Origin of the sequence: Gilliamella sp. B3127, assembly GCF_026536935.1 — a bacterium.
GTDB lineage: Bacteria > Pseudomonadota > Gammaproteobacteria > Enterobacterales > Orbaceae > Gilliamella > Gilliamella apicola_E.
Genome location: NZ_JAFNNI010000009.1, coordinates 1 through 57185 on the forward strand (window position 1 = coordinate 1; position 57185 = coordinate 57185).

Here is a 57185-nt window from a genome sequence, read left to right on the forward strand (position 1 = left end):
AATTACCAGAAGGCGTAGAAATGGTAATGCCAGGTGATAACATCAAAATGACAGTATCATTAATTCACCCAATCGCAATGGCAGATGGCTTACGTTTCGCTATCCGTGAAGGTGGTCGTACTGTTGGTGCTGGTGTTGTTGCTAAGGTTATTAAATAATTAAAGCAAGCACTATTTAGAAAGGGTGTCGTTTGATGCCCTTTCTTATCTAGTCTGTTTAGCAAAATGTTTTTATTAAAAAGAGCATTTTGGAAAATGGATAATATTATAAATAACATAATTATAGGTTCTATATGCTAGTAAGTAACGAGAGTCAAGATACAAGCACAGTTCTAGACAAGTTTAAATGGGTTTTGGTTCTAGTATTAATTGCGTTAATTGTTTGGGGAAATTCTTATTTCTCTGCGCCTAATGATATATATCAACCAAATACAGTTGTTCGAATCATTGCGGTTGTTGTCATTTCGCTTTTAACCTTATTTATTGCATTTACAACCAATAAAGGAAAATCATTTATAACATTTCTGCAAGAATCACGAAAAGAGTTAAGAAAAGTTGTATGGCCAACTCGTAAAGAAACAGTACAAACAACTTTATTAATAGCTGTTATTACAATTATTGTTGGTACAGCTCTTTGGGGTATGGATTCTTTGTTCCGTTCAGTCATCTTTTATTTAACATTAATAGGGCGTTAATATGAGTGAAACACAACAAAAACGCTGGTATGTGATCCAAGCTTATTCTGGCTATGAAGCACGTGTTGCACAATCATTACGTGAATATATTAAATTACATAATATGGAAGATTCTTTTGGTGAAGTTTTAGTACCAACCGAAGAAGTTGTCGAAATGAAAAGCGGTCAACGCCGTAAAAGTGAACGTAAATTTTTCCCAGGTTATGTTTTAGTTGAAATGATGATGAACGATGCGACTTGGCATCTAGTTAAAAGTGTTCCAAGAACTTTAGGATTCATCGGTGGAACATCAGATCGACCAGCACCAATCAGCCAGCGTGAAGTTGACGCTATCATGAATCGTTTACAACAAGTTGGTGATAAACCACGTCCTAAAACCCTATTTGAACCAGGTGAACTTGTTAGAGTTAATGAAGGACCGTTTGCAGACTTTAATGGTGTAGTTGAAGAAGTTGATTATGAAAAAAGTCGCCTAAAAGTATCGGTATCCATTTTTGGTCGTTCAACACCGGTTGAACTTGATTTTAGCCAAGTCGAAAAAAGCTAATATCTCAAAATACCCATATAAAAAATCACAGAATAAATTCTGTGATTTTTTTTGCCTTATTAATGTAGAACAGTATTAATAAGGCGATATCTGAATTGACTTATACTCCATGGTATTTTTCAATTCTTACCAATCCTTTTATGCTGATTCAAACTCTTCAAGTTGTTGTTGTAAATCCAACCATGCCAATTCTGACTCTTCTTGCTTACCTTTTAACTGGCTTTGTTGTAACAATAATTGTGTTAACTCACTTTTTTTATCTGCTTCATAAATAGATGAATCGGCTAATTGCTCTTCAATCAATTTTAATTGCTTACTTAACTGTTCGAGGGTCTGTTCCTCTTTTTGTAACTGTTTTTTCAGCGGTTGCATTTGTGCTCGCCGATCGGCCTCTTTGCGTTTTTGTTCTTTACGGTCTTGTGCAGAAAGATTTTTGCTATTGTCATTATGACTATCATCTTGTTGTGGTGGCTGATTTTCCGCTTTCTGCTCGTCGGCAAGCCATTTTTGATAATCATCGAGATCACCATTAAATGGTTCAACTTTGTGATCGTGAACTAAATAAAACTCATCAGTTGTTGAGCGTAGTAAGTGGCGATCATGCGATACAACAACTAACGCGCCTTCGAAATCAATAAGCGCTTCAGTTAATGCTTGGCGCATATCTAAATCTAAATGGTTAGTTGGCTCATCAAGTAACAGTAGGTTTGGCTTTTGCCAAACAATTAATGCTAAAACTAATCGAGCTTTTTCACCACCTGAAAATGTTTTTACAGGTTCATTGACTTTATCGCCATGAAAATCAAAACCACCTAAGTAATTACGCAATTCTTGTTCTGTTATTTTAGGATCAGAAAGCTTGGTTAAATGCCAAAGTGAGGATTCTTCACCACGCAAATACTCTAACTGATGCTGAGCGAAATAGCCTAATTGAACACCTTTGGCTAAATTAATATGACCTTCTTTAGGTTGTAATTCTCCCGCTAATAATTTAATTAAAGTCGATTTACCAGCTCCGTTCCGTCCTAATAAACCAATTCTCGAACCGGGAACAAGATTTAATTTAATTTTTTCAAGGACGATTTTATCTCCATAACCAGCAACCACTTTATCCATCATCAATAATGGACTTGGTAAAAATTCAGAAGGTTTAAAATTGAAATGGAAAGGATTATCCACATGTGCCGGTGCAATAAGCTCCATTTTTTCTAACATTTTAATTCGGCTTTGAGCCTGTTTTGCTTTGGTTGCTTTTGCTCTAAAGCGATCAATATAGCTTTGCAGATGGGCGACTTTTTGTTGCTGACTTTCGTATAATGATTGTTGTTGTGCCAATTTAGTTATACGTTGGTTTTCGAATGAAGAATAGTTTCCGGTATATTCAAATAAACTTTTTTGTTCAATATGAATAATTTTATTAACAAGTGGATCTAAAAAGTCTCGGTCATGAGAGATTAAAATAAGCGTTCCCTGATAATTACTCAACCATTTTTCAAGCCAAATCACTGCATCTAAGTCAAGGTGGTTAGTTGGTTCGTCAAGCAGCAGTAAATCAGAACGGCACATTAACGCTTGCGCCAAATTTAGTCTCATCCGCCAACCGCCCGAGTAGGATTTAACCGGTAAATTGAGTTGTTCGTTAGAAAATCCTAAACCATGTAATAGTGTTGCGGCTCTTGCCCGTATTGTCCAAGCATCAATGGTATCGAGTTGTTCGTGAATAATCGCAATTTGCTCACCATTATTTTCTTGATTAGCAATCGTTAGTTTTTGTTCTAATTGGCGATATTCTCGATCCCCATCAATAGCGTATTCAATAGCTGGAACATCTAAAGCAGGTGTTTCTTGATTAACCCAAGCAAGCTGCCATTGTGTAGGTATTGATACACTTCCAGCATCAGAGTGAATTTCGCCTTTAATTAATGAAAAAAGGGTGGATTTACCACAACCATTTTTACCTACTAATCCAACTTTTTGTTTAGGATTAATTGTTGCTGAAGCGTTATCTAAAAGCAGATTAACACCACGACGAATTTGGATAGAATCAAAAACAATCATAATATTGCCATCTATTACTCTAAAAAAAAGCTATGCTAACAAAAAAAGAACTTTATGCAATACGTTTTACCGGTGATTTATCCGCATTGCATTTGAATCGAATATTTATGATTGATACGGTAAACAATGCGGAAAATGATAAAATAAGATTATTTATTAATATGTTGAATAAAAATCATATTTAATAATTAATGTAATAATTGCCTAAATATTAATATCACTTAAATTTTACTTTTTATTGCCGACAAAGCTCTGCGAATAAAAAGCCAACAGATAAGGATAAATACCAATAATCCTAGGTATTGTGGTAAATCACCTAAGCTTTTAAATATTGCCAATGGGGCATCACTTCCTCCATTAGTAATACTTATCACAATTACTACCGCTAATATAACGCCAATTAAACTTTCACCAACTATTAAGCCAGATGCAATTAATGCTGCTTTGCTATCCACTTTTTTAAATTGTATTTCTGGATCAACATTATTTTTCTTTGCGTTAGCATAAGTATAACGTTTTATAATCCAAGATAGTAATGTGCCAACAAAAATCGGTGTAGTGACACTTGGTGGTAAATAAATGCCTAATCCGACAGCAAGAGCTGGTAATCTAAATTTTGAGTTATTTTTAGCAAAAATTAAATCAGTGATGATAATTATTCCCCCTAATACTAGGCCAATAAAAATCATTGTCCAATCAAGTTTATGCGAAAAAATACCTTGTGCAATAGTTGTCATTAAAGATGCTTGAGGAGCAGCTAAAACTTGAGAAATATCCATATCACTGCGAGGAACCGCACCTGTAAATCCGTAAGCGTGATATAAGGTTTCTAGAATAGGAGCTATAACTAAAGCACCCACAAAGCAACCAATTAATAAAGCAACTTGTTGCTTCCATGGTGTTGCATTGACTAGATAGCCTGTTTTTAAATCTTGCAAATTATCATTTGATATACATGCTATTGCTAAAACAGTACTTGTCGTAAATAATGCTAATGCTGTTGCAAAATTCGATCCTTCAATCGTTGATAACATGCCATTAATTTCACCTAGTCCTAATAAAATAAGTGAAACAGCAATAACTGCAACTATTGCAATACCAGACATAGGACTTGCTGATGATCCGACTAAACCAGCCATATATCCACAAGCTGCAGCAACTAAAAAACCCATAATAAAAGAAAACAATACCGCACATGCAACTAATGACCAAGCTATGCCTGTAGATAAGCCACTATCAGCTATAAATGAATAAAAAGTCACGACTAAAATGACTAACATCATCCCCATAATAGAAAAAATCCATTTAGGGGATAGATCGCGTTCTGTTGTGTCTTTTATTGACACATCTGAACGTAGGGTTTTAAAAGAAATTTTCACTCCTTCAATAACTGGTTTTATTAAAGAAAGCAAAGTCCAAACAGCTGAAATAGCAATCGTTCCTGCACCAATAAAACGGATATCGTTGTCCCAAATTTGCATGGCAACTTGAGATAAAGGTAAACTTGAATCATAACCGTTGATAGCTGTTAAAATCGGTATGCCAAATACCCAAGCAATAATAGTCCCAAGTAGTATTGCAATACCTGAAATAATACCAATTAGATAGCCTGCACTTAATAATGCTAAAGAAAACCCTAAGGGTATTTGAAATATTGCTTTGCCTGCTGTGAACCAATAAGCTGTATTTCCAGATAGCAGTTTAAATCCATTAGTAAATAAACTGACTAAAGAAGCAATTACTCCACCGAATAAAATATCTTTTAATCCACCATTAGCGTCATTTCCTTCTGCCTTTGACCCAGCCTTTAATATTTCGGCAGCAGCAACACCCTCAGGGTAAGGTAAATCGCTTTTTACTACCATGACATGTCGAAGCGGTATAGAAAATAACACACCTAACATACCACCAGCCAAACATACAGCAAAGGTTAACCAAAATGGGAAATCATGCCAGTATCCCATCATTAATAAGCCCGGAATAACAAAAATGATTGAAGATAATGTCCCTGCAGCAGAAGCTTGCGTTTGAACCATATTATTTTCTAAAATGGTTGAATTAGGGAAAAACCGCAAAATCGCCATAGAAATTACAGCTGCAGGAATTGCAGATGAAAAAGTTAAACCGACCTTTAAGCCCAGATAAACATTTGATGCAGTAAAAATCATTGTTATCAGTGCACCAAGAATAATACCTCTAAATGTAAGTTCTCGTAGTTTATTCATATTTTTAGTGTTTTTTAAGTTTAAATTAAATGTATTATATACTTAATTGTGTGTTTTGAGTGTAAATCTGTGTGATTTTATTGTTTTTAAATTTTTATCCATTGTTTTTAAATGGGAATATTTTTATTAAATTTTGGATGCTTACTATTTAGTTATTAAAACATTAATATTTTGTTTTGATACAATGTTATTTAACAATTACTACTTTGTGAGAAATATCGTGAACCAATTAGAACGTTTACAAGCTATTACTAAACAATTACGTAATCCAATTAAAGGTTGCGAATGGGACAGTAAGCAAACTTTTGAATCATTAAAATCATATACTCTAGAAGAAACTTATGAAGTCTTAGATGCCATAGAAAAAAAAGATATGGCTGAACTTAAAAATGAACTGGGTGATCTGCTGTTTCAGATTGTTTTTTATGCTGACTTAGCAAATGAACAAGGTTTATTTAATTTTGATGATATCTGCCTCTCTGTTGCTGATAAGCTGATTAGTCGTCATCCCCATGTCTTTTCAAATAATACTACTGTTAAGCCAAATTGGGAACAACTTAAGCAACAAGAACGTGATAAACGAGCACAATATTCACTATTAGATGATATTCCCACCGCCATTCCAGCATTAATGAAAGCTGAAAAAATACAAAAACGCTGTGCATCAGTTGGATTTGATTGGGTAGAGTTAAAACCTGTTATTGATAAAGTTAAAGAAGAGCTTAGCGAAGTGGAAGAGGAATTGAATAAAACCGCACAAGATCAATCCAAAATTGAAGAAGAGCTTGGCGACTTATTTTTTGCCACCGTTAACTTAGCCAGACATTTAAAAGTTAAATCTGAGTTATGTTTACAAAATGCCAATAACAAGTTTATAAGGCGTTTTAAGCAGGTAGAATTATTACTTAAACAAAAAAATCACAATTTAATTGATGCAACCCTTGAAGAAATGGAAGATGCATGGCAAATTGTCAAACAATCTGAACAATTATCTAGCGAAGTAAATCAAAATGACTGAACAAAAAAATGAATTATATCAAGAAATCCAAGCATGGGCACAAAATGCCATTTTACATAGCCCAACGTGGAGTATTAACCAGCTCGATTATTCCGAAAAAAGTATTTCTGTTGTTGAAATTATTATTGGTGAATTAGCTGAGAAAAATTTTAGTATCCCTGAAGAACAGCTTAATATGATTGCTCAAGAGTATGGTTGTTACTTATTACTGACAGCCCAAAAATTATACGGCGGTGAGTTTTATTGGAATGAAGAACTTGAACAACCGATGTTAATTTGTTGTGAACCACAAGCAGCTATCGTGTTATTAACTTGGAATAAAGTCAAAGGGCGCCTTTTAGGGGATGAAGCTGATCATCTAGCCTTTTTCTTAGAAGGGTTTGCTGAGGCGACTAAAAATCCTGAAAATGGTTCTCAGATTGTCTATTTATAACCAAATAATACAATAATTAAAGGTTATTAGCTGATACAATTTCATGGTATCAGCTAATAGTCATTAATGCCAATTATCAAAGTGAATATGCATTGGCCATTTCAACCCGATAAATGACGATATTTAGGTTGTAATCAATAAACGTTATGGTTTAGGCAGATCAATAAATATTAAGTAATAAGCCTTACTTCCACTCAGTAGGGAATGGAAATAAGGTTTACTTAGTTAATCACTTTATACTTCTAAGTAATCTAAAATCCCTTCTGCCCCTTTGCGACCTTCGCTAATGGCAGTCACCACTAAATCCGATCCTCTTACCGCATCACCACCAGCAAAGATTTTTGGGTGGCTGGTTTGGTAACCTTTGCTTTGTGGTGCGATTATGCGCCCTCTATCATCAAAATCAACACCATGTTCGGCTAACCACGGCATAGAATGAGGTTTAAAGCCAAATGCCATTACAACTGCATCTGCCGGAAGTACAAATTCCGATCCTTGAATTATCACCGGAGAACGACGACCTTTCGCATCAGGTTCGCCAAGCTCCGTTCTTACCATTTTTACACCAGTAACATGACCGGTATCATTGATTTCGATGCTCAGAGGTTGTACATTGAATTGAAATTGTGCGCCTTCTTCTTTAGCATTTTTAACCTCGCGTTTAGAACCCGGCATATTAGCTTCATCACGGCGATAGGCGCAAGTCACTTCAGTTGCACCTTGACGTATAGACGTTCGAACGCAATCCATTGCTGTATCACCACCACCTAATACCACGACGCGTTTATTTTTCATATCGACATAAGGCGCATCATCAGTTTGTTGGTGTTGCATAATATGTTTGGTATTAGCAATTAAAAATGGTAGGGCATCATAAACACCATCGGCATCTTCATTTTCTAGCCCTGCACGCATTGATTGATAAGTACCAGTACCAACAAAAACTGCATCAAATTCATTGATGAGATCGGCTAATTGTACAGTTTTACCTACTTCAGTATTAAGGCGAAACTCAATTCCCATTTCGGTAAAGACATGTCTGCGGTGAATTAAGACTTCTTTATCTAATTTGAAAGCAGGAATACCAAAAGCTAATAGACCCCCAATTTCCGGATGACGATCAAAAACAACTGGTGTAACACCATTACGTACTAAGACATCAGCGCAAGCTAATCCAGCAGGGCCTGCACCAATAATTGCGACTCTTAGTCCAGTTTTTTCAACGTTAGATAGATTTGGTTTCCATCCCATTTTAAAGGCTTCATCAGTAATATAACGTTCAATACTGCCAATAGTTACGGCTCCAAATTCAGCATTTAAAGTACAGGAACCTTCACAAAGACGATCTTGCGGACAAACTCGACCGCACACCTCTGGTAGGCTATTGGTTTGGTGAGATAGCTCAACCGCCTCTAAAATCTTTCCTTCATTAATTAATTTTAACCAATTAGGAATATAGTTATGTACTGGACAGCGCCATTCACAATAAGGATTACCACAAGCCAGACAACGATCTGCTTGTGCTTGAGATTGCGAGGCTGAAAAGCCTTCATAAATTTCAACAAACTCAATTTTACGGACGTTTAGCGATTTTTTAGGCGGATCAACACGTTGTAAATCGATAAACTGATAAACATTTTGACTCATATCGTGTTTTCTCCTTACTGTGCTTGCACACGTAGCTCTGCTGAAGAGCGACTACGGTGACCTAATAACGCTTTAACATCACTAGATTTTGGTTTAACTAAAACAAATTGTTTCGCAAAATCTTCCCAATTAGCTAATATCTCTTCTGCCCAAGATGAGTGAGTAAGCTGTGCGTGTTCCATGATTAAACCACGTAAATGTTCTTCATGAATCGAGTAGTCAGCCACATTTAACATTTCCACCAACTCTTTATTTATACGCTTATGCAAATCACCATCGGTATCTAAAATATAAGCAAAACCACCAGTCATACCAGCACCGAAGTTTACGCCAGTTTTTCCTAAAACACAGACAATTCCGCCCGTCATATATTCACAGCCATTATCACCAATGCCTTCAACCACACTTATGGCTCCAGAGTTACGCACAGCAAAACGCTCACCCGCTCGACCAGCAGCAAATAATTTACCGCCAGTTGCGCCATATAAACAGGTATTACCAGCAATGGTTGCTTCATGGCTCAAAAATGCAGAGCCTTGTGGTGGACGAATGACAATGCGACCACCAGCCATGCCTTTACCAACATAGTCATTAGCATCCCCTGTAAGGGTTAAATCCACACCACCAGCATTCCAAACGCCAAAACTTTGGCCAGCAGTACCATTGAAGTTCAACGAAATAGGGGAGGTAACCAAGCCTTGATCGCCATATTTTTTAGCAATATAACCGGATAAAGTGGTACCAACAGAGCGATCTGTATTTTGAATGTCAAAGTAGAAACTTTTAGTTTGACGATTATCAACCGCATCTTGTGCTTGAGTTATGATCTCTTTATTAAGCACACCTTTATCAAATGGTTTGTTATCTTCAATACAATGAACTGGTTTGCCTTCAATAGGTGATGCTGTTTTAAGTAAACTTGATAAATCCAGTTTTTGCTGTTTTGCAGTAATACCATCTAGTTCAATAAGTAGATCAGTACGACCGATTAAATCAACAATTTGTCTAACACCAAGTTCAGCCATAACTTCTCGAGTATTACGCGCAAGAAAACGGAAGTAGTTCATCGCTTTTTCTGGCAATCCATGATAATGTTCGCTACGTAATTTTTCGTCTTGAGTGGCTACGCCGGTTGCACAGTTATTTAGGTGACAAATACGGAGGTATTTACAACCCAATGCAACCATTGGCCCAGTACCAAAACCAAAACTTTCAGCGCCTAAAATTGCAGCTTTTACAATATCTGCCCCGGTTTTTAACCCACCATCAATTTGCAAACGTATTTTATGACGTAATCCGTTAGCAACTAATGATTGCTGGGTTTCAACCAAGCCAAGCTCCCAAGGGGAACCCGCATATTTAACTGATGTTAATGGGCTGGCACCAGTACCACCGTCATAACCTGAAATGGTGATTAAATCTGCATATGCTTTAGCAACCCCTGTTGCGATAGTGCCTACTCCCGGTTCAGAGACTAATTTAACCGAAATCATTGCAGTTGGATTAATCTGTTTCAAGTCAAAAATCAATTGAGCTAAATCTTCAATTGAATAAATATCGTGGTGTGGAGGAGGTGAAATTAATGTTACCCCCGGCACAGAAAAACGTAATTTTGCAATATAAGGGGTGACTTTATCACCAGGTAATTGTCCTCCCTCACCTGGTTTTGCGCCTTGGGCTACTTTGATTTGAATAACATCGGCACTCATTAAGTAGCCTGGTGTAACACCAAATCGACCAGAAGCCACTTGTTTGATACGTGATACTTTTATCGTGTTGTAACGAGCGGGATCTTCTCCACCCTCACCAGAATTAGAAAAACCACCTAATGTATTCATTGCTTCAGCTAATGATTCATGCGCCTCTGGGCTTAAGGCACCGATTGACATGGCAGCGGAGTCAAAGCGTTTAAACAATGATGATTCTGGTTCAACTTCATCAAGCGAAATAGCCGCGTTTTCAGGAGGATTTAGTTTTAATAAATCTCGTAGAGTTGCTGGTGGTCGATTATTTACAATATCCGCATAACGTTGATAATCTTCATAATTACCTTCATTAACTGCTTTTTGTAGTGATTGCACCACATCTGGATTATAAGCGTGGTATTCACCACCATAAACAAATTTGAGTAATCCACCTTGTTCTAATGGTTTACGTCGTAACCATGCTTTTTTAGATAAATTAAACTGATCTTGAGCAAAGTCCTCAAAATTGGCACCACTGATACGGCTAGTTACACCTTGGAAGCATAGCTCAACGACTTCTTCATGGAGACCAACTGCTTCAAATAGTTTAGAGCAACGGTAAGAGGCGACTGTTGAAATCCCCATTTTTGACATAATCTTATATAAGCCTTTATTAATACCATTACGGTAATTAATAATCGCTTCACGGTAAGATTTATTCATCGTACCATTATCGACCATTTGCGCTAAAGTTTCATAAGCTAAGTATGGATAGATTGCAGTTGCGCCAAACCCTAGCAAGACTGCAAACTGATGCGGATCTCGGCAGCTTGCGGTTTCAACAATGATATTGGCATCACAGCGTAGATTTTTTTCAACTAGACGTTGTTGCACTGCGCCAACAGCCATTGGGGCTGGAATAGGTAAGCGATCTGGCGCTATATTTTTATCAGATAGGATTAGTAGTACAGTTCCTTCACGTACTTTTGCTTCGGCATCACCACATAATTGTTCAATTGCATCACGTAAGCTACCATCAATTTCATAAGTGATGTCAAGCGTTTCAGATTTGTAGTAGCGTGATTCTAAGGTCGTTAATTGTTTAAAATCCGAATGAACTAATACCGGGTATTTAAAAGCAACTCGATGAGCTTGACCTTCAGCTTCAGCAAACACATTCATTTCACGACCAATGCTCGTTGATAGTGACATCACGTGTGCTTCACGCAATGGGTCGATAGGTGGGTTAGTTACCTGAGCAAATTTTTGTCGGAAGTAATCATAAATTAAGCGAGGACGACTTGATAATACCGCAAATGGCGTATCATCGCCCATAGAGCCTGTTGCTTCTTGACCATTTTCACCTAAGACTCGAATACACTGGTCAAGTTCTTCACTGCTATAACCAAATTGTTTTTGGTAAGTAGCTAGTAAAGTATCGTCATAATCACGAGAGCCGATATCATCATCAGGAAGATCTTCAAATGGAATCAGCCGTTTTACATTCTTAGCCATCCATTCTTTGTACGGATGACGTTTTTGTAAATCGTTATCCGTTTCTGACGATTGTAAAATGCGACCTTCTTCAGTATCAATCACTAGTAATTCACCGGGGCCAACACGTCCTTTGGTCACTACTTCATCTGGTTGATAATCCCAAATACCAATTTCGGATGCACAAGTAATTAGTTTGTCAGTGGTAATCACATAACGTGCAGGGCGAAGGCCATTACGATCTAAGTTACAAGCGGCATAACGTCCATCGGACATAACGATACCTGCTGGGCCGTCCCACGGTTCCATATGCATAGAGTTGAAATCAAAAAAAGCACGGAGATCTTCATTCATATCCGGATTGTTTTGCCATGCAGGAGGCACAAGTAAACGCATAGCACGAACAATATCCATACCGCCTACTAAGAATAATTCAAGCATATTATCTAGCGAGCTTGAATCCGAGCCTGTAACATTAACAAACGGCGCGGCATCTTGTAAATCGGGTATAAGTGGCGTTTTGAATTTGTAAGATCGCGCTTTAGCCCATTGCCGATTACCCTCGATAGTATTAATTTCACCATTGTGGGCTAAATGTCTAAATGGTTGAGCAAGTGGCCAACGCGGTACGGTATTGGTTGAAAAACGCTGATGGAATAAACAAATTGCTGTTTCCATACGAATATCAGCCAAATCTAAATAGAATCTAGGTAAATCTTTAGGCATACATAAGCCTTTATAGATATTGACCTGATTTGAAAAACTACATACATAAAACGTATCATCTTGCACACGTTTTTCTATGCGGCGTCGTACCATATATAAACGACGCTCTAAATCAATTTTTGTCCATCCAGCAGGGGCATTAACAAAAACTTGTTCGATTCTTGGCAGTGATGACAGGGCAATTTCACCCAGAACGCTTTTATCAATTGGTACTTCACGCCAACCTAAAATAGATAGAGTTTCTTCGGCTAGCTCTTCTTCTACAATATCACGGCTTGCTTGGGCTTCGGCTTCATCTTGGCTTAAAAATAGCATGCCTACAGCATAGTTTGTTGCCAAACGCCATCCGGCATCTTCTGCGACAACTCTAAAAAATCGATCTGGTTTTTGCATTAAAAGCCCGCAGCCATCGCCCGTTTTACCATCGGATAAAATGGCACCACGGTGTTGCATTCGAGCAAGTCCGTGGATTGCAGTACGCACCACTTTGTGACTTGGTTGCCCTTCTATATGAGCGATTAAACCAAATCCGCAGTTATCTTTCTCATGATGCTGGTTATATAACATATCATTGCCTCTAATTCATCGTTATTATTTTTTGAGAAGATATAGGCATTAATCCCATAATAGGTGTGAAGGTAATTAAAAATAGGTTTTTGGTCAAATAAATATTACTTATAAGTCAATCTTTTAATAACTCAGTCTATATTTATTAATGAAGCTAATATCTCATATTAACTATTTGTTTATACTATAATTAAAATTTAATAGAGACAAAAGTTTCAGAAATTGGTTTTTTTCTCATAATAATAATTAATATTTGATTAAAAAAAAGTTGAGGAACGGGGTTTTTGAGCATCAAAATTGGCGATTTTTACACATTTTTTCAAGAATGAGTGAGTTAGAATCGCTACTCTTATATAATAGATAATCTTTATTATGGGTAATAGGTCTTATATGCAAAATAAAATTACAATTATTGGTGCGGGTGCTGCTGGGCTTTTTTGTGCCGGATTATTAGGACAAAAAGGTTATGATGTAACTGTTATTGATAATGGTAAAAAATTAGGACGCAAAATTTTAATGTCTGGTGGTGGTAAATGTAATTTTACCAACCTTAACGTAGAATCAACCCATTATATTTCAGAAAATCGTCATTTTTGTAAGTCTGCATTAAAGCGCTTTACTCAATGGGATTTTATTCAACTGGTTAATCAATACAATATTGCCTATCATGAAAAAGATCATGGTCAGTTATTTTGTGATAATTCAGCGCAAGATATTGTTGATATGCTTGCCCAAGAGTGCCAAAAGGGGCAAGTTAAATTCATGTTAAACACTCAGCTTGAAGATGTTGAGGCTGAGCAGCAAGGATTTAAATTATCGACTTCACAAGGTTTTGTTCATACTGAGAAATTAATTGTAGCAACTGGTGGGCAATCTATGCCAGCACTAGGTATGACCGCTATCGGATATAAAATTGCCGAAAAATTTTCGATTCCTGTTGTGCCCGTAAAAGCAGGGTTGGTGCCATTTACCTTACATAAACCTTTGCTAGAAGTATTATCCACTTTGTCGGGCATTGCCGTGCCGGTTGAAGTATCTAATGAACGAATATCTTTTAAAGAGAATTTGCTGTTTACTCATCGAGGATTATCTGGACCAGCGATTTTACAAATCTCTAGTTATTGGCAAGCAGGTGAAGCCATTACCATTAATTTGTTGCCAGACGTAAGCTTTGAAGGTGATTTTCAACGCTTGTTAGAAAATAATCGCAATCAAAGCATTAAAAATTGTTTGGCGCAAATATTACCGAAGCGGTTAATTGAAGCTTTGATGCAATTAAATTTGATAGCCGATTTAACCGTTAAGCAGTTAACGCCGACTCAGCAGCAAGTGCTTTACCAAACATTAACTAGGTGGATGGTTACACCGAATGGAACGGAAGGCTATCGTACAGCTGAGGTAACTTTGGGTGGTGTGAGCTGTGATGCTTTATCGTCAAAGACGATGGAGGCGAAAAATCACCTCAATCTCTATTTTATTGGTGAAGTTGTTGATGTAGCTGGTTGGCTAGGTGGTTATAATTTCCAATGGGCTTGGAGCAGTGCATTTGCTTGCGCGCAAACCTTTGATTAATTATCAATTACTCCCATATGTATATCATATTTCTTAACTTTATATTGTAAGGTGGTTCGCGAAACATCGAGTAATTTTGCCGCTGTAATAATTTTCCCATTGGCCTGATTTAATGCATCAATAATAAGTTGCTTTTCATAATTTTCGACTTGTTCGGTAAGATTACCAGTTATTTCGCTGGTAGTCGGTTTTTCAAGCTTGGCTTCATCTTGTGAATAAGGGCTATGAAGGTCAAATAATTCTTCATCCAGAATAATCTGCTGCAATTCTCCTGGCTCATTTTGTAAAACCATACTACGGACAATAGCGTTTTCTAGCATTCTCACATTACCCGGCCAAGGCGCTGACATAAGTTGCTGTAATGCATGTTCACTAATACCAGTAATCACAACACTTACATCAGTTTTATGTTTATCAATAAAGTATCGTGCCAATACAGGAATATCTTCTTGTCTTTCGCGTAGTGCTGGCAGTTTAATTAATCCGACATTTAATCGATAAAATAGATCACTACGCATTTTGCCGGTTTTTAATAAATCGGCTGGTGATTCATTCATAGCTGCAACAATTCGAACATCAGCATGTTGCTCTTTATTCCCGCCTAGTGGCCAATAGGTTTTTTCTTGTAAGAATCGTAACAGTTTGCTTTGCATTTCAAGTGGCATCGCGTTAAGTTCATCAAGAAATAACGTACCACCATTAGCAAGTTCAAGATAACCTTGGCGATTTTCAGCTCCAGTAAACGCTCCTTTGACAGTCCCGAATAAAGTACTTTCAATCAATGTTGTAGGTAAAGCACTACAGTTAAGTGAAATAAACGCTTTATCTCGGCGTTGGCTAGTTTGGTGAATTAATCTAGCAAATAGCTCTTTCCCTGTGCCGGTTTCGCCAACAATCAATACTGGCACATCATTACTACCTAAAATATTAGTTTGGTCGATCACCTGCTGCATTTTTTTTGAAGCAAAAACGATTTCTGGTAATGGCTGTTCTTTATTTTGATATAATTTTCTATTAAGACTGAATACCTGATCTTGCAGTTGTCTAACATTAGATAAATTACGACCAATTTCAACCGCGCCAATAATTTCTTTTTTGTGATTATAAAGAGGAACCGTTGTATGTTGATAATCAACTAATTTGCCCACATGATTATAATAGGTTTGATAGGTATCTTGATATTCTTTACCCTGTAAAGCTTGTAGCATAGTACTATCTTCTTTTTTCAAATTAGGGTAAACTTTAAGCATTGGTTTACCTATGGCTTGTTCCATTGGGTAGCCATCAAGTTCTGCACTTTCCTGATTGTAGTAAATATATTTACCTTCTTTGTCAATAATAGCCATAGGCTGATGTATTAGATCAAAAAAATGTTTAAATATTTCCAATGCTTGTAATAATTCAGGATCAATTATCATGATACTAAAACCTTTTGAAAGTTGGATTCTTACTAAGTATAGCGAGCGTTAATTTAAATATCTTTCAATTATTACTAAAAAAAGTGACAAATTTTTGTCATAAAAACATATTTTTTACTAAATGACTAATATTAAATTTGTAATTATTCTGTTAAACAATTGATTGTTTGTGTTTTTTTAAGTTGGCACGTTGATTGCATTGTAAGTGAGTAATCTTTTTACTTACCTTTTTTATGTACTAATTAACTGGAGGTCATATGTCCGACACAATTATGTCAAATTATAACAAAATACGCACAGATCTTATAACTAAAGATCGTCGTTTCAGTGCTCAAGGCGGTAAACTTTGTTTTGATGGTGTGAATTTGGAAGAATTAGCAAAGAAATATCCAACACCTTTTTACGTATTTTCTGAAAAAGAAATTGACCGTAATATTCAGGAGATCAAAGATTCGTTTAAAGCTCATCCAAATACTAAGATTTTCTATGCGTCAAAAACATGTTCAGTAATGGGTGTGCTTAAAGCGATTAAAGATGCGGGTATCTATGCAGAAGCTAACTCAATGTTTGAAGTTCGTAAATGTTTAGAAATCGGTTTCCCTGGTAGCCAAATTGTTTTCAACGGTGTGGTTAAAAAACCAGTTGATTTAGAATTTGCTATCCAAAACGATCTTTACATCATCAACGTAGATAGCCTATATGAGCTTGATATTATTGATGAGATTTCACGACGTTTGAAAAAAGTTGCAAATGTTTGTGTGCGTGTTGAACCAAATGTACCGTCAGCAACTCACGCAGAATTAGTAACCGCTTATCACGCTAAATCTGGTATCGACTTAGAACAAGCTGAAGAGACTTGCCGTCGTATTCTTGAAATGCCTTATGTTCATTTACGTGGTTTACATATGCACGTAGGGGATCAAGTACCAGAAGCAGAACCTTTTGCAAAAGCGACTAAAGTATTAGTTGATGAATCACGCCGTTTAGAAGAAGTTCTTGGCATTAAATTTGATTTAATCAACGTTGGTGGTGGTATTCCTGTTCCATATAAATATGACGAAGAAAATGGTAATCCATTAGAAGACAATATGTATGCTGGTATTACTGCACAAGATTTCGCCGATGCGGTAATCAGTGAAGTACATAAATGGCGTACTGACGTTGAAATTTGTATCGAACCAGGTCGTAAAGTAACCGGTTCAGCTGGTGTACTATTAACTGAAGTTGCTTGTGAAAAACGTAAAACTAACTACGATTTAGACGGTAACATCGAAGAACATGTTGAATGGAAATTTGTTGATGCGGGTTACAGCGTATTATCTGACAGTCAACACTTTGATTGGTTCTTCTATGTTTATGATGCATCAAGAATCACTGAGCAACATGATGAGTACATTAAATTAGCGGGTCCATTATGTGACGGTGGTGACTATTTCCATGTGGGTGTTAAAGGTGAAGAATTCTTATTACCTAAAGACACACAAATTGGCGATATCATTGCTTTCCTTGATGCCGGTGCTTATACCATCGAAAGCCAAACAGTTTATAACAACCGCCCACGTACTGCTGTTGTTATGATTGATAAAGAAGGCAAAGATCGATTGATTCGCCGTGAAGACACTTACGAGGATATGGTTGGATACGACGTGTATTAATCATGAACTGGCTGGGGCAATAACTGCCCCAGTTGTTATTATGTGAGGTTATTATGAGTGATTCTAAAGATTCAAGTTTACTTGGTATTAAAGACATTGTGTTTATGAATGTCATTGCAATATTGAGTTTACGTCAAATTCCTAATGTTGCTCCTTACGGAGCGTCAGCAATGGTGCTTTGGCTACTTGCTGCATTTTGTTTGTTTTTTCCATTAGCCATGGTTTGTGGTGAGCTTTCAACAGGCTGGCCAAAAGATGGTGGGATCTTTGTATGGGTAAAAGAAGCATTTGGTAAACGTGTCGGTTGGATAGTGGTTGTTTGCTTCCTGTTTTCATGTGTGCTTTTCTTCCCATTAATGTTGCAGTTTGGTTTTACTGCAATTGGTTATATGTTTAGCCCTGAACTTGCTCAGAATCAGGTATTTATTGGTGTTGGCTCCATGGCAGTATTCTGGATCTTAACGTTAATGAATATCAAAGGCATGAAATGGACTAAAATCATTAACAGTGTTAGTGCATGGTTAGGTGTATTTATTCCTGCTGCTATTATCGTGTTATTAGCTATTGTATGGTTAATGACTGGTCATCCAATGGCAACTGATTATAGCCATGTTAGTGATTGGATTCCGGATTTAAGTAGCTGGGATACTATTGTATTTTTATCAAGCATGATGTTTGCTTTTGCTGGGCTAGAAGTTGCACCAATGATCGCTGGTCGTACTCGTGATCCACAACGTGACTTCCCTAAAGCGATGGCGGTATCTGCAGTTGTTATCGTTGGTATCTATATGATTGGTACTTGGGCAATTAATACCTTATTACCTGCTGCTGATACTGATATTGTTGCCGGTGTAATGCAAGCGATGGAAGCTGCTGCTAAAGAGCTACACATGCCTTGGTTATTACCAGTAATGGCAATTTGTTTGTTCTTTGGTGCATTAGGTCAAATTAACTCATGGTTAGTTGGTCCTATTTATATGTTACAAGAAGCATCAAAAGAAGATAACTTACTTGGTGAACGTATTGGTCGATTACATCCTGTATATCAAACACCAGCATTTGCTTTAGTTATCCAAGCAATAATTGTAACGGTACTTTGTTTCTCAACATTCGTATCACCAAGTATTGCTGCTGCATATTGGATGTTAACTGCATTAACAACCATTTGTTACTTTATTCCTTATTTAGTGATGTTTATTGCGTACTATCGCTTACGTATTACTCAACCAGATGTACCACGTAGCTTCAAGATTCCTGGTAAAGTTTTACCAATTATTTTACCTGGTTTAGGTTTCTTATCTACGCTATTTGCGGTGATCTTAGTCTTTATTCCACCAGCACAAATTGATATGGGTGGATATGTTGAGTACATCGCTAAAATTGTTGGTGGTGCAGTGCTTGCAATTGTGTTAGCTGAATGGATATACCATCGCGCACAAAGACGTAACCGCTTGCAATAAGATATAGAGGAGTAAATTTATGTACAAACCTATATTGGAAATTGATTTAGGTAAATTAAAAGACAATGCCCGTGTTGAAAAAGAGCTTCTTGCTAAACACGGCATTGAAGTGATGGCGGTAAATAAAGTCTTTGATGGCTGTGTTGAAACCGCCAAAGCGGTGCTTGATGGTGGTATTGATGTTATTGCTGAATCAAGGACCTACAATTTGAAGAAACTTAAAGATGCTTTAAATTGTAAAACTTGTTTATTACGTAGTCCTTGTTTAAGTGAGATCAGTGAAGTAGTGAAATACGCAGATATTAGCTTAAACAGTGAAAAACAAGTTATCCAAGCACTTTCTGATGAAGCGGTAAAACAACAAAAAGTCCATCAAGTACTTTTAATGGTTGATATGGGCGATTTACGTGAAGGTATTTGGTTTGAACATGTCGATGATATCATCGAAACAGTCAAACTAATCTTATCTTTACCGGGTGTTGAGCTTTATGGGCTTGGGACTAACTTCAACTGCTATGGTACTGTTCTACCAACTGTTAAAAATGGTGTGGATTTTTTACACATAGCGCGTAAAGTAGAAGAAGCTTGTAATATCAAGATCAAGTATCTATCAGCTGGTAATTGTACAAGTTACCATCTGCTTGATAAAGGGATCTGGCCAGAAGGGCTTAATCACATTCGAATTGGTGGTTTACATGAGTTTGGTATTGAGTATGTGGATATGAAATATCTTGATGAGTTTCATCACTCAAACAAACCTGTAGAAAAAGCTTGTAGTGACATGTATAAATTGTATGCACAAATCATCGAGCTTAATAGTAAACCAACCGTTCCTGTTGGAGAATTAGGTGTTGATGCCTTTTTGAACAGTAAAACTTTTGTTGATCATGGTACTCGTAAACGCGCGCTTCTCGCTTTTGGCCGTCAAGATGTGCCAGCAGAAAGCTGTATACCGATTAATGACAACATTACGGTCTTAGGTCAAACCAGCGATCATACTATTGTTGATATTGAAGATGTTTCTGAAACATTACGTGTTGGCGATATGATTGGGTTTGAGCTTGATTATACAGCCCTACTTATGGCTTGCCAAACCAATGGTGTAGAAAAACGGTTTGTTTATTAATATCTATCAGCTGCTGGGCAACCAGCAGCTATTATTGATTACTAGGCGGTTTACATGGCAACATCAGAATCTCAAGAAAGTCCTTATCCCAGTACCTTAAAGAAAAACTTAAAAAATCGTCATTTATTGATGATTTCGTTAGGTGGCTCAATAGGAACTGGATTATTTATTGGTATTGCAGCACCACTTAGCACGGTTGGACCATTAGGAACGATTATCGCATATCTACTTGCGGGTAGTATTATGCTGTCGACCATGCTTTGCTTAGGTGAACTTTCTTGTGCATTCCCACATGCGGGTTCTTTTCAGCATTATGCACTAATGTTTATTCCACATCCTATTTGGAGTTATACCATTGGCTGGTTATATTGGTTAAGCTGGGTACTGTCTATGGCTGCTGACTTAACTGCAGCTTCGATGATCGCTCACCAAGTTTTTTCCTCTATTCCCATCTATATTCTTAGTCTAATTATTTTAACCGTTATTACTTGTGTCCATTTAACGTCTGTTAGAGCTTTTGGCGAAAGTGAATACTGGTTTTCAACGATAAAAGTATTGGCCATTATTGCATTTATAGCTGTTGGTATTTATTTACTCTATCATCAATATAATCAAACACATGTATTACCAACACTTAAAACCGAACAAGGTTGGTTTCCTAGTGGATTTTTATCAATTTTTGTTTGTATGACAATTGTTACTTATTCATTTCAGGGCGTCGAATTAATTGGTAGTGCAGCTGGTGAAGCGCAATCACCTCAAAGCGTATTGCCAAAAATTATCACTGGTGTGGCTTTTCGTATTATCTTGTTTTATGTGTTAGCGATTGCGGTGTTAGCACTAGTTTACCCTTATGGAGCAACCCATAATGAAATTAGCCCATTTGTTTGGGTATTCAATAAAGCCGGGATTACCTTTGCTTCATATGTGATGCTATTTGTTATCTTTTGTGCTGCAATATCGGCCGCTAATTCGGCTGTTTATGCCAGCTCGAGAATGCTATGGTCGATGGCTCAGGATGATTTAGCACCAAAATACTTTTCAGAAGTCAATAAACGAGGCGTGCCAACTAAAGGAATATTATTTATCGCAATTATTGCGTTAGTTTCGCTGTTTTCTAAATATATTGCTGCTGAAAAATTATATCTCTATTTGGTAGCAAGTACTGGACAAGTTGGGTGTTTTGCTTGGATTATTATTGCTTGGTGCCAATATCAATTTCGTAAGGGAGTGAATGAAGGCAAATACTCTAAAGATATGATCAAATTTAAATCTCCGCTATTTCCTTGGTTAGCGATGATTTCTATTACTGTTAACATTATTATTATTGTTGGGGTATGGTTTGGTGAATCAGGGCATTTTATTTTATTATCTGAGGTAATCTTAATTTTCGTAATTTTAGCTTCATATTACTTTTTCAAAAAACGTAAATCCGATTAACTTTATTATCAGTTTATGTAATCACCTTAACTATCAATTATAGGTGATTACTTACTGTTAGAATTGAACTTTTAATTATCTGAATTATAAAACTTATTTTAAAAATGCAGAGACGCCAGTAAATACAACTTGAGCGGCAATAGCTGATATTAATAACCCGGTAAGTTTTGACAAAATTGCAATGCCAGTATTTTTTAAAACGTTAGCAATGCTTTTTGCGCATAGTAACATGGCATAAATACCGCTTGAGGCAATCAATAGCGAAAGGGCGCCAATCAGGTTTTGCATACCTACCGAACTTGTCCCCATAACAATAATCGTACCAATGGAGGCTGGTCCCATACATAAAGGTATTGCAAGAGGAACCACACTAATATCATCATCATCAGTATGAATTTTATTTTTTTCAGGTGAATCATTCATCAATGAAACAGCGGTAATAAATAGTAATGCTCCCGACCCAATTCTAAAAGCATCGAGTGTAAAACCAAACACACTAAACATGGCATTACCAAAAAAGAATAACACAATACCAATAATAAAAACGGCACACGATGTTTTAAGTGCAGTCTTTCGGCGTTGTTGTTCATCATATTGTTTAGTACCACTTAAAAATGCACTTAGCACTGCTGGCGGTGTCATTAACGCGAATAACTTGGTTGTGGTGGCGAGAATTTCAACAAGATAGTTATCCATAGTATTACCCTTTATAGCTTTAGATATTGCTTGAAATCTGTCAACAATTGTTGGCGGGAATCAACTATACACATAAAAACGGTCACCATAAAGGTGACCATATTTAATTGGATATAATTTTAATAGTTTATTAAATATTAACCAATTTGAATTAGTTAAGGCGCTCTTTAATACGAGCCGCTTTACCACGAAGTTCGCGTAAGTAGTAAAGTTTAGCTTGACGTACTTGACCACGACGTTTCACAGTAATTGAATCAACAGTTGGTGAGTGAGTTTGGAATACTCGTTCAACACCTTCGCCATTCGAAATTTTACGTACTGTAAATGCAGAATGTAAACCACGATTGCGAATTGCAATAACCACACCTTCATATGCTTGAAGACGTTTTTTGTTACCTTCAACAACCCATACTTTAACTTCTACCGTATCACCTGGACGAAAAGACGGGATGTCTTTTTTCATTTGTTCTTGTTCTAATTGCTGAATAATTGCATTTTTCATAATTTTGTCTCTTACTAGTTATACTGAAATATTAATGGCTCGGTTTATCACGATATTCACATTGGAATTCAGTGAGTAAACGTTGCTCTTCATCAGTCAGAGCTAGATTTTCAAGAAGATCTTCTCTTCTCAACCAAGTTCGTCCTAGTGATTGTTTCAATCGCCAGCGACGAATCGCTTCATGGTGACCAGACATTAACACATCAGGCACCGCCATTCCACCTAACACCTCAGGTCTGGTATAGTGTGGACAATCAAGTAAACCGTTTGCAAAAGAGTCTTCTTCTGCTGATGATTCATGATTCAATACACCTGGAATAAACCTTGCTAATGCATCAATCATTGTCATCGCCGGTAACTCACCGCCACTTAACACGTAATCCCCAATTGACCATTCTTCATCAATTTCGGTTTGGATAACGCGTTCATCTATACCTTCATATCGACCACAAATCAAAATCAATTTTTGATATTGTGACAACTCGCAAACACCTTGTTGGTTTAATTTGCGCCCTTGTGGGGAAAGATAGATTACTTTTGTATTTTCACCTGCTACTGCTTTCGCAGCATGAATCGCATCTCTAAGTGGTTGTACCATCATTAACATGCCGGGACCACCACCATAAGGCCTATCATCGACAGTCTTATGCTTATCATGCGCAAAATCGCGCGGGTTCCAATATTCTACTGTTAACAGTCCGTTTTTTACTGCTCGACCAGTTACACCATAACAGGTAATAGCTTGGAACATTTCGGGAAAAAGGCTAATTACGCCAATCCACATATTCTTACCTTACCGATTAAAATGCGGGATCCCAATCGACCACAATCATTTTTGTTGTTAAATCAACTTGTTTAATAAATTGTTCTTCAACAAAAGGAATTAAACGTTCTGTTGCTCCAAATGCATCTTTTAGATTAGCTTTAACAACCAACACATCATTAGAACCGGTTTCCATTAAATCAGTTACTTGACCTAAATCATAACCGTTAATTGTTTTCACTCTACAGCCAATCAAATCCTTCCAATAGAAATCGCCTTGATTAAGCTCAGGCAATTCTTCTGCATCAACGAATACTTCAGCATTAGTTAACGCATTGGCTTGATCTCGATCATCAACGCCTTTGAGTTTGACAATCATATCTTGATTATGAGGTTTAAAGCTCTCAACGATTACTTCCTGCCATTTTCCAGCACGCTGGATATACCAAGGTTTGTAATCAAAAATACTATCTGGAAATTCTGTAAACGAAAAAATCCTGAGCCATCCACGAATGCCGTAGCTTGAACCAAGTTTACCAACAACGATTAGATTCTCAGTATTCATCTTTACACTATTACTTAATTAAGCAGCTTTTTGTGCTTGTTTGATCAATGTATTAACACGATCAGAAATAGTAGCACCTAAACCAACCCAATAATTTACGCGATCAAGATCTAAACGTAATTCTTCTGCTTTACCTTGTGCAATTGGATTAAAAAAGCCAACGCGCTCAATAAAACGACCATCACGTGGGTTACGGCTATCAGTGACAACTACTTGATAAAAAGGGCGCTTTTTAGAGCCACCACGAGCTAAACGAATAGTTACCATAACATCCTCTTAAATTAAAAAATAATCTTTCTTTTGCCCAACACGGACAAAATCAAAGCCCTAAAATTATACTCTTTCTAGCAAAAAGTGCAATGGCTGATTGTGTGTGAAAAAGTTAGGTAGCATCAGTTATCGACAAGCTTAGTTATAAATGAACATAAATTCATCTTTTTAACTAGTTATATTATAAATAATTAGCTTCATTGATAATGGTGAGCTTGCTTGCTATATAATGATATATTTTAAAAGTGATGGTTGATCTTTAAGACTTTTTCCGGAACAAAGCTCGTTTTAACACGTCAAAAAATCCTAACGCTTTGACCATTTTTTTGCTATCAACATAGACACGTATTGCTTTTAATACTTTTTTCGGCTCTTTGGACGCAAAAGCGAACGTACCGTCTTTTTTTGTTTGTATGGAGTAACGAGATATCCACTTACCTTTAAAAAATACCGATGCGATAACATAATCGACCTCTTCCCAAGGAATTTGAATATATTTCCGAGGATCGCGTTGATGATAGAATTCGAACGCCTTATCACCAATCATAATCTGGCCATATTCTGAAAAACCTGAAAAAGCAGTCGCTTTTACTGTTAAATCTACTTTGGTATTTAATGATTGAACCATTTAGCTACTTATATCCATTATTTTAATCTGAGTTGCTAAGGCACCCTTTTCTCATTATTTATAAAGAAAAGGGTGATTTTTGTTTGAGGCAAAACAGCAATTTTGTTTAAAAAGTGCGCTCCTCAACTTTTTTAGTCAACATTGTTGGCTTTATAAAAGACCAATAACATGACCAGTAACACCGACTAAGAATAGTGCAAGAATAATTATAATAGGTGATACTTTTTTACGAAGTAACCACATACAGAAGAACGTTAATAGTAATGGTACAAGTCCAGGAATTAGCTGATCTAAGTTATTTTGTAAAGTCGTTACTTTGTCTTGACTAAGTGCGAGCCCATCTTGCATTTGTATCAATGCTTTTTGTATACCTTCGGCACCAGCAGGTAGGGAATTCCAATCAATAAATGCACCATTATCTAATTTTACTGTGGATACGACTGGTTGGAATTTTATTGATACCCACCTTTGTACTAAAGCTGCCAGAACAAACATCCCCAAGATAGATGCACCTTTAGTGATTTTTTGGAGTAAACCTCCACCTAAGTTATCGGTAATTTTAGAACCAGTACGGTAACCAAATTCTTGGGTAAACCACATAAAGCTCATGCGAATTATGTTCCAAAGCAGAAAGAATAGAATTGGCCCTAAAATATTACCACTCAAGGCAAGTGAGGCGCCTAGTGCACCAAGCATAGGACGAACGGTAAACCAGAATACTGGATCACCAACCCCAGCTAAAGGTCCCATCATTCCCACTTTTACCCCTTGAATAGTGACATCATCAACAGGCGCACCATTAGCACGTTCTTCTTCTAGGGCTAAAGTCACACCAAGTACAGGCGATGCTAAATAAGGATGTGTATTGAAAAATTCTAAATGGCGTTTAAGTGCAGCCGAACGATCTTCTTTTGTGGTATATAATTTTTTGATAGCAGGAATCATTGAATAAACCAAGCCACCATTTTGCATACGTTCGTAGTTCCAAGAACCTTGAAGGAAAGTTGAACGCCAAGCTACCGATAAACGGTCTTTTTTCGATAAATGAATTCGATCTGTCATGTTCTTCTCCAAGTTCTTAGTAATCATTTAAAATATCATCAAGTGGATCGCCTTTACTACCACCATTTGATGAATTGCCACGTTCAGAAAGATTTAGATAAATTAGTGCTAGAGCAATACCTAGAGCACCAATTGCAATCAAGGTTAATTGTGATATCGCGGCAACAACAAAACCGATAATGAAAAATGGCCAAACTTCACGATTTGCCATCATATTAATTACCATCGCATAACCAACAGCCACTACCATGCCTCCACCAATAGCCATACCTTCTGATAGCCATTTAGGCATTGAATTTAATGCGTCTTTTACCACTTCAGCAGGAATAAATAACAGCGCTGCTGCTGGTATTGCAATACGTAAACCTTGTAAACAAACCCCTAATATTTGTAACCATTCGATTCTACGGATATTACCTTGCTCTGCTGCAGCATCCATTAAATGCACTAATGGGACGGCAATAGTTCGCACAATCATCGTTAAAAATAAGCCAGCAACTGCTAGTGGGATGGCAATAGCGATAGCTGTCGATACACCAGCTTCACCTTGTCCACCAAGAACTAAAATAATAGATGAAGCAACAGCAGCAAGCGCGGCATCAGGTGCAACCGCTGCGCCAATATTTGCCCAGCCTAATGCTATCATCTGTAATGAACCACCTAACATTACGCCAGCTTCTAGATTTCCTGTTACTAAACCAATTAGTGAACAAGCAACTAGTGGTTGATGGAATTGGAATTGGTCTAAAATACCTTCCATTCCAGCTAAGAACGCAATAACTATCACTAAAATGATAGCAATAATTGATAAAGTCATAATAATAACCCCTTAATTAAACTAATTCTTTTGTTCAGCTAATTCTTGTTTCGCTTTCTTTAATAATTCATCCATATTATCCTCAGAATCATTAGGTACTTTGCGAATGTCGAATTTCACATTTTTCGCTTTTAATTTCTCGAATGTATCAACATCTTCAGCGCTCATTGACAGCACTTTGTTGACCATTACCTTGCCGACAGAATGCGCCATTGAACCAACATTTAATGTTTGAATATCAACACCGCCATCTATAGCGCGAAGTACATCTTCAGGGTTTTCGAAAAGTAATAAGGCTTTTGTGTTACCAAAACGGGGATCATGCGCAACTTCAATAATTTTTTTAATTGGCACAACATTGGCTTTAACACCAGGAGGTGCGGCTTCTTCAATCAGTTTTTTCCTTAATTCATCTTTGGCAACTGAGTCTGAAACCACAATAATACGATTAGGGTTAGTCGCTTTAGTCCAAGAGGTTGCCACTTGTCCATGTAACAAGCGTGAATCAACACGCGCTAATACAATTTTCAATTTACCATCGCCTAAAACAGTACCTTCAGGGATAGTGCTTGTTTGTTGATTGTTTGGCGTTGTTTTAGCTGCCACTTCAACCGTTGTTCTAATACCATCTTGGGCTGATTCAATAATGGCGGCAGCCACTTCTTTGGCGGTCTCCATCGATAAACGTGATGAGTATGCCTCAATCAACATTGGAAGATTTAAACCTGCAACGATAGCCCAATTTGGATGTTCACCACAGAGTGTATTGGCTTGGTTAAATGGTGTTCCACCCCATAAATCGACTAAAAAAAGCACTTCATTTTGATCATCGAAAGTAGCAATTGCTGCCAGCATCCGTTCCTTTAAGCTTTCAGGACTATCACTTGGATGCAAAGTAACGGCTTTAACGTCTTCTTGCTCTCCAAATATCATCGTCCCTGATTGTAAAATACCTTCAGCAAACTCACCATGAGTTGCCAAGATTATTCCAACCATAACGTACCTCCCAGTTTTTTATATTATTGCTAATATAAAGTTAATAAAATAAATCTATTTACTTATTTTAGTTAACAATATGATTTATAAATTCGATCTTCATCAAGGTTTGATAAAATATATTGCTAAATTTTAGAATAATCTTTCTTTATCAGAACAGTAATATTTGTGTAATGCTAAGAAAGATTATTTGTTGCTTTGTTCTAATGCTTTACGGATAAAACCATTATTTTGTTGTAACGCTGTTTTTGCTTGCTGAGCTGTTAACCTTGCAAGAATCATTAAAATAGCTGTTTTACAATTTTTGTTACATTGACTTAGTGTTGAAATAGCCGTCTCCCGGTTACAATCGGTTGCTTGCATGACAATTGATATTTGGCGTTCTACGAGTTTAGCATTAGTGGCCTCAACATCAACCATTAAATTACCGTAAACCTTACCAATTTTAATCATGCTGGCTGTGGTTAACATATTAAGTACTAATTTTTGTGCTGTACCGGCTTTCATTCTTGATGAACCGCTAACTACTTCTGCGCCAACAATTGGGGTAATGGCAATATTGGCCAAGTTAATCATCGGTGCATTGGGGTTGCAACATAAGCTAATTACTGTTGAACCCAGTGATTGAGCATATTGCATACCGCCGATAACATAAGGTGTGCGGCCACTTGCTGCGATACCTACTAAAATATCTTTTTTGCTAAAATTGATATTTTTTAGATCATTAACTGCTAGCTCGGGTGAATCTTCTGCATTTTCAACCGCTTTAAATATGGCAGGGTGCCCGCCAGCAATTAATCCAACGACTTGTTCTGGAGGCGTTCCGTAAGTAGGTGGGCACTCGCTCGCATCTAAAATACCTAATCGTCCAGAAGTGCCGGCACCAAGGTAAATTAAACGGCCATGATTTAAGAAAGCATCGCTAATTGCATCTACCGCATTGGCTATATTAGCTAATTGTTTTTCGACAGCGATTGCCACTTTTTTATCTTCATTATTGATAATTTGAAGTATTTCAAGGGTGGATGCGCAGTCGATGTTCTCGCTCGCACTATTGCGATTTTCGGTGATCATTGCTGATAAATTAATGTTTGACATGTGATTTTAAACCTAACCATACAAACCCGATAAGAATGGCAAATAGCATACCAAAACCTACACCGATAGTAATAACAGATAATCCACAAGCAATAGCTAACGTATAAGCACTGAGCATAATCATCATTGCACTATATTCGCTTAAGTTTTGTATTGAAATTACACTACCAGCACCAATAAGCTCTTTCCCCATTTTTTGAATTAATGCATTTAGTGGGACTAAAAAATAACCACCTAAAGCACCAATAATCACTAATAGAATATAAGAACTTGTCATATTGCTTTGCAAGGTAAATGCAATGACGGCAAACCCCATTAATATTCCTGCTGGAATACACCGTAATGTATTGGATATTGAAACCATAGCACTAGCAAGGCCAGCACCAACAACAATACCTATTGCCACAACGGCATTTAGATTTGTTGGGGTTGAGTTGTCAGTAATACCTAACACAATTGGCACCCAGCTAATTAATAAAAAGCGCAAGGTAATACCCGCTCCCCAAAATAGGCTAGTGCCGAGTAAAGTATAAAGTGCTTGTTTATTATTGAAAATAATTTTAAAGGTTTTAGCAAAATCCTTTATCATACTCATAAACTTCCACTCAATGTCTTTTCGAGCGACAGGAAGTTTAGGAATAAAAATATTTGCTATAACAGCTAGGCCATACATTATTACACAAGTAAGTAATGCAAATGTGATGTTTAAGTCAGCAATATGGCCTCCAGCAAGTGAGCCTAGTAAAATAGCTGCAATTGTTGATGCTTCAATTAAACCATTTGCTTTCACTAAATTATCGCCTGAGGTTAGCTCACCTAAAATACCATATTTTGCTGGTGAATAACCGGCTGCTCCCACACCAACTAGAAAATAACCTAAAAATGGATTGATATTTAGGCAAATAACAGCAGCACCTAATAATTTAATACCATTTGAGATCATCATCGCTCTGCCTTTAGACATGCTGTCAGCAAATTGACCAACAAATGGCGAAAGAAGGATGAAAGGGATGACAAAACCGATTTGTAATGCCGATTGGCTCCACTCTGGATAATTGAGTTGTTTAATAAAAGCTAATATTGCAAAGAAAATAGCATTATCAGCAAAGGCTGAAAAAAACTGGGCTAGCATGGTTGCAGCCATGCCAACGGTTAATAAAGGCTGTTTATTCATAGTGAATCCTTGCTATTATTCATTTTCATCAGCCATTTTGCGTAGCGTAATAAAATCGATTTTGCCAGTACCAAGCAATGGTAATTCTTTAACCACACGAATATCTCTAGGAATGGCTAATGCAGGAATACCTAAATCTTGTGCTGCCTGATTAAGCTGTTCTCGAGTTAATGTAGTTGAAGTAGTAAATAGCACAAGCGCTTCACCTTTAGCCGCGTCAGCTTTTACTGTAGCGCCATGCATGGCATCAGGATCAACTTTTCTAGCTAGCGCTTCAACACTTTCCAGTGAAACCATTTCGCCTGCAATTTTAGCAAAGCGTTTCAGTCGCCCTTTAATTGTCAAAAACTCATCTTTATCAATATCTACGATATCGCCAGTATCATACCAACCTTTTTCTGCATTACCATTTTCATCAACGGCAACAGGCTCTTCAAGTACACCGGGTTTTTCAACTCGTAAATAACCTTTCATTACGTTAGGTCCTTTAAGCTGTAATTCCCCGCCATTGGTAATCCCTGGGATAGGTATTAATCTTGATTGCATACCTGGCAATAGCCGACCAACAGTTCCTGCTTTAAATGCCATTGGCACATTAAGGGCAACAACTGGTGCACATTCGGTTACGCCATAACCTTCTAAGATTCGAATGCCATATTTATCTTTCCATTGCTCACGCACCGCATCGGAAAGTTTTTCAGCACCGGCAACCACATAACGTAATCGCATAAAATCATAAGGATGAGCGTAGCGAGCATAATTGGCTAAAAATGTTGGTGTGCCAAATAGCACGGTACAGTTTTGATCATAAATGATTTCTGGCACCATACGATAATGTAATGGGTTCGGATATAAAAAGGTACGACTTCCAGAAAACAACGGTAAAAATAAGCCGGCAGTAATACCAAAAGCATGGAATAATGGCAATGCGGACATAAAACGGTCAGCCGGTGTCGGATCGATAACGGTACGAATCTGTTCAACATTTGCCAATAAACTACCATGGCTGTGCACTACACCTTTAGGATTGCCTTCTGAGCCTGATGTAAATAACACTAAAGCTTCGTCATCACTTGATTGTTGTCGTTTCACTAAACGTGGAATGTATTGATGAAGTGCAACATAAAGTTTATCAACAAAAGTCAAACTACTACGCAAGTCCTCAAGGAAATACCAATTTACGTCCTTAATTTCTTCTAATAGATAATCAAGCTTACCTTTTTGAATAAATTTGCGTGAAGTAATGATCGTTTTTATTTCAGCCGCAGTAATTGCACAGGTTAACCCTTTAGTTCCTGCTGTGTAGTTAAGCATGGCAGGAATACGATTTTTGACTGATAAACCAAAAATAGTCGCAACAGTAATAGTTGCATTAGGGAGCAATAAACCAACTCTTTCTTTTTGTTTGGTAATCTTAGAAATTATGCAACTAACACCGATAATTTGCTTAAGCAAGTTTCGATATGAGGCTTCGTGAGTGGTAGGATCTTGAACCATTCGCGATTTTACCCCATAGCGAACTTGAGCTTCGAGCAACGCTTCAAAAAGTGTCAATTTTGGTCGGCTTGCCATTCTGGCATTCATCATAATTTGATGTAATTTTTCACCAGCAATATATCGTCGTTCACTTGCTTTTGGTGCATCAGGCATTGGGATTGATGTTGGTTCCAATACATGAATTGTAATTTTAGGAAATAGATGACGTTTAAATAAGCCTTTTAAACGGCTAGTCAACGTAAATTCTGCACCTTCAATCCAGACAGGTACAATCGTTGCTTGAGAACGAGCAGCAACAAATGCTGCACCGTCATAAATCTTCATTAATGAGCCGGTTATGGTAATTCGACCTTCCGGGAAAATAACAATTGGTCGTCCTTTTTCAATTTCACGAACTAACCTTTTAATCGCCATTGGACTTAATGGATCCATTGGCACAAAATCAACGTAACGTTTGGCTAAACGGACTAGCCAATGATCAATGTAGCCTGCGTAGATAGCAAATACTGGTTTAACTGGTAAAAATACGCCGATTAAAATGCCGTCTAGGAAGGAAACATGATTAGGTGTGATAAGTAATCTGTCTTGTTTTAAATTATTGAGATTCCCTTGAATCTTTACATGAAATAAAATTTTTAAAAAAAACTTTAATATTTTAAATAACATCTGATTTCTCAATTTCCGTACAAAATTGTACTTTGTAATAATAATGAAAATAAATTAAATATACAAGAAAGCGAAAATTATCAATTTATATTGATATTAAACAAGAGTTTTTAATTTTTTGTTGGTAAGATTAAATAATGGATAATAAATAATATGAAAATAAATATTAAATAAGGAATCGAAATGTTAATTTTAACTGCCCAAGATATTCAACAATTCTATACTATGAAAGATGCCGTTGCAGCGGATAAACAAGCACTGAAAATCTATACTCAAGGTAATAGTGAAGTTCCATTACGCATCAACTTTGACATGCAAAAAGGGCAATGTTTGATTATGCCTGCTCATATAAAAGAAAATGATGTGGTTGGCTTGAAAATTGTCTCGGTTTTTCCTGATAACCCGAAACTTGGTAAGCCATCTGTTCCCGCGCAAGTGTTTATGATCGATCCGTTAACAGGCGAAGTTTGTGCGATGTTAGATGGCACATTTGTGACCCAATTACGCACAGGCGCGGTACAAGGTGCAGCTACCGATTTATTAGCCAGAAAAGATGCTAAACGTGCTGTATTAATTGGTACTGGTGGACAAGCTGCGTCACAGTTAGAAGCGATGTTAACCGTCCGTCAATTGACTGATGTGGCGATCTTTGGGCTTGATGTCAATAAAGGCAAGCAATTTACTGAAGAGATGAAGAAACGATTCGCTCATTTTTCCGCTAACCTCTATTTTTCGAACGATTTAGATGAAGATATTCGCCAAGCAGATATCATTACCTCTGTCACTACATCAAAAGTTGTGACATTCAATGGCGATTTGGTTAAACCAGGAACACATATCAATGGAGTAGGTGCTTACACGCCAGAAATGCACGAAATACCAAGTAATATTGTTAAAAATGCTGATATTCGCGTACTTGATACCAAAGATGGTGTATTTGCTGAGGCGGGTGATATTATCGATCCAATCAATCAACATTTAGTTACAAAACAAGATTTTTATGAATTAGGTGATTTAGTTATTGATCCACAAAAATGTCGCCAAAACGATCAACAAATCACGTTATTTAAAAGTGTGGGAACGGCAGTTTTAGATGTCTATGTTGGTTATGATATTTACCAGAAAGCCAAGGAAAAGGGCCTAGGAATGAGTGTTTAAAACGCCTACCAAAAACCACGACATATCAAAAAAAGTTGAGGAACGGGGTTTTTGAGATCTTAAATCGGTGTTAGTCATGTTTTTATTAAACCCAGTAACAGACCAATCACTAAATAAAAAAAGTTGAGGAGAGGGGTTTTTGAGATCTTAAATCAGTGTTAGTCATGTTTTTATTAAATCCTATAACAGACAAATCACTGAATCAAAAAAAGTTGAGGAGAGGGGTTTTTGAGATCTTAAATCGATGTTAATCATGTTGTTATTAAATCGAGTTAATCACTGAATCAAAAAAAGTTGAGGAGAGGGGTTTTTAAAGATCTAAGACTCGCTTTTTAATTCTTGTTTTTGTGAGCGACCCAATAATGACATGGCTGCAAGTTTTGGATCTTTATGTTCGTAAAGCACTTTATAGATTTGTTCTGTGATAGGCATATCAACATGATATTTTTGAGCTAATGCCCAAACTTCTTTAGTATTTCGGCAACCCTCAACCACTTGAGCAATAATATCTTGTGCTTCTTGAATGGATTTGTTTTGACCTAGTAAAATACCAAATCGACGATTTCGGGACTGATTATCTGTACAAGTAAGTACTAAATCGCCTAAACCAGCCATCCCCATAAACGTGGCAGGATCGGCACCAAGAGCTTCGCCTAATCGCATCATTTCGGCAAGTCCGCGGGTTATTAAAGCTGTTCTCGCATTTGCACCAAAACCCAGCCCATCGGATAAACCAGCACCAATTGCAATAACATTTTTTACCGCGCCACCAAGTTGAACGCCAATAAAGTCTTTACTGCTATAAACACGGAATGATTTACTACAGTGAAATAAATTTTGGAGTTCAGTTAGAAATTGATCATCGGTTGAGGCAACGGTTACTGCTGTTGGTAAGCCTGATGCAACTTCTTTAGCGAAAGTAGGACCTGAAATAACCGCTAATGGGATTTTATCACCCAATACTTCTCTGGCAACATCTTGTAATAGTCGACCGGTATCGACTTCAAGTCCTTTGGTTGCCCAAACAATTTTGCTATCTTTTCTTAAAAATGGTTTGATTTGTTTAAGAATGCTACCAAATGCGTGGCTTGGAACAACAATTAATAAAATTGCTGAAGCTGAAACGGCAGTTTTAAGATCCGCTTCAACTTGAAGTTGGTCAGGAAAAGAAATATCCGGTAAAAATTGTCTATTCTGTCTATCATGTTGCAAAATAGCCATCTTATCTGGGTTATGTCCCCATAATAAGGTTGAGTGACCATTTCGTGCCAGTAATATTGCCAGCGAGGTTCCATAAGAACCTGCGCCAATCACTGTCACTGCTGCATTTTTATTCATAAACATAGACTTTATTAACTAGTAATTACTGTAAAGTTTCAGTCGATTCGGTTTTAGCTTCTTGCTGCTGCAAATAGCTAATGAATAAAGCTTCAAAATTTACAGGTTCTAAATTAAGTTGTGGGAAAGTTCCTTTATTTACTAAGCTTGAAATAACTTCACGCGCATAAGGGAATAAAATATTAGGACAATAAGCACCTACACAATGTTGAATTTGAGCATCGTCAAATCCGATAAGCGAGAAAATACCTGACTGAGTCACTTCACAAATATATACAACTTCTTCTTGTTGTTTTACGGTTACTGTGACACGTAAAGAAACTTCATGCACACCTTCACTCAACGCTTGTGATGATGAATTTAGTTCTAAATTCATTTCTGGTTGCCATTGTTTTGTGAAAATTTCTGGAACGTTGTTTGTTTCAAATGAAACATCTTTGGTATAAATGCGTTGAATAGCAAATTGTGTTTCAGGTGTATTGTTTTGTTCTGTCATGATAAAACCTTATTTTAATATTATATTATTTTCTAACTAATGGTAAGTTTTCGCCGTTCCATCCAGCAATACCATCTTTTAATGTAAATACATGCAAAAAGCCCTGTTTGACTAATACTTCACCAATGCTTGCTGATGTTAAACCATTATCATCAACCACGATGATAATATCTTCTTTAAATTTTTCAATGGTTTTTGCGCTAGCATTTTTAATGTCAACGGGTAAAATGTTGTGAGATTCAGTAATATGCCCTTTTTTGAAACTATCTGCTGAGCGAATATCGACAATAACTGCGTTTTGTTTGTTGATCATACTAATTGCTTGCGCGTTATTAATTATTTTCACTTTTGATAATTTACTTTTCACGGTCATTACAATGATTGCAACGAATAGCACAATCCAACCTAATGAAAGTAAAAGGTGATTTTGGATAAAAGGTATAATTTCGATTGTAACAAAGTCCATACTTTTATGATTACCTAGTATTATTAAAAATAGGTTAAGATTATAACGATATTGTCTACTGAAATATAGACCTAAAGGGAGAAATCTTATTTTAAGCTAATAAGATTTAAAAGTTTTAAGGATTGAAACTATGTTATTTAAAAGATTTATTTTGTTGCCATTCATTTTCGTTACTTTAATTTCGTCAGCATTAGCAGAATCAAATAATCTTAATACTGACGAAATACTAAGCCTAGAGGAACTAAAGGAAGATAGTCAATCTAGTTCATTAGGGTTTGATCCGAATCTAACTTGTCGAGACTTTTTCCATGAAATTGATCCAAATGCCCCTGATTTTTTTCAATATGAAAAGTGTAGGACAACCGACTATGGGCAAACATGGCCTATTGAGGTTATTTATAAAGTTGAAGGTAAATATGCTAAGCAAGCTCATGAATATTTAATTAAGACTATGGGAATGGGCGATTTGAAATTCGTATGTTGTTATTGGGAACAACTAAAACCAGTAGCAATTGTCAATCCAAAAGATAATGTATTATATGAGGCTACATTTATTTCGGAAGAAACCCTAAAAAAGGATTGGGATAAAACAACCTTTTATTTAATAATAAAAGGTTATCGAAAAGAATCGTAGCTCATTCAAAAGAGCTAGCAAATTCACTTTTCATTAATGGCACCAAAATGTAACGCAAGTAGTAGTATGTTACATTTTGGTGCATTATTTTGGTGCTTTGTGCATTATTTTGGTGCATTAATGTTAATTTTTGCTATTATCTAACCAATAAAAACCGTTCAAAAATAGTGGTTAAAAAATTGGCATCAAATTTGCATATAATTTAATAAATAGGCAAATATGCCTTTGAACTGAACATTTATTTTATATGTCCTCAATGGAGAAGCTACATGTCTACACAAAAAGTTTTTACACTAATAAAAGAAAACGATGTTAAATTTGTTGATTTACGTTTTACTGATACTAAAGGTAAAGAACAACACGTTACCATTCCAGTTAGTCAAATTGACGCAGATTTTTTTGAAGATGGTAAGATGTTTGATGGCTCTTCAATTGCAGGTTGGAAGGGGATTAACGAATCAGATATGGTGTTAATGCCAGATGCATCAAGTGCCGTGATTGACCCATTTTTTGAAGATGTGACATTGAATATTCGTTGTGACGTTTTAGAACCAGCAACATTACAAGGCTATGATCGTGACCCGCGCTCAATTGCTAAACGTGCTGAAGAGTTTTTAAAATCATCAGGCATTGCTGATACTGTTATTTTTGGACCAGAACCAGAGTTCTTCCTTTTTGATGATGTGCGTTTTGGAACGCCGATGTCAGGTAGTTTTGTTCATATCGATGATATCGAAGCTGCTTGGAACTCAGGTACTAAATACGAAGAAGGTAACAAAGGTCACCGTCCAGGTGTTAAAGGTGGTTACTTCCCGCTTCCTCCTGTTGATTCATCACAAGATATCCGTTCTGAAATGTGTTTAATTATGGAGCAACTAGGTTTAGTTGTTGAAGCTCATCACCATGAAGTTGCAACTGCTGGTCAAAATGAGATTGCTTGCCGTTTCAATACATTAACTAAAAAAGCTGACGAAGTGCAAATCTATAAATATGTTGTACAAAATGTTGCACATGCTTATGGTAAAACCGCGACATTTATGCCAAAACCAATGTTTGGTGATAACGGTTCTGGTATGCACTGCCATCAATCACTTGCTAAAGATGGTGTGAACCTTTTTGCTGGTGATAAATATGCTGGCCTTTCTGAAATGGCTTTATTCTATATCGGTGGTATTATCAAACACGCTAAAGCAATTAATGCTTTTGCTAATCCAGCAACAAACTCTTATAAACGTTTAGTACCGGGTTATGAAGCACCCGTTATGCTTGCATATTCTGCTCGTAACCGTTCTGCATCAATTCGTATCCCTGTTGTTACTAGTCCTAAGGCTCGTCGTATCGAAGTTCGTTTCCCAGATCCAGCTGGTAACCCATACTTATCATTTGCTGCACAGTTAATGGCTGGTTTAGATGGTATTATCAACAAAATTCATCCGGGCGATGCGATGGATAAAAACTTATATGACTTACCACCAGAAGAGTCTAAATTAATTCCACAAGTTGCAGGTTCACTTGAAGAAGCGTTAAATGCTTTAGATGCGGATCGTGAATTCTTAACCCGTGGTAATGTGTTTACTAATGACACTATCGATGCTTATATCGATTTAAAACGCCAAGATGTTGATCGTGTACGTATGACTCCGCATCCGGTTGAATTTGAATTGTACTATAGCCTATAAGTCATTATTTTATTATTTGAAGTTTTAACCACCGCTGTTTGGCGGTGGTATCTAATGAGAGCGGAGTGCCTACGATGACATTTGATAATGAATCTGATGCGAATCTTGTTCTCGACTCTATGATAACCAATATTTTATTACTTGATAAAAAGCTCAATATTCTTTATGCCAATACTGCGGCACAACAATTACTAGCCCAAAGTTCTAAAAAAATATTAGAAAGTTGTCTTCCTGATTTGTTAGGGTATTTTTCGTTAGACCTTGATTTAATGCAAAATGCCTTAGATCAAAACCAAGGTTTTACCGATAGTGAAGTAAATTTAGTGATAAATAATGAACTACATATTTTATCATTGACGGCACAACTGCTTGCTAACGGTCATATTTTGATCGAAATGGCACCACTTAATAGCCATAAAAAACTAAGCCAAGAACAATTACAACAAGCTCAACAAAATGCAGCACGTGAGCTAGTCCGAGGACTTGCCCATGAAATTAAAAACCCATTAGGTGGGCTTAGAGGTGCAGCGCAACTATTATCACGTGAACTGCCTAAAAATGAGTTGCAAGACTATACACAAATTATTATTGAACAAGCAGATAGATTAAGGAATCTTGTTGATAGGTTATTAGGTCCACAACAACGTTTACAACAAAAACAGCAGAATATTCACCAAGCTATTGAGCGAATTTATGCGCTTTTAAGTTTAGAAAAGCCGTCAAACGTAACGATTATACGTGATTATGATCCTAGTCTGCCTGAATTAGTACATGACTCTGAACAGATTGAACAGGTAGTTTTAAATATCATTCGTAATGCGATACAAGCGATTGGTTCGAAAACAGGCTCTATCACAATAAGAACGCGAACGGCATTTCAGGTTACTTTACATGGTCAGCGTTACCGACTTTGTGCGCGCATCGATATTGAAGATAATGGACCTGGTGTTCCAGTTCATATTCAAGATACTCTTTTTTATCCGATGGTAAGTGGTTATGAAGGTGGTAATGGTATCGGTTTGTCGATTGCTCATAATATTATCGATCAGCACCATGGAAAAATTGAGTTTAATAGTTGGCCAGGCCACACAGAGTTTTCTATCTATCTGCCCATCAAACAATGAGGTTAATTGAAATGAATGTTTGGATTGTTGATGATGATAGTTCGATTAGATGGGTGTTAGAAAAAGCACTTACTAATGCTCATTTTAATTGCATCAGTTTTTCAAGTGGTCAAGAAGTGATTGATGCTTTAGTGAATCACCCACAAAAACCAGCCGTTATATTATCTGACATAAAAATGCCTGGGATTGATGGCTTATCTTTACTTAATTATATTAAAGAGCAAATGCCCAATTTGCCTGTGATTATTATGACGGCGCATTCCGATCTTGATGCCGCTGTTAATGCTTACCAAAAAGGTGCTTATGATTATATTCCTAAGCCTTTTGATGTTGATGAAGTTATTCAACTGGTGGAACGAGCTATTTTACAAACTCAAAGCAATAAACCGAGCAGTCCTTCTAGCAGTAAAGCTTCTACTGGTATTATCGGTGAAGCTCCATCAATGCAGGAAGTGTTTCGTATTATTGGGCGACTTTCAAAATCATCTATTAGTGTGCTGATTAATGGCGAATCAGGAACGGGTAAGGAGCTAGTAGCTAAAGCATTGCATACCCATAGTCCACGTTCTCAGTCACCTTTTATTGCACTGAATATGGCTGCCATTCCAAAAGATTTAATTGAATCTGAATTGTTTGGTCATGAAAAAGGCGCATTTACTGGTGCAGCCCAAATAAGGCATGGTCGTTTTGAGCAAGCCAACGGTGGTACGCTATTTTTAGATGAAATTGGCGATATGCCGTTAGATGTGCAGACGCGATTATTAAGAGTGCTTGCCGATGGTCAATTTTATCGGATCGGTGGTTATTCACCGGTTAAAGTTGATGTTCGTATTATTGCCGCAACCCATCAAGATCTTCAAGCGAGAGTAAGGGAAGGTAAGTTTAGAGAAGATTTATTCCATCGCTTAAATGTTATTCGTATTTTATTACCGCCATTACGAGATAGAGCACAAGATATTCCAAAACTGGCTGAACATTTTTTACGTACTACTGCCAAAGAGTTAGGCGTCGAAAGTAAAGTGCTGAGTCCTGAAGCGCTTAATTTATTATGTATGTTTAATTGGCCGGGCAATGTTAGGCAATTGGAAAATGTTTGTCGTTGGGTGACTGTAATGTCGTCAAATAATGAAATTTTTGTTCAAGATTTACCTCCAGAACTTTTACAGTTATCGGTGCCTGCTACATCTGTTAATTATGACGTTAATACCCATCCTCAGCCGTTAACAGATTGGAAAACGATGCTCGAACAGTGGGCTAAGCAAGCATTATTAGCGGGCCAAACAGGGATATTGACACAAACCGTTAGTGAAGTTGAACGGATTTTATTGAAATGCGCACTTAATTTTACTCGTGGTCACAAACAAGATGCTGCCAACCTTTTAGGTTGGGGACGAAATACGTTAACCAGAAAGCTTAAAGAATTATCTGAAGATTCCAATTATTAATTAACGTAGAATTGATCAATAATCAGCCATTAATTTAATATTATTGGCTGATGTTTTTATAAGCTTATTAATTATTGATTTTTTTGTTTATCAAAGTTCAATTGAACACTTATTTATTTTTAGTTACAATTCAGTCTAAATGATAATCATTCTATTTATCATTTACGCGCTTTTGAACTAAGCTAATAATTAGGAGTTACAATGTTTTCATCTATCAAATTTAAATTTTTAGTATTACTAACCGCTTTATTTGCTTTGGTTGGTTGTGATGATAAAAAAGAAGCACCTGCCGCTAATAAAACATCAATTGTTGTTGAACATGCTCAAGGTAAAACAGAGGTTCCTGAAAATCCGAAAAAAGTAGTCGTATTTAATACTGCAACACTTGATATTATTGATGCATTAAATATTCCCGTTACAGCAGTTCCTCAATCTGATGTGCATTTTCCCGAGTTCTTATCTAAATATGCTGATAAAACTTATACCAATGTCGGCACATTATTTGAACCAAATTATGAAGTATTAAGTTCATTACAACCTGATGTGATTATTGCAGGTGGTCGGGCCAATGATGCATATAAAAAATTAAGTGATATTGCGCCGACAATTTCGCTTGATATTGATCCTAATAATTTTGTGGCTAGTTTGACGCAGCGTACTGAGCAGTTAGGTAATATTTTTGGTAAACAAGCAGAAGCTAAAAAAATAATTGCTGATTTTAATCAGAAAATTGATAGCTTAAAATCAAAAACTAGCACTGCTGGAACGGCTTTAGTGATTATGGTTAATGGCGGAAAAATGTCTGCTTATGGTCCTAAATCACGTTTTGGTTTTATTTTTGATGTATTAGGTTTTCAACCTGCAACAACATTCCAAGAAGCAGGACGTCATGGTAATGCAGTAACTTCTGAATTTGTATTAAGTGTTAATCCACAATGGATATTTGTGCTTGATAGAGATAACGCAATTGGTAATAAAGAAGCACAATCAGCACAACAGGTTTTAAATAATGAATTAATTCAAAAAACCGATGCATGGCAACAAAACCATATTGTTTATTTAGATTCTACTTCTATGTATATCTCTGGTGGTATTCAAACTTATAGTCGTTTGATGGATCAAATAAGTGATGTTTTACAAAAATCATCAGCAAATTAATATAAATCATGTCTAAAACGGTTTACTTTATTGCAGGCATTGTTTTTTTATTCGCAATGGCTGCATTAAGCCTTTTTATTGGTGCTGGGCATGTTACGTTAGCTGATTTATGGTCTGACAGTAATATGCGACAAATCTTTTTTGTTAGTCGAGTACCTAGAACAGTGGCACTATTATTAGCTGGCAGCGCGATGAGTGTTGCTGGTTTAATTATGCAACTCCTTACCCAAAATCGTTTTGTGGAACCGTCGTTAGTAGGTACAACTCAGTCGGCTAGTCTTGGTTTATTAGTGATGATGGTGCTTGCGCCTGGTGCAAGTGTGATGATGAAAATGGTGGTTGCCAGCTTATTTGCTATGGCGGGCACAATGTTATTTATGTTCATTTCTCGCAAAATTATTTATAAATCTGCCCTGATGGTGCCTCTTATTGGAATTATGCTTGGTGCGGTAATTAGTGCCATTTGTACTTTTTTTGCGATGTATTTTGACCTATTACAATCACTTGGTGGTTGGGAGTCAGGAGACTTTTCCGGAATCTTGCAAGGTCGTTATGAGTTATTATGGTTAGTTGGAGGTATTACTCTACTCGCTTGTTGGAGTGCAGATCGGTTCACTGTTGCCGGTTTAGGTAGAGACTTTTCGGTTAATGTTGGGCTTAATTATAATCGAGTCATGTTAATTGGTCTTGTTGTGATTGCTTTGATAGGTGGAATAGTCGTTGTGGTGGTTGGTGTATTGCCATTTTTAGGACTGATTGTTCCCAATATTGTCAGTTTATTATTTGGTGATAATGTTCGAAAAACGATTCCTTGGATCTGTTTATTAGGCAGTGGGCTTGTTTTGCTATGTGATATTATTGGACGCGTTATCCGTTATCCATTTGAAATACCAGCCAGTGTCATTCTTGGTGTAGTAGGGGCTATTATTTTTTTAGTATTGTTGAGTAAAAAACGTCATGCTAGTTAATCAAAAACGCCATATTTCTAGCCGAAAAACAGTATGGTTATTACTTGGTATTGCTGTGCTTTGTGTTGTTTTTTTCATGACATTTAATTTAAAAGGCAACATTAGCTACATTTTGACACATCGGACTTGGATTGTATTAACGATGATTTTAGTTGCTTTTTCGGCGGCAACGTCAACATTACTTTTCCAAACTGTTACGAATAATCGAATTTTAACACCTTCAATAATGGGGTTTGAATCACTGTTTGTGTTGATTCAAACCGTGGTAATATTTTTTATTGATGCCCAAGGTATCCCTTATATTGGTATTGTCGGTAAATTTATCTTTGAGTCATTACTATTAATTTTATTTTCTCTATTTTTGTATCGAGGATTATTTAACAAACTTAAACAAAATCTTCATTTAGTTTTATTAATTGGGATTATTTTAGGGACGTTGTTCCGTAGCTTTTCCAATTTATTACAACGTCTCATGACGCCGACTGAATTTGCTGTATTACAAAGTCGAATTTTTGCAACATTTACTCGAGCGGAACCCGTACTAATTGTCTTTTCATTAATTATTTCCATCATAATTGGTCTATTTTTATGGCGAATGCGTTTCCGGTTTGATGTATTGGCATTAGGTCGTGATAATGCGATTAATCTTGGTATCGATTATCAAAAAAGTGTCACCATTATTTTATTATTAGTTTCGGTATTAGTTTCAATATCGACTGCATTAGTTGGTCCATTTACGTTTTTAGGCTTACTTATTGCTAATTTAGCTTACAGTATTAGTGGTTCCAGCCAACATCGCTTTTTATTGCCAACCGCATTTTTGTTAGGGGTTATTTTCCTTGTTGGTGGGCAAATGTTTTTAGAACATGTTTTAAACATGGTTGGCGCATTATCCATTGTAATTGAGTTTATTGGTGGTTCATTGTTTATCTTCTTACTATTGAAAAAGGTTCCGATGTGATAGAAATTGATAATGTTAGTAAAAAATATCAAACCATATCTGTATTAAAAAATGTGAATGCGACCATATCACAAGGTGGAGTGACAGCCATCATAGGTCCTAATGGTGCAGGTAAATCGACATTATTATCAATTATTAGCCGTCTATTACTGGCTGATGAAGGACAAGTGAAAATACAAAGTATGGACGTGGTTAATACGCCAAGTGATAAACTTGCCACCTACTTATCGGTATTGAGGCAAGAAAACCGCTTTACTAGCAGATTAACTGTTTTTGAATTAGTAGGATTTGGACGTTATCCTTATTCAAAAGGGCGATTAAATAAAGATGATTTAGCACATATTCATCGATCACTGGAATTCTTAAATTTAACTGAGTATAAAGATCGGTTTTTAGATGAACTTTCTGGCGGGCAACGACAACGTGCTTATGTTGCTATGGTGCTTTGTCAAGATACTGAGTATGTTTTGCTTGATGAACCGCTAAACAATCTTGATATGAAACATGCAGTTTCGATGATGAAACAGTTACGCCGAGCGGCCGATGAGCTCGGTAAAACGATTGTTATTGTTATCCATGATATCAATTTTGCCTCAGTTTATTCTGATTATATTTTAGCCATGAAAGATGGCCAACTTGTTTATCAAGGTAGCCCAAAAGAAATTATGAATTCAACTATTTTAGAAGATATATTTGATACGCCAGTAAAAATAGAAACTATCCATAACCAAAGCATTGCTATTTATTATTAATAAAAGATTTTTTAACTAAAAGGGTTTAGATTCACACTAAATCCTTTTTTTTTTATAATTCGTTAAGTTTAAATGATAAGTTTTGTTTACATTTAATTTGTGTTCAGTTTAAATAACTGATGAATTTTTTTATTGAGATATATTCATGAAATTAGAACAAATTGCACTGTTAGCTGGCGTTTCAAGAACGACAGCCAGCTATGTAATAAATGGTAAAGCTAAACACTACCGAGTTAGTGATAAAACCATTGCTAAAGTGATGGCAGTAGTGAAAGAATATAATTACCAACCCAATGCTGTAGCAGCAGGTCTAAGAGCGGGGAAAACACGTACTATTGGTATCATCATTCCAGACTTTGAAAATATAAGTTATACCCGAATTGCAAGTTACTTAGAGCAGTTGTTAAGAAAAGAAGGCTATCAATTATTGCTTTCTTGTTCTGAAGATAATCCGGAAATTGAAAAAGAGTGTGTAAAACATTTAAAACAACGCCGTGTAGATGCTTTAGTCATTTCTTCATCGTTTGTTAATGATTCTGATTATGCGTTTTACAACGGTTGGCAAAATAGTGATACTCCTTTGTTTGCATTAGACAGAACACTCTCAACATCTGAATTTAGGAATGTTGTTGGATCTGATAAAGAAGATTCTAAAATGCTAGCTCAAGCTTTTAATCAATTTGTTGATGGAACAGTCGCTTATATTGGTGCATTACCTAATTTGTCTGTTAGCCAGCTACGAATGGAGGGTTTTAAGGAAGTTGCTCTAAATCATAGCAATAAAGTTGATTTTTTGTGTGCAAATAATTATAGTCGTCGCGATGCAGAGGTTACTTTTAGTCAATGGTTGGCAAATAATGATTTACCAAACGGCATTTTTTCCACTTCTTTTTCTTTATTACAAGGCACCATTGATGCAATTCTGAAAAAGTTTGGTCGTTTACCGGATAATCTAACAATTGCCACCTTTGGTGATAATGAGTTACTCGATTTTTTACCGTGTAAATTGATTGCGTTATCTCAAGACCATAAATCACTATCAGAAGTAACCATTGAATTATTATTAAATAGTTTGCATAAAAAGAACTATCAACCAGGAACAACAATCATACCGCGACGTTTAATTTATCGAGGTAGCCTGAGTCGAGAAAAATTGCTAAAAAGTCAAATTAAATCGTCATAGAGCTAAAAAGATTTACTCAAAAAGCTGATCTAGATCACATTTTAGGAATTAATAGATATAATTTATTTGATAATTAGGACGTTTATATTCATTATCGCTGAAACGATTCAATCATGATTCAATAACGATTATGGGATTGCTGAGTTGTTTTTAGTACATCCAATATTATAACCCAGAGGTATTTATTATATGTTTCATTTAGTTAAAGAAGATATCCATTTAAATGAACAAGCAGCCAACAAAAGTGAGGCAATTAAGAAGATTGCAGCCGCATTAACTAGCGCTGGTTATGTTGAAGAAGGCTACGTTGATGGTATGCTTGAACGTGAAAGTCAAGCTGCAACTTATTTAGGTATTGGTATTGCTATACCTCATGGCACGCCTAAAACTCGCCACTTAGTTAAAAAGACAGGGGTTCAAGTTTTTTGTTTTCCTCAAGGCGTTGAGTGGGGTGATGATGGCGAAAAAGCTTATCTAGCTATTGGTATTGCTGCGAGTTCTGATGAGCATTTAGAATTACTTCGTCAATTAACTCATGTCCTTGGTGCTGATGGGGTTGAAGAGCGAATCAAAAAAATCCAAACTGCCGATGAAGCTTTAGCTATTTTAACTGGCAAAGAAAGTGTAGAAGATAGTCAATTTGTAATTGATGAATCCTCATTATTATTGGATATACAAGCTGATAGCTTAACTACATTACAAGCTTTAAATGCTTCACGTTTAAAACAACACGATGCGGTTAATGTCAGCTTTATTACGAACGTACTTGATAATAAACCAAGTTATTTAGGTAATGGAGTATGGTTAAGTGACAGCCGCGAAGGCAATTTAAAAAATGCGATTGCTATTAGCCGTACGGTGAATGATCTTAATCAAGATGGCAAACCTGTTAAGCTTCTTATTACTATTTCAGCTGTTGATGATTCAGTTACAGCTATCGTGAATAACATTGCATCATTAGCTTATAACCAAAAATTAGCATTATTAATTTCTGCAAAAAGTGATGATTTTAATAATCTACTCCTATCAGGGGATCATTCTGTATCATCTGAAACATCAGAAAATGTAACACCTAATGATTCATCAAACAGTGGTACTAATGGTGAAGAATTAAGCCGAGTATTTGTTATTCCAAATGAAAATGGCTTACACACTCGTCCATCATCAGTTCTTGTCAAATTAGTTAAAGAGTTCAATAGCAAAGTGACGGTAGCTAATCTAGATGGTAAAAACGAGCCAGTTAGTGCAACTAGTTTAATGAAAATTGTTGCGCTAGGTGCGAAAAAAGGTAGCCGTTTACAATTTACTGCTGTTGGTAATGATGCAGAACAAGTATTAGATGCAATCGGTAAAGCAATTGAAAGTGGTTTAGGAGAGGGTGCTTAATCATGACTTATCGTGTTGCAACGATCACTTTAAATCCTGCTTATGATCTATTAGGTTTTTGTCCAAAAGTTGAGCTTGGTGATGTTAACTTAGTTCAAACTAACGCTTTGCTTGCTGCGGGTAAAGGTATCAATGTTGCCAAAGTATTATCTGATCTTGGTATTAAATTAACCGTGGGTGGTTTTTTAGGTAAAGAGAATCGTGATGGTTTTAATTTACTTTTTAAATCTCTGAATGTTGATGATAAATTCCAGACCGTTGATGGTCGTACCCGAATTAACGTTAAACTCACTGAAGAAAATAGTGAAGTCACTGACCTAAATTTTTCAGGTTTCACGATTAACGATCAAGATTGGCAAACTTTCGTTTCCAATTCTTTAGAATGGTTGAAAGAGATAGATATGGTTGCCATTAGTGGTAGTTTACCTGCTGGAGTATCACTGGAAAAATTCACAGAATGGATGAAACAAGTTAAAACAATTTGTCCTAAAGTGGTATTTGATAGTAGCCGTGATGCTTTAGTAGCAGGGCTTAAGGCCAACCCTTGGTTAATTAAACCAAATGATAAAGAACTGGAAATGTGGGTAGGCAGAAAACTATCTACATTATCAGAAATTAAAACAGCAGCCATGGAACTTATCGATGGTGGGGTAGAAAACGTAGTAATTTCACTTGGCAGCAAAGGTGCTTTGTGGGTAACTAAACATGAAGCATGGTTAGCCAAACCACCTAAATGTAAAGTGGTTAGCACTGTTGGTGCTGGTGATTCAATGGTCGGTGGGTTAATGTATGGTTTATTAAATAATAAATCAATCAAAGACACCCTAGTATTTGCATCAAGTGTTGCCGCTTTATCTGTTGAACAAGCTGGTGTTGGTGTGTCAGACCGTCAAGCGGTTACCAACATGTCGGAAAAAATTGAAATAATCGCTGGATAGGAGTATTCATGAATATATACATTGTTGAAGGTAGCAATTCAGGCCCAGTTAATGGGCGATTAGCTAAAGCGGAATTAGCGTTAGCTGCTAATTCTTTAAATTTTAAAATTGTTGATAATGCAACATCAGCCGATACTATCATTTCGGTTGGTAGCGGTAATATTAGTGACAAATCAGTTATTGGCAAAAAAGTTTATGTTGTTAATGATATAAATGATGTTTTTGCTGATCCTAAAAAAATCTTAAATGATGCACAAAGTAAAGCAACTGTTTATGAACAATCGACTGGTGATACTAGCACTTCTGTGGCAAACAGTGGACAAAAACGTATTGTTGCGGTAACTGCTTGCCCAACAGGTGTTGCTCATACATTTATGGCAGCTGAAGCGATTGAAGAAGAAGCGAAAAAACGTGGTTGGTGGTGTAAAGTAGAAACTCGTGGTTCTGTTGGTGTTGGAAATGAATTAACACCAGAAGAGATTGCTTCTGCTGATGTAGTTATAGCTGCATGTGATATTGATGTTGATTTAAGCAAATTTGCTGGTAAAAAACTTTATCGTACCAAAACTGGTCCAGCTCTTAAAAAGACCGCTCAGGAATTAGATAAAGCATTTGAAGAAGCAACAATTTATCAACCGTCTGGTTCTACTTCTGTTGCAACATCAAGCAATGAAAAGAAAGGCTTTTATCAACATCTACTAACAGGTGTGTCTTACATGTTGCCAATGGTGGTTGCAGGTGGTTTGATCATTGCGCTTTCTTTTGCTTTTGGTCAGTTCCAAGAGGTATTAAAAACAGTTACTGTACTTGAAAATGGCGTAGAAGTTGTTAAACAAACTCTTGTAAATGAGCTTGTTGGTGAACCTCATTTAGCTCAAATTGGTGGTTTAGCCTTCTCGTTAATGGTTCCATTGCTTGCTGGTTATATTGCTTACTCAATTGCTGATAGACCAGGGCTTGCTCCTGGCCTAGTTGGTGGTTTACTTGCAGTTTCAACTGGTGCAGGATTCTTAGGTGGTATTATCATTGGTTATTTTGCAGGTTATGTCGCATTAGCTATTACAAAATACTTACCATTACCAAAAAGTATGGAAGCATTGAAACCAATATTAATTGTGCCTTTACTTGCAACTTTAATTACTGGTCTTGTTATGCAATTTGTTGTTGGTACGCCAATCGCATGGTTAATGAAAATTATTACTGTATGGCTAAATACCATGAATGGTGCTAATGCTGTTATGTTAGGTGCATTATTAGGCGGTATGATGTGTACTGATATGGGTGGACCAATTAATAAAGTTGCTTATGCTTTTGGTACTGGTATGATTTCTTCACAAGTTTATGCGCCTATGGCTGCAGTTATGGCGGGGGGAATGGTTCCTCCATTAGCGATGGGATTAGCTACTTTAATCGCTCGCAAAAAATTTGCTAAAGCAGAACAAGAAAGTGGTAAAGCGTCTTTAGTTTTAGGCTTATGCTTTATCTCTGAAGGGGCAATTCCTTTTGCAGCGCGTGATCCGTTACGTGTTATCCCTTGTTGTATTGTTGGTGGTGCAATCACTGGTGGTATGGCATTGGCATTTGGTTCAACGTTAATGACGCCACATGGTGGGTTATTTGCATTAGCAATCCCTGGCGTAGTTAAACCTGTTGGTGGATATATATTATCAATCGTTGCAGGCTCTGTAATTGCAGGTGTTGCTTACGCATTTATTAAGAAACCTGAATCACAAACAGCAGCTATCGCATAATAATTATGCAACTAAAAACGCCATCAGTTGATGGCGTTTTTTTTATATTAAATTATTTTTTTACCCAGCGTTGTAAGTCTTTTGGTATAAAGCTGTCCATTTTTTCTAACATTGAATCAGCAGTATCTGAGATAATTAATGTTTGATAAAAACTTTCTCGAATAAAACCCTCTTGTACTGCGTGCTTTAAAAAGTTTAGTAAAGGTTGCCAAAATTGGCTATTAAATAGTGCGACGGGTTTTTCATGATAACCAATTTGCATCCCTGTCCAAACTTCAAAAAGCTCTTCTAGCGTGCCCGTTCCCCCTGGCATTGCAATAAATCCATCAGCAAGCTCTGTTAGTCTTGCTTTACGTTGATGCATATTTTCAACAACTTCTAATCGAGTAATACCAAGGTGTGCAGTTTCGGCTTTGACTAATTTTTCTGGAATGATGCCAATAACCTCACCACCATGATCTAAAACGGAATTAGCAATTATGCCCATTAATCCTTTATTGCCTCCGCCAAAGATTAATCGTCTATTCTGATTGGCAATAATCTTGCCTAATTCCATAGCCGCTGTACGATACTCTGGACGATTCCCTTCACTAGCACCACAAAAAACACAGATATTTTTTTTCATAAATTTTACTCTACTTGTTAATCTGTACTATTTTAGCATAGTATTCACGCTATTTGCTTACAAGCTGAGCAGTTAAACTTAATTAGTGTTTTATAGATTGACATAATCGTCATAGATAGTTAATATTCTGTCCGTCAAGTGTTCCTCCATAGTTCAGTCGGTAGAACGGCGGACTGTTAATCCGTATGTCACTGGTTCAAGTCCAGTTGGAGGAGCCAACTTTTCACTTTATCTCATATCTATACATCTCTATTTGTTTATAAATCAATAATGTCAAAATCAAATTGATGTAACACATCAGAAACAATTTGGTTAGGATTGGCTGAATAAGAATCTACTCGTTTGGGTTGATCTTTAGAGGATTTTATATTTTCTGTATGAAGGCTTTAGTTTTCCATTATAGGATGATTAAGTAATTATTTATATTTTTTAATTTATTGTTTACTTATCACCGTTCATAATTATGAGGGTGATAGGCAAAATAAAAAGCAGTTTAAAATACTATCATTACTTCATTTCATCAATTTCATTATCCACAAATTTTCGTTCGATAAGCTCACCGTCTTTATAGGTTTCTGTGTACAAAAGTTTGCCTTTTTTAGCAGAAGATAGATCAACAGATCCTTCTGGCATCTCTTGGTAATCTAATTTATAAAACTTCCAAATTCCAATCGGTAACCCTTTTTGGTAATTTGCTTCAAGGTAAGTATAAAGGTAAGTATAATAACCATTTGGCTTCTTCTCAACCCACAAACCTTCACGGGTATGATTTTCGACTAATCCTTGTTCTTCTTCATTTTGGAAAAATCCGTTTTGGTCGTAATATCGAATAAATTTGCCTTCAGGCGAAATTTGGAATTTTTCATAACGGATAAAATGCGTATCCTCTTCATCTTCTTCAAAATATTTAATATGAATAATATTGTTCTTATCTATAAAAAATAATTTTCTATAACCATTAATTACCCATGATAAAGAATAATAAACATTTAATTTATCGATAGTGTTAGTACTATCTGTTGTGATTAAATCCATTCTAGAATAATTATAAGGCTCGTATTCACTATTATAAACTGGCTTGTCTTCAAGTGTTGTATGAGAAGATGTTAATAGAAATAGATTTAGATTTTTATCATTAATATTTATTTTGCTTACTGGTGAAAGATAATTATCTTTTTTAATATTTTTATCAAAAAAATGTGATAGTTTATCATAGTAAAAATTACTCATTTCAGATTCATAAAATCTGTCTTTAAGAGTTGTTAATTGAGGGTTTAAATATAATTCTGGATATAAATAATCATTTGAATATTTACTCAAATAAAAAAATACTGAATCATAATTACGTTGTATCCTACTGTTATTCCTTTCCACTTTTTCTTGCCAAAATTGGGTTGTCCATTTTTTAGGAAAATGTGTTGATATCAGTTCTTCTTTACCAAAAGAAAGCTCGTTCGTATAGGGCAACTCACTATAAATATTTACTGAATAAGTATTATTCGGTATGGTGAAAAGCTCTTTTAACTCAGTCTCATATAAATCATCAAAATTGTAAATTTTCTTTGAAACAACTTTTCCATTCTTATATTGAGTTACGATTTTATAGTCTTTGCCTAATTCATCAGGATGATAATAGGTGGTTTCGATTAAATCGCCTTTTTCATCGTATGTTTTCCATAATCCTACAGGTATTGTGGTAGCATTATACATATCCATAAACCCTTCATATTGCTTAACGCCATTTTCAAAGTAAATAGTAGTGAGTTTGGGTAATTCTAAAGAGTCAGTAACTATTGTTTCTATAAGATTTATTTGTCCATTAGGATAATAAATAACATATAATACATCTCCTTTTTTAACTTCATCTCTTACATAACGGATGAATTTTAGTTTTCCATTTGGGTAAAATCCTTGAGAAGAAATGCCGTCTCGTTGATATGATGACATATAATACACAGATTCTAATTGACCGCCTTTAGTATAGTAAGTTTCTATATAATCCGCTGCTTTATTGCCATTGATATAATATTCATACCGTAGAAAACCCTCAGGAGTATTGGATTCTTTAATTCGTACTGAATTTGAAGGGGTAGCTTCGGAAATATTTTTTGCTTCAATGCGTTGAATACATGCCAAAATGCCAACAAAAAAAATAGATACTATTAGTAATTTTTTCATTTTATTCTTAAAAATGTTTATTAATGTTGATTACTAACCCTTGAGCAAGTTGCTCTGCTATTAAATCCATATTGTCGTAAAAACTTTTTGCATCTTTAGGGGGGGTAATATAACCAAGCTCGATTAAAACTTTATCTTTCGTTTGATTTTTTCCCCAAAGAACTCCTACATTATTTCTAGCATCAGGGTGTTTCTTTCCTATATTGACAACAGTATAACAATTAAAAATATCATTAGCTAATTCTAGCCCTTTTTTATCTCCTTCATTACAGATAACATGGGCGCCGGAAGTAAAATTGGTTAAGCCATCCACATGAATTGAAATAAAATAATCCGCTTTGTTATTAGTAGCTATATCACAGTGAAAATAGATAGCTTCTTTATTATTGGCAACTTTAACAACGTTTTTACTATTTCCTTGATATAGGTAATGGAGCCGTCTACCGTGCATTCCATTTCTGTTTTTTCTTATCCATTGACTAAAAAGGAAATGGATTATTTGAATACAGGTTTTGGGTAGTATCGGTATTTTCAATTTCTCTGAGTCTAAGCACTAATTTACCTTTTCGGGGAGTATCGTAACATTTGGCAACACAGATAAATTGTGTCACCCAAAGAGGCTTGATTTAATTTTAAATAGGTATATTCATTAGGTATATTCGGAGCATTTACTTTTTTTGAAAAATAGGCATCCGCTACATTAATCTGAAAATCAGATTGATGTAACAAATCATAGACAATTTGATTGGGGTTGGCTGAATAGGAATCGGTTTGAGGTTGTAATACTTTGTTGTCGGGTTGATTGGGTTATGATTGTTTATTGTCTGGCTAGGTTGCTCCTTTTTCCATTTTGGGTTGTAGACTTATTATTTTTTATATATCTAACTTTTAATATTATTTATTTTTGACGTTGAAACATTTAGGATCATCAATTGAATTTATGATTAAATTAATTTCATTTCCTTTCTTTCTTGACATACTATATTTACAGATTTGAATAGTATTTCCTGATTGGATTTGTTCCATGGATATTAATTCTAATAAGTTGTTTTTATCCTTTTCAAAGATGAATTTATCAACCGTTAAATGTCTGGTTTCTTGTAAAATTTCTAAGGTATATTCTTTTTTACTTACTTTTGTCAAAGTAAATGTTAAATCATTTCTACCACCATAGTTACTAATTAATAATTTATAGTTTTCTTTAAATTTTATATTTCCTTGTTCTATTTGAATTATAAAATGATCATAAGGTTGATCCGATACTAAATTTTTATGGAGTTCCCCTGCATTATCAAATTGAATATGAAAAATATTATTTTTAATAATATCAGCTTCGCTCTCATCTTGAATCTTTTGTTTACTATAAACATTTTTAACTTGTCCTTGACAAGAAAAAGTTAATATCATTATTAGAATAAAAAAGATTCCTTTATTTTTTATTAATACACTCATTATATTTTATTATACCTTTTAATATTTCTGTAAACTTCTTTCTTCTTCTAAACCATTGGGGACTTTTAAATTTCATTAATTGCTCATGATACCAATAAAATTTGTATGATTAATAGATAAATTAAATCAAAAATAATTATATTATACTAAGCGTGTTTAACATCGTCCTATTTTTCAAATTCACCGATTAAAATTCTTCCCCCTCGATCTTCAGGATCTGGTTTATCATGGAATGATGCACGTAAAATGATAAATTTATCTTTATAAAATCCGATAGGTCTAGAAGTAGCAAACATGCCTTTTAACTCATACTTATTCCAAGTTTGTCCATAGTCATATGAATATCGAATTGACGGGTTAATAGATGATAAAAGTTTATAGTCGCATACAAAATTTTTATATCGGTAAAAGTTCACATTTTTTGAATCAAGTGTATATAACTCTTTTTCCTCTTCATTATAAAAAGTTGCAGACGTTTTTAACAGGTTAGCTTTACCCAAAATAAAAGTGTCATCTTGATATAGTAAGACATCATAGTTATTTTTGAAACTTTTGATGATTTGCTTGTTTTGGGTTTTAGGGTCATAACTAATGATCTGATTTTTTTGTAAAGTTAGAATGTTACCCTGTGCGGTTAAATAAAATGGCTGATTGTTTAAATCGTCTGGCAAGGGGTATTCTTCTTCTCGATTCAATAAATTAATCAGTTTTAAATTGCCTCGATTGGAATATATGACATATTTACCATTAAACTTTTTATAATTGATGTCATCGTCATATAAATATTCATCTATTTTAAGGAATTTTAAATTATTATTATCTAAAAGATATAGGGAAATTTTTTCACTGTTATCGGGTAATCTATTTTGAGCTTTTACTAAAGAATAATCATTGCCGGTCTTAATCGATATCATCTCTTGTTCGGGAAGCGATAACTCTTGATAACTTTTGCCCCGATCTTTCGATACATGTATTACTGCTTGATACCCTCTTTGGCTTGAATCAAAGGCATTAAGATCTTTATTTCCAATCAAAATAATGGTGTTTTCATTGGGGGCTATAAAATCTTCAAAACGAAAAGCAGACATCGGATCTAAGACAGTTGCTTGGTCGGTTAATTGGTATAATTGATTAAAATCGTATTTGGCTATCCATTTCATATTTCCTTGTTTATTGGGGTTACAGCTGAATAAAAAAAGGCTTAATAGAGTAGTGATAATCAATTTATTATTTAGGGATATCATCATAAAAAACACTCTAGTTACATATCCTTTGTTATCGGACTGGTGTTATTAAATTTCAAAAAAACTACCGCCATTAATAAGGATTAGTTTTGAATGATTATTCTTTTTAATTTACTCATTTATATCGGCTTGCTTACCACCGTTTATATTAATAAAGGTGATAAGTAAAATAACCAGTATATTTAATATACTATTGTTACTTCAATTCATCAATTTCTTTATCCACAAATTTGCGTTATAATTTTCATCAGGAAGTTAGTTGATTTTTTCAATAATCAATTTTTTATATTTATAATCAGTGCTATAAAAACCTTTTTCGTTCCATATAGTATTAGTTACTTTTATGTATAGGATATTGTCATTCCAAACCAAATCCCAAATAATCCATTTTTCTGTTTCGAAACGAAAATTATGCTTTATATGATTATTTTTAATCTTGTATAAGTCTATAATGGACTTTGATGCTTCATAATCATAATCTATGTAAAAGTTAGTAAAATACGTTTTTGCCTTATTTATATAGGGTATTCCTTGTAAAGTAATTGTATTATTTTTGTTATCCTGAATTTTAACCTCACTATCTTCATAATATGAAACTTTAATAATATCCTTATTCAAGGGTTTCCAATAACCATAATAGTCATAAATTTTCATGGATTCGTTATCGTTCAAATTATTTATATAGGTTTTATTGTTCACTTTTAGGTATGTTTCTGTTTTTATAAATCTTTTATCATTTTTTTCAATCATTGGGTCATAAATTTTTTTCATATGACTGAATTCTTGTGCGCTGCTTTTTTCTTCTATAAAGTTTATTGAAAACTTTTTTAGATTATTAGTTTCACTATTTGTTAATTCTATTTTCAATGGTTCGTGACAAACTCTGTTATTAGATAATGAATAAATACCTTGAATGTTACTATTTACACATCCTATAACTAAAAAGCTTAATATTGTTAAAATATATTTCATTGGTTTAGTCTTCTTTTTCAATTATCGGTTATACTTTCCAAATAAATTTTTCACCTCATTATTCTTTTGTTTTAATATTTATTCAATAGGTTTTACATCATTAATAGCCAGTAAATTATATCTAGCTCCGTTTGAATAAACCTTTAATAAAAACGCGGTATTTAGTGTTCGTATATTTGTTTTACTACAATATTTTGTAATTATTTCATGGTTAGTAACAGTTAAGTAAAGATTTGTATTATCTTGTTTAAAGTTAAATGCAGTGGGTTCTGTATTAGTCTTTTTATATTGATAATAAAGGATAAATTCGATTTTTTTAGATAAAAAACCATCCATTTTTTCTTCATCATATATATAGTTTCCTTTCCCACAATAATCAGATAATGTTGCTTCAAATTGCACATTCTCCACTTGTATAGAATCTATATTGTTAGGTATGGCATATATATTTGATAATGAGATTTTTTCACCATCTATTAAGGTAAGGGAATGACTAAGAATGAAGTTTTCATCTTTTGATTCTATATTTCTTTGAACTGGATTAGTGTTAGATACATTTCCTCCACTGCAATTAACGATAAAGGGAATGAGTAAACAGCGTGCTATTTTTTTCATTTTATTTTAGATTTCTTCATGTATTTAGTTATATTTTTCGGATTAAAAGGTAAATCTCTTTACTTGTTCCCATGAGGTTTTTTTATTTTTCAAACTCACCGATTAAAATTCGTCCCCCTCGATCTTCAGGATCTGGTTTATCATGGAATGATGCATGAAAAAT

Annotated in this window: 48 protein-coding genes, 1 tRNA gene and 3 pseudogenes; 24 read left to right on the forward strand and 28 right to left on the reverse strand. The window is 35.6% G+C overall.

The window, feature by feature from the left end; genetic code table 11:
• The 3 genes and pseudogenes from J3U00_RS10960 to nusG all read left to right on the forward strand — a co-directional run.
• A pseudogene (locus J3U00_RS10960) lies at positions 1-158 on the forward strand (elongation factor Tu); the annotation flags it as partial.
• A gap of 134 nt (positions 159-292) precedes the next feature.
• Complete coding sequence (secE, locus tag J3U00_RS10965; protein WP_065563742.1) at positions 293-694, forward strand: preprotein translocase subunit SecE; 402 nt, start codon at positions 293-295, stop codon at positions 692-694.
• Between the two features lies 1 nt (position 695).
• Entirely contained in the window at positions 696-1241 is a 546-nt protein-coding gene (gene nusG, locus J3U00_RS10970; protein ID WP_065563741.1) for a transcription termination/antitermination protein NusG, read from the forward strand.
• A gap of 138 nt (positions 1242-1379) precedes the next feature.
• Here the strand turns inward: nusG and J3U00_RS10975 are convergent, their stop codons facing one another.
• Both J3U00_RS10975 and J3U00_RS10980 read right to left on the reverse strand, forming a co-directional pair.
• On the reverse strand, positions 1380-3299 hold the full coding sequence (locus J3U00_RS10975; RefSeq protein ID WP_267332410.1) for an ABC transporter ATP-binding protein: 1920 nt from the start codon (positions 3297-3299) through the stop codon (positions 1380-1382).
• A 221-nt stretch (positions 3300-3520) separates the two neighbouring features.
• The gene (locus tag J3U00_RS10980; RefSeq protein WP_267332411.1) at positions 3521-5524 is read right to left on the reverse strand and encodes an OPT family oligopeptide transporter; all 2004 of its coding nucleotides are present in this window, start codon (positions 5522-5524) and stop codon (positions 3521-3523) included.
• Between the two features lie 220 nt (positions 5525-5744).
• Here J3U00_RS10980 and mazG point away from each other — a divergent pair, with 220 nt between their 5' ends.
• Entirely contained in the window at positions 5745-6542 is a 798-nt protein-coding gene (gene mazG / locus J3U00_RS10985) for a nucleoside triphosphate pyrophosphohydrolase (protein WP_267332412.1), read from the forward strand.
• Positions 6535-6975, forward strand: coding sequence for a hypothetical protein (locus J3U00_RS10990; RefSeq protein WP_065563737.1), 441 nt, complete (start codon positions 6535-6537; stop codon positions 6973-6975). Before mazG ends, J3U00_RS10990 begins: the two co-directional genes overlap by 8 nt.
• 234 nt (positions 6976-7209) lie before the next feature.
• Here the strand turns inward: J3U00_RS10990 and J3U00_RS10995 are convergent, their stop codons facing one another.
• Positions 7210-8622: an FAD-dependent oxidoreductase gene (locus J3U00_RS10995; RefSeq protein WP_267332413.1), complete on the reverse strand. Its 1413-nt coding sequence runs from the start codon at positions 8620-8622 to the stop codon at positions 7210-7212.
• A 14-nt stretch (positions 8623-8636) separates the two neighbouring features.
• Positions 8637-13094 carry a glutamate synthase large subunit gene (gene gltB, locus J3U00_RS11000; protein WP_267332414.1) on the reverse strand — a complete coding sequence of 1486 codons (4458 nt, stop codon included), beginning with the start codon at positions 13092-13094 and terminating at the stop codon, positions 8637-8639.
• Positions 13095-13484: 390 nt separating this feature from the next.
• Between gltB and J3U00_RS11005 the strand changes: the two genes are divergently transcribed.
• Entirely contained in the window at positions 13485-14666 is a 1182-nt protein-coding gene (locus tag J3U00_RS11005; protein WP_267332415.1) for an NAD(P)/FAD-dependent oxidoreductase, read from the forward strand.
• On the opposite strand, the gene J3U00_RS11010 is transcribed toward J3U00_RS11005, so the two are convergent.
• Complete coding sequence (locus J3U00_RS11010) at positions 14663-16087, reverse strand: sigma-54 interaction domain-containing protein (protein WP_416379919.1); 1425 nt, start codon at positions 16085-16087, stop codon at positions 14663-14665. The two genes, J3U00_RS11005 and J3U00_RS11010, sit on opposite strands and share 4 nt — an antisense overlap.
• Before the next feature lie 254 nt (positions 16088-16341).
• Here J3U00_RS11010 and lysA point away from each other — a divergent pair, with 254 nt between their 5' ends.
• The 4 genes from lysA to J3U00_RS11030 are packed head-to-tail and all read left to right on the forward strand — an operon-like array spanning position 16342 to position 21765.
• Complete coding sequence (gene lysA / locus J3U00_RS11015) at positions 16342-17739, forward strand: diaminopimelate decarboxylase (RefSeq protein WP_065563732.1); 1398 nt, start codon at positions 16342-16344, stop codon at positions 17737-17739.
• 53 nt (positions 17740-17792) lie between these two features.
• The gene (locus tag J3U00_RS11020; RefSeq protein ID WP_065563731.1) at positions 17793-19199 is read left to right on the forward strand and encodes an APC family permease; all 1407 of its coding nucleotides are present in this window, start codon (positions 17793-17795) and stop codon (positions 19197-19199) included.
• 19 nt (positions 19200-19218) lie between these two features.
• The gene (locus J3U00_RS11025) at positions 19219-20325 is read left to right on the forward strand and encodes an alanine/ornithine racemase family PLP-dependent enzyme (protein ID WP_065735086.1); all 1107 of its coding nucleotides are present in this window, start codon (positions 19219-19221) and stop codon (positions 20323-20325) included.
• 54 nt (positions 20326-20379) lie between these two features.
• Positions 20380-21765 (forward strand): amino acid permease, encoded by a 1386-nt coding sequence (locus J3U00_RS11030; RefSeq protein ID WP_267330387.1) that lies wholly within the window; start codon positions 20380-20382, stop codon positions 21763-21765.
• 93 nt (positions 21766-21858) lie between these two features.
• Here J3U00_RS11030 and J3U00_RS11035 read toward each other — a convergent pair whose 3' ends face one another.
• The 13 genes and pseudogenes from J3U00_RS11035 to aas form a co-directional block, all read right to left on the reverse strand.
• Complete coding sequence (locus J3U00_RS11035; RefSeq protein WP_065735090.1) at positions 21859-22461, reverse strand: MarC family protein; 603 nt, start codon at positions 22459-22461, stop codon at positions 21859-21861.
• Between the two features lie 151 nt (positions 22462-22612).
• Entirely contained in the window at positions 22613-22963 is a 351-nt protein-coding gene (rplS, locus tag J3U00_RS11040) for a 50S ribosomal protein L19 (protein WP_065563727.1), read from the reverse strand.
• Positions 22964-22994: 31 nt separating this feature from the next.
• Positions 22995-23747 (reverse strand): tRNA (guanosine(37)-N1)-methyltransferase TrmD, encoded by a 753-nt coding sequence (trmD, locus tag J3U00_RS11045; protein ID WP_267332417.1) that lies wholly within the window; start codon positions 23745-23747, stop codon positions 22995-22997.
• 16 nt (positions 23748-23763) lie between these two features.
• The gene (gene rimM / locus J3U00_RS11050) at positions 23764-24291 is read right to left on the reverse strand and encodes a ribosome maturation factor RimM (protein ID WP_065563725.1); all 528 of its coding nucleotides are present in this window, start codon (positions 24289-24291) and stop codon (positions 23764-23766) included.
• Positions 24292-24309: 18 nt separating this feature from the next.
• On the reverse strand, positions 24310-24558 hold the full coding sequence (gene rpsP, locus J3U00_RS11055) for a 30S ribosomal protein S16 (protein WP_065563724.1): 249 nt from the start codon (positions 24556-24558) through the stop codon (positions 24310-24312).
• Positions 24559-24820: 262 nt separating this feature from the next.
• Positions 24821-25189 (reverse strand): DUF956 family protein, encoded by a 369-nt coding sequence (locus J3U00_RS11060; RefSeq protein ID WP_065563723.1) that lies wholly within the window; start codon positions 25187-25189, stop codon positions 24821-24823.
• A 150-nt stretch (positions 25190-25339) separates the two neighbouring features.
• Positions 25340-26251, reverse strand: coding sequence for a PTS system mannose/fructose/sorbose family transporter subunit IID (locus J3U00_RS11065; protein WP_065563722.1), 912 nt, complete (start codon positions 26249-26251; stop codon positions 25340-25342).
• Between the two features lie 16 nt (positions 26252-26267).
• A complete protein-coding gene (locus J3U00_RS11070; RefSeq protein WP_065563721.1) occupies positions 26268-27068 on the reverse strand; it encodes a PTS mannose/fructose/sorbose transporter subunit IIC in 801 nt (266 codons plus the stop codon).
• Positions 27069-27089: 21 nt separating this feature from the next.
• A pseudogene (locus J3U00_RS11710) lies at positions 27090-27632 on the reverse strand (PTS system mannose/fructose/N-acetylgalactosamine-transporter subunit IIB); the annotation flags it as partial.
• A gap of 59 nt (positions 27633-27691) precedes the next feature.
• Positions 27692-28064, reverse strand: a pseudogene (locus tag J3U00_RS11715) (PTS sugar transporter subunit IIA); the annotation flags it as partial.
• 186 nt (positions 28065-28250) lie between these two features.
• Positions 28251-29162, reverse strand: a complete 912-nt coding sequence (gene murQ, locus J3U00_RS11080) for an N-acetylmuramic acid 6-phosphate etherase (protein ID WP_267332418.1) — start codon at positions 29160-29162, stop codon at positions 28251-28253.
• Positions 29149-30336 (reverse strand): lysophospholipid transporter LplT, encoded by a 1188-nt coding sequence (gene lplT / locus J3U00_RS11085; protein ID WP_065563718.1) that lies wholly within the window; start codon positions 30334-30336, stop codon positions 29149-29151. The genes murQ and lplT overlap by 14 nt, the downstream gene beginning before the upstream one ends.
• 15 nt (positions 30337-30351) lie before the next feature.
• Positions 30352-32499: a bifunctional acyl-ACP--phospholipid O-acyltransferase/long-chain-fatty-acid--ACP ligase gene (gene aas / locus J3U00_RS11090; protein WP_267332419.1), complete on the reverse strand. Its 2148-nt coding sequence runs from the start codon at positions 32497-32499 to the stop codon at positions 30352-30354.
• Positions 32500-32682: 183 nt separating this feature from the next.
• Between aas and J3U00_RS11095 the strand changes: the two genes are divergently transcribed.
• A complete protein-coding gene (locus J3U00_RS11095; RefSeq protein ID WP_267332420.1) occupies positions 32683-33657 on the forward strand; it encodes a hypothetical protein in 975 nt (324 codons plus the stop codon).
• Between the two features lie 318 nt (positions 33658-33975).
• Here the strand turns inward: J3U00_RS11095 and gpsA are convergent, their stop codons facing one another.
• From gpsA to J3U00_RS11110, 3 genes are read right to left on the reverse strand one after another with little or no spacing between them, the layout of a single operon-like run.
• Complete coding sequence (gpsA, locus tag J3U00_RS11100) at positions 33976-34995, reverse strand: NAD(P)H-dependent glycerol-3-phosphate dehydrogenase (protein ID WP_065563715.1); 1020 nt, start codon at positions 34993-34995, stop codon at positions 33976-33978.
• Positions 34996-35020: 25 nt separating this feature from the next.
• On the reverse strand, positions 35021-35491 hold the full coding sequence (gene secB, locus J3U00_RS11105; RefSeq protein ID WP_065563714.1) for a protein-export chaperone SecB: 471 nt from the start codon (positions 35489-35491) through the stop codon (positions 35021-35023).
• A gap of 25 nt (positions 35492-35516) precedes the next feature.
• On the reverse strand, positions 35517-35957 hold the full coding sequence (locus J3U00_RS11110; RefSeq protein ID WP_065563713.1) for a rhodanese-like domain-containing protein: 441 nt from the start codon (positions 35955-35957) through the stop codon (positions 35517-35519).
• 130 nt (positions 35958-36087) lie between these two features.
• Here J3U00_RS11110 and J3U00_RS11115 point away from each other — a divergent pair, with 130 nt between their 5' ends.
• From J3U00_RS11115 to fruA, 12 genes are all read left to right on the forward strand, one after another.
• Positions 36088-36591 carry a DUF4952 domain-containing protein gene (locus J3U00_RS11115; RefSeq protein ID WP_065563712.1) on the forward strand — a complete coding sequence of 168 codons (504 nt, stop codon included), beginning with the start codon at positions 36088-36090 and terminating at the stop codon, positions 36589-36591.
• A gap of 269 nt (positions 36592-36860) precedes the next feature.
• Positions 36861-38270, forward strand: coding sequence for a glutamate--ammonia ligase (gene glnA, locus J3U00_RS11120; protein ID WP_065563711.1), 1410 nt, complete (start codon positions 36861-36863; stop codon positions 38268-38270).
• A gap of 74 nt (positions 38271-38344) precedes the next feature.
• Positions 38345-39394: a nitrogen regulation protein NR(II) gene (gene glnL / locus J3U00_RS11125; RefSeq protein ID WP_267332421.1), complete on the forward strand. Its 1050-nt coding sequence runs from the start codon at positions 38345-38347 to the stop codon at positions 39392-39394.
• An 11-nt stretch (positions 39395-39405) separates the two neighbouring features.
• The gene (glnG, locus tag J3U00_RS11130) at positions 39406-40839 is read left to right on the forward strand and encodes a nitrogen regulation protein NR(I) (protein ID WP_267332422.1); all 1434 of its coding nucleotides are present in this window, start codon (positions 39406-39408) and stop codon (positions 40837-40839) included.
• Positions 40840-41040: 201 nt separating this feature from the next.
• Positions 41041-41997 carry a siderophore ABC transporter substrate-binding protein gene (locus J3U00_RS11135; RefSeq protein ID WP_267332423.1) on the forward strand — a complete coding sequence of 319 codons (957 nt, stop codon included), beginning with the start codon at positions 41041-41043 and terminating at the stop codon, positions 41995-41997.
• Positions 41998-42005: 8 nt separating this feature from the next.
• Positions 42006-42965 (forward strand): ABC transporter permease, encoded by a 960-nt coding sequence (locus J3U00_RS11140; protein ID WP_220225630.1) that lies wholly within the window; start codon positions 42006-42008, stop codon positions 42963-42965.
• Positions 42955-43926, forward strand: coding sequence for an iron chelate uptake ABC transporter family permease subunit (locus J3U00_RS11145; protein ID WP_267332424.1), 972 nt, complete (start codon positions 42955-42957; stop codon positions 43924-43926). Before J3U00_RS11140 ends, J3U00_RS11145 begins: the two co-directional genes overlap by 11 nt.
• Positions 43923-44678, forward strand: coding sequence for an ABC transporter ATP-binding protein (locus J3U00_RS11150; protein ID WP_267332425.1), 756 nt, complete (start codon positions 43923-43925; stop codon positions 44676-44678). The genes J3U00_RS11145 and J3U00_RS11150 overlap by 4 nt, the downstream gene beginning before the upstream one ends.
• A gap of 145 nt (positions 44679-44823) precedes the next feature.
• Positions 44824-45861, forward strand: a complete 1038-nt coding sequence (gene cra / locus J3U00_RS11155) for a catabolite repressor/activator (RefSeq protein ID WP_267332426.1) — start codon at positions 44824-44826, stop codon at positions 45859-45861.
• A gap of 189 nt (positions 45862-46050) precedes the next feature.
• Positions 46051-47247, forward strand: coding sequence for a fused PTS fructose transporter subunit IIA/HPr protein (gene fruB / locus J3U00_RS11160; protein WP_267332427.1), 1197 nt, complete (start codon positions 46051-46053; stop codon positions 47245-47247).
• 2 nt (positions 47248-47249) lie between these two features.
• The gene (gene fruK / locus J3U00_RS11165) at positions 47250-48185 is read left to right on the forward strand and encodes a 1-phosphofructokinase (protein ID WP_267332428.1); all 936 of its coding nucleotides are present in this window, start codon (positions 47250-47252) and stop codon (positions 48183-48185) included.
• Between the two features lie 8 nt (positions 48186-48193).
• Entirely contained in the window at positions 48194-49936 is a 1743-nt protein-coding gene (gene fruA / locus J3U00_RS11170; protein ID WP_267332429.1) for a PTS fructose transporter subunit IIBC, read from the forward strand.
• A gap of 52 nt (positions 49937-49988) precedes the next feature.
• On the opposite strand, the gene J3U00_RS11175 is transcribed toward fruA, so the two are convergent.
• A complete protein-coding gene (locus J3U00_RS11175; protein WP_267332430.1) occupies positions 49989-50561 on the reverse strand; it encodes a TIGR00730 family Rossman fold protein in 573 nt (190 codons plus the stop codon).
• 142 nt (positions 50562-50703) lie between these two features.
• Here J3U00_RS11175 and J3U00_RS11180 point away from each other — a divergent pair.
• Positions 50704-50779 (forward strand) — tRNA-Asn (locus J3U00_RS11180).
• A gap of 289 nt (positions 50780-51068) precedes the next feature.
• On the opposite strand, the gene J3U00_RS11185 is transcribed toward J3U00_RS11180, so the two are convergent.
• The 6 genes from J3U00_RS11185 to J3U00_RS11210 all read right to left on the reverse strand — a co-directional run bounded on the left by J3U00_RS11185 (position 51069) and on the right by J3U00_RS11210 (position 57022).
• Positions 51069-52739 (reverse strand): toxin-antitoxin system YwqK family antitoxin, encoded by a 1671-nt coding sequence (locus tag J3U00_RS11185; RefSeq protein WP_267332431.1) that lies wholly within the window; start codon positions 52737-52739, stop codon positions 51069-51071.
• A gap of 7 nt (positions 52740-52746) precedes the next feature.
• The gene (locus tag J3U00_RS11190) at positions 52747-53274 is read right to left on the reverse strand and encodes an N-acetylmuramoyl-L-alanine amidase (protein WP_267332432.1); all 528 of its coding nucleotides are present in this window, start codon (positions 53272-53274) and stop codon (positions 52747-52749) included.
• A gap of 359 nt (positions 53275-53633) precedes the next feature.
• Complete coding sequence (locus J3U00_RS11195) at positions 53634-54191, reverse strand: hypothetical protein (RefSeq protein ID WP_267332433.1); 558 nt, start codon at positions 54189-54191, stop codon at positions 53634-53636.
• 167 nt (positions 54192-54358) lie between these two features.
• Positions 54359-55351 carry a hypothetical protein gene (locus J3U00_RS11200; protein WP_267332434.1) on the reverse strand — a complete coding sequence of 331 codons (993 nt, stop codon included), beginning with the start codon at positions 55349-55351 and terminating at the stop codon, positions 54359-54361.
• A 339-nt stretch (positions 55352-55690) separates the two neighbouring features.
• Entirely contained in the window at positions 55691-56407 is a 717-nt protein-coding gene (locus tag J3U00_RS11205) for a hypothetical protein (protein ID WP_267332435.1), read from the reverse strand.
• A 78-nt stretch (positions 56408-56485) separates the two neighbouring features.
• Entirely contained in the window at positions 56486-57022 is a 537-nt protein-coding gene (locus J3U00_RS11210; RefSeq protein WP_065563694.1) for a hypothetical protein, read from the reverse strand.
• Between the last annotated feature and the right edge of the window lie 163 nt (positions 57023-57185).

What these genes read in the sequence shown, in the direction of transcription:
- J3U00_RS11115 (WP_065563712.1), top strand. Translation starts at nt 36,088, where the DNA reads ATGTTATTTAAAAGATTTATTTTGTTGCCATTCATTTTCGTTACTTTA.
- cra (WP_267332426.1), top strand. Translation starts at nt 44,824, where the DNA reads ATGAAATTAGAACAAATTGCACTGTTAGCTGGCGTTTCAAGAACGACA.
- J3U00_RS11030 (WP_267330387.1), top strand. Translation starts at nt 20,380, where the DNA reads ATGGCAACATCAGAATCTCAAGAAAGTCCTTATCCCAGTACCTTAAAG.
- lplT (WP_065563718.1), bottom strand. Translation starts at nt 30,336, where the DNA reads ATGAATAAACAGCCTTTATTAACCGTTGGCATGGCTGCAACCATGCTA.
- J3U00_RS11020 (WP_065563731.1), top strand. Translation starts at nt 17,793, where the DNA reads ATGAGTGATTCTAAAGATTCAAGTTTACTTGGTATTAAAGACATTGTG.
- J3U00_RS11140 (WP_220225630.1), top strand. Translation starts at nt 42,006, where the DNA reads ATGTCTAAAACGGTTTACTTTATTGCAGGCATTGTTTTTTTATTCGCA.
- trmD (WP_267332417.1), bottom strand. Translation starts at nt 23,747, where the DNA reads ATGTGGATTGGCGTAATTAGCCTTTTTCCCGAAATGTTCCAAGCTATT.
- fruK (WP_267332428.1), top strand. Translation starts at nt 47,250, where the DNA reads ATGACTTATCGTGTTGCAACGATCACTTTAAATCCTGCTTATGATCTA.
- J3U00_RS11145 (WP_267332424.1), top strand. Translation starts at nt 42,955, where the DNA reads ATGCTAGTTAATCAAAAACGCCATATTTCTAGCCGAAAAACAGTATGG.
- secE (WP_065563742.1), top strand. Translation starts at nt 293, where the DNA reads ATGCTAGTAAGTAACGAGAGTCAAGATACAAGCACAGTTCTAGACAAG.
- J3U00_RS10995 (WP_267332413.1), bottom strand. Translation starts at nt 8,622, where the DNA reads ATGAGTCAAAATGTTTATCAGTTTATCGATTTACAACGTGTTGATCCG.
- rimM (WP_065563725.1), bottom strand. Translation starts at nt 24,291, where the DNA reads ATGAATACTGAGAATCTAATCGTTGTTGGTAAACTTGGTTCAAGCTAC.
- rplS (WP_065563727.1), bottom strand. Translation starts at nt 22,963, where the DNA reads ATGAAAAATGCAATTATTCAGCAATTAGAACAAGAACAAATGAAAAAA.
- J3U00_RS11095 (WP_267332420.1), top strand. Translation starts at nt 32,683, where the DNA reads ATGTTAATTTTAACTGCCCAAGATATTCAACAATTCTATACTATGAAA.
- J3U00_RS10980 (WP_267332411.1), bottom strand. Translation starts at nt 5,524, where the DNA reads ATGAATAAACTACGAGAACTTACATTTAGAGGTATTATTCTTGGTGCA.
- J3U00_RS11135 (WP_267332423.1), top strand. Translation starts at nt 41,041, where the DNA reads ATGTTTTCATCTATCAAATTTAAATTTTTAGTATTACTAACCGCTTTA.
- J3U00_RS11025 (WP_065735086.1), top strand. Translation starts at nt 19,219, where the DNA reads ATGTACAAACCTATATTGGAAATTGATTTAGGTAAATTAAAAGACAAT.
- nusG (WP_065563741.1), top strand. Translation starts at nt 696, where the DNA reads ATGAGTGAAACACAACAAAAACGCTGGTATGTGATCCAAGCTTATTCT.
- J3U00_RS11195 (WP_267332433.1), bottom strand. Translation starts at nt 54,191, where the DNA reads ATGAGTGTATTAATAAAAAATAAAGGAATCTTTTTTATTCTAATAATG.
- glnL (WP_267332421.1), top strand. Translation starts at nt 38,345, where the DNA reads ATGACATTTGATAATGAATCTGATGCGAATCTTGTTCTCGACTCTATG.
- J3U00_RS11205 (WP_267332435.1), bottom strand. Translation starts at nt 56,407, where the DNA reads ATGAAATATATTTTAACAATATTAAGCTTTTTAGTTATAGGATGTGTA.
- aas (WP_267332419.1), bottom strand. Translation starts at nt 32,499, where the DNA reads ATGTTATTTAAAATATTAAAGTTTTTTTTAAAAATTTTATTTCATGTA.
- gpsA (WP_065563715.1), bottom strand. Translation starts at nt 34,995, where the DNA reads ATGAATAAAAATGCAGCAGTGACAGTGATTGGCGCAGGTTCTTATGGA.
- glnG (WP_267332422.1), top strand. Translation starts at nt 39,406, where the DNA reads ATGAATGTTTGGATTGTTGATGATGATAGTTCGATTAGATGGGTGTTA.
- J3U00_RS11005 (WP_267332415.1), top strand. Translation starts at nt 13,485, where the DNA reads ATGCAAAATAAAATTACAATTATTGGTGCGGGTGCTGCTGGGCTTTTT.
- rpsP (WP_065563724.1), bottom strand. Translation starts at nt 24,558, where the DNA reads ATGGTAACTATTCGTTTAGCTCGTGGTGGCTCTAAAAAGCGCCCTTTT.
- lysA (WP_065563732.1), top strand. Translation starts at nt 16,342, where the DNA reads ATGTCCGACACAATTATGTCAAATTATAACAAAATACGCACAGATCTT.
- J3U00_RS11200 (WP_267332434.1), bottom strand. Translation starts at nt 55,351, where the DNA reads ATGAAATGGATAGCCAAATACGATTTTAATCAATTATACCAATTAACC.
- J3U00_RS11175 (WP_267332430.1), bottom strand. Translation starts at nt 50,561, where the DNA reads ATGAAAAAAAATATCTGTGTTTTTTGTGGTGCTAGTGAAGGGAATCGT.
- J3U00_RS11035 (WP_065735090.1), bottom strand. Translation starts at nt 22,461, where the DNA reads ATGGATAACTATCTTGTTGAAATTCTCGCCACCACAACCAAGTTATTC.
- J3U00_RS11185 (WP_267332431.1), bottom strand. Translation starts at nt 52,739, where the DNA reads ATGAAAAAATTACTAATAGTATCTATTTTTTTTGTTGGCATTTTGGCA.
- glnA (WP_065563711.1), top strand. Translation starts at nt 36,861, where the DNA reads ATGTCTACACAAAAAGTTTTTACACTAATAAAAGAAAACGATGTTAAA.
- secB (WP_065563714.1), bottom strand. Translation starts at nt 35,491, where the DNA reads ATGACAGAACAAAACAATACACCTGAAACACAATTTGCTATTCAACGC.
- gltB (WP_267332414.1), bottom strand. Translation starts at nt 13,094, where the DNA reads ATGTTATATAACCAGCATCATGAGAAAGATAACTGCGGATTTGGTTTA.
- murQ (WP_267332418.1), bottom strand. Translation starts at nt 29,162, where the DNA reads ATGTCAAACATTAATTTATCAGCAATGATCACCGAAAATCGCAATAGT.
- J3U00_RS11070 (WP_065563721.1), bottom strand. Translation starts at nt 27,068, where the DNA reads ATGACTTTATCAATTATTGCTATCATTTTAGTGATAGTTATTGCGTTC.
- J3U00_RS10975 (WP_267332410.1), bottom strand. Translation starts at nt 3,299, where the DNA reads ATGATTGTTTTTGATTCTATCCAAATTCGTCGTGGTGTTAATCTGCTT.
- J3U00_RS10990 (WP_065563737.1), top strand. Translation starts at nt 6,535, where the DNA reads ATGACTGAACAAAAAAATGAATTATATCAAGAAATCCAAGCATGGGCA.
- fruB (WP_267332427.1), top strand. Translation starts at nt 46,051, where the DNA reads ATGTTTCATTTAGTTAAAGAAGATATCCATTTAAATGAACAAGCAGCC.
- J3U00_RS11210 (WP_065563694.1), bottom strand. Translation starts at nt 57,022, where the DNA reads ATGAAAAAAATAGCACGCTGTTTACTCATTCCCTTTATCGTTAATTGC.
- J3U00_RS11065 (WP_065563722.1), bottom strand. Translation starts at nt 26,251, where the DNA reads ATGACAGATCGAATTCATTTATCGAAAAAAGACCGTTTATCGGTAGCT.
- J3U00_RS11110 (WP_065563713.1), bottom strand. Translation starts at nt 35,957, where the DNA reads ATGGACTTTGTTACAATCGAAATTATACCTTTTATCCAAAATCACCTT.
- fruA (WP_267332429.1), top strand. Translation starts at nt 48,194, where the DNA reads ATGAATATATACATTGTTGAAGGTAGCAATTCAGGCCCAGTTAATGGG.
- J3U00_RS11060 (WP_065563723.1), bottom strand. Translation starts at nt 25,189, where the DNA reads ATGGTTCAATCATTAAATACCAAAGTAGATTTAACAGTAAAAGCGACT.